Here is a 55221-nt window from a genome sequence, read left to right as displayed (position 1 = left end):
CACCGGCGAGCCAGATCGCGAGTAGGTAAAGGTTGACGATCGCCCCGACCGACGCGAGCGTCAGTCCGGCGGTTCCGAAAAGATGGCCCGGCCGTGAGTTGTACTTGGTGATGGTCACGACCGTGAGTAGATCGAGGAAGCCCTTGATCAGGCGGCCAACACCGTACTTCGATCGCCCGAATCGGCGGGGGTGGTGAAGAACCTCCATCTCGGTGACCGTGTAGCCCATGGAGGCGGCAAGCGCCGGAATGAAGCGGTGGAGCTCCCCATAAAGGTCCACGGACTCGAAGACCTCGCGGCGATACGCCTTGAAGCCGCAATTGAAGTCGTGGATGCGCACGCCGGAAATTCGGGCGGTGACGTAATTGAACAGTCTGGAGGGTAGCGTCTTCCCCATCGGGTCGTGCCGGACCCGCTTCCAGCCAGACACTACGTCGAATCCAGAGCGGATGAGCTCGAGCAACTTCGGAATCTCGTCGGGATCGTCCTGCAGGTCGCCGTCCATGGTGATCACGATGTCGCCGGTCGCACGCGAGACGCCGGCCTGCAACGCGGCGGCTTTGCCGAAGTTGCGGCGCAACCGCAGCCCCTGCACGGTGTCATTCGAGATCGCCTGAATCCGTAGCCAGGTCTCGTCCTGGCTGCCGTCGTCGACAAAGATGATCTCGTTGAGTGTGGCGGTGTCGGTGAGCTTTTCCGTGAACACGCAGGTGATCCGTTCCGCGAGCGTCTGGACGGTCTCCTGTTCGTCCATGACCGGGACGACGATCGATACGGTTTGCATACTGTCAGCTCCTCTGCTCGAGTAAGGAGGTCTGGCTCGGCAGCGGGAGTGCCGGCGCCAAGCCGCGCAGGCGGCGTTCGACGAACGGACTCGAGTCGATTGCGGCCCGGTACTCCTTGCGTTCGCTGTTGTCGAACAGGATCAGTCCGCGCGGAGACAGGCGTTGTGCCGCCCGGGCGAGACAGGCCGTTCGGGCGCGTCCGTCGATGACGATCAGGTCGAACATGCCCTCCTGAGAGGAGATGGCGTCGACGTAGGCATCGAAGGCCCGGTCCTCGTACCCGCGTCGGCGCGAGCGCGCTTCGGTCGTGGCACCGGTCGCCGGCACGTCCGGTACGGTCAGGACGTTGACGTTCGGACACGAAGAGAATAGAGGTGCCATGGAGTCGGCGAACCCGATGTCGTGCTCCACCGAGATCACCTCGGCGCAGCGCTTAGACAGCCACAGCGTGCTGGCGCCAGCGCCGTACTCGAAGACGCGGGCCTGGTTGTCGAACGAGGCCAGGAGCTGTTCAACCTCGCGGATCGCATCGAAGGTCCACCACGGCAAGTCAAGCAACGCCAAGTCACGACTGTCATAGATGCTGAAGAGGCTGCGGGTCCAGCGGGCGCCGCGGCTGTCGCTGCGTTCGAGCGCCTGCAGGATGCCCAGCCTCCCCGCAATGCGCTTGGCGCCGCGCATCGAGTGGATGTAAAGCGACTTGATCATTCAGATCCTTTTTTACGGTGGCGTGATCTGCGATTCGTCAGGGGTGGGCCCCGGCATCCGGATGCCGTGTGGCGAACGTATCCAGCGACCGCCGCCTAGTGGAATCGCGGCGTAAGCCGTTCTCTCGCCGTTTGCGACGTCGGGAACGCGCGCGTAGCCGATCCAGCCATACTCGTTGCGCTCGCGTTTGTAGGCCTTGGCCACATCGGGCCGTGGGACTCCACCAAGACCCATGCCGAGTACGCGGCCGTCCTCGTCGATCAGCAGCAGGCACCGGGCTTCGCTTTCGGGGTTGCGTTGTAGGGGGGGGGCATCGTCCTCGGGGGCCAAGGCCCAGCCACTGAGGCGGTACCAACCATCGTCGAGTTCGCTGGCGGTGTCGACGTGCCCCACCATTCGGCTGACATCGGCCGACTCGACCATGACCGTCTGTCCGACATCTGGGCAGGGCGTTGGCTGGTTGAAGGGCACGTGACCGATCGTGCGCAAGTGCTCAAGTGAGCTGTAGAGCTGGTCCGGCGCGGAGGTGATCCTCGGGATGACGACCGAGTCGTCGCGGACCCCGAGACGAATCGCCAGCGTCGCCAGCTGCTTTCCGTCGGCCCGATTCTCGAGGCGCTCAACTCGCGGTTGCCCTGTAATGAGGACCGAAGCGGCCAGGACGACGCCGAGCAACGTGCCGCCGCTGACCCGCCAGCGTTGGCTGCTTTCCCGCAGTGCCGCGAGGTTACGTTGCGACAGCCAGAGTCCAAGCACCGCCACCCAGAACAGCGAGGGCAAGGATGCATAGCGACTGGCCATGGCCGCCTCGGAGCCACCCATGCCGGAGCGCCCAATGGCGGCCAGAGCCGCGTTCATCAGTACGTAGATGCCGATGGCGATCCAGAATGCGTCGACGCCACGCTCGCCTTCGCTGCGCTGTAGGTCGCTAGCGACGAGCCAGCCGAACGTGGCCAGCCCGACTCCGCCCCAGAGCAGGGCAAGGTTGCTGTCGGTGGTGAGGCCTGCGCCCAGGAAGGTGAGCGCGAAACCAATCAGAGCGAGGAAGTCGAAGGTGCGTTCGCCGTGGCTCTCGGGCACGCGCTGGAACATCACGACGATAGCCAGGTAAACGATCCCTAGGGCCACGTACAGCATCCCTAAGCGTCGGGTGCTGCGAAGAAGCAGCGCCTGCACACCGATTACCGTCATCGCCACGATGCCGGTGCTGTACATGTGACCGGCGCACAATGCGGCCACGCCCGCCAGCATGATCAGCAAAGTCGACCGGCGCTGCGCACCCAGCATCATCAGTGCCGCGCTGGCTACAGCGAAGCAGTTGGCGCCCAGCCATGCGACACCGCTCATGCCGATGAAGTAGTTGTGCGCAGCCATCGGCGTGAATACCGCGACGGCTGCGACCGTCGCGAGCAACACGGTCTCCAGCGGGCCGGCGGCACTGCGCGACAGGACCTTGGCGAAGCAGGCGGCGACCAGCAGCGAAAAGGTGCAAGCGATCACCGACAGGCCAAAGTTATCCCCCTGCGTGACCAGGTGGTTGGCCAAGTAGAACAGCTTGGTCAGCGCGACGATGTGCTCGTTGGAGGTCTTGTAGAGGGTCTCCAGCGTTAGCACGAAGCCGGTGTCGCCGATGATCGACGGGAAGATGTCCCAGTAGTCGAGGTCCGGCATGCCCCTGGCCTGGGAGACGATACTGAGCGCCAAGGCCCAGAAGCCCGCCACTGGCAGGCTCCAGAGCAGTAACCTCAGTGCGTTCGAACCACGGTGATCAGCGGAGGTACGCTCCGCGCCCCTGTTCCTCGGCGTTGGCGCGCCCCTCGGCGCAGTCGCGCTAACCAATGGCGGCATCCAACTCCGGCAGGATCTTGAACAGATCGCCGACGAGCCCGATGTCGGCAATCTCGAAGATCGGCGCATCGGCATCCTTGTTGATGGCGACGATGGTGCCCGCGTCCTTGATGCCCGTCAGGTGCTGGATCGCGCCGGAGATGCCGATGGCGACGTAGAGCTCGGGTGCGATGATCTTCCCCGTCTGCCCCACCTGCAGCTCGTTGGGAACGTAGCCCGCATCCACCGCTGCGCGCGAGGCGCCCACGGCGGCGCCGAGCTTGTCGGCGAAATCGAAGATGATGCGGAAGTTCTCCTCCGAGCCGACGCCGCGGCCACCCGCAACCACTCGGCGCGCGCTCTGCAGGTCGGGCCGGTCGCTGCTGCCGGCAGCCAGCCCGACGAAGCGAGTGTGCGTGGGCAGCGTAGCCTCCACCGTCATGGTCTCGATCTCGGCCTTGCCGCCTCGGGCTGCTTCCGGCCATGACGCGGAGCGCACGGTGGCCACGACGGGCCTGTCGGCGGGCGCGTCGACCGTCACGATCGCGTTGCCGGCATAGATCGGGCGCGTGAATGTGTGCGTGCCTTCGACCGTCATGAGGTCGGAGACCTGCGCCGTTCCGAGCAATGCGGCAACGACCGGCATCACATCCTTGCCGAAGGTGGTCGAAGGACCGAACACGTGGCTGTAGCCTTCGGCGAGCTTTGCGACCTGGGGCCCCAACACCTGCGCGATAGGATGCGCGTTGGCTTCGGCGCTGACTGCCAGCACCCTGCGTACGCCTTCGATCTGGGCAGCCTCTGCGGCCACGGCGCCGGCGTCGGCGGCCAGGACCGCGATGTCGATGTACTCGGGCTGCAGCGCGCGGGCGGCGGCGACGCACTTGGCGGTCGCGCCGTTGAGCCGGCCTTCGTGGTGCTCGGCGACGATCAGAACCTTGGACATGGTCTCTCTCCTGGAGAATGGGCGGGTCGCGGCGGCACAAGCCTCGCGCCCCCAGCCCTGCGCTTCCTCTGGGAAGCGGCGCGGTGGATTACAGCAGGCCCTTTTCCTTGAGCTTGGCCACGAGTTCCGCAGCGTCCTTGACCATCACTCCGCGGCTACGGCCGGTCGGAGCGGCGTAGCGCACGGTCTTGAGGAAGTCGCCGGACTCGATACCGAGGTCCGCGAACGGAACGGTCTCCAACGGCTTGCTCTTGGCCTTCATGATGTCGGGCAGCTTGATGAAACGCGGCTCGTTGAGGCGCAGATCGGTCGTGATGACCGCCGGCAGGTCCACCTCCAGCGTCTCCAGGCCCGCGTCCACCTCACGCGTGACGATGGCCTTGTCGCCTTCCACGGAGAGCTTGCTGGCGAAGGTCGCCTGCGGGCGGCCCCACAGCGTGGCCAGCATCTGGCCGGTCTGATTGGCGTCGTCGTCGATGGCCTGCTTGCCCAGCAGGACCAAGCCGGGCTGCTCCCTCTCGACCAGCGCGATGAAGGCGCGCGCTGCGGTCAGGGGCTGTACCGCGTGATCGCAGACCACGTGGATGGCACGGTTGGCGCCCATCGCCAAGCCGTTGCGCAGGTGTGGCTGAGCATCGGCCGGAGCGATCGTCGCGACCACGACCTCACTCGCTACCCCGCGCTCGCGCAGGCGCAGCGCCTCTTCCAGCGCGATGTCGTCGAACGGGTTGGGCGAGAGCTTGACGCCGTCGGTGACGACGCCGGAGCCGTCCGGCTTGACCTGGATGCGGACGTTGTAGTCCACCACGCGCTTGTAGGCGACGAGGATCTTCATCAGAGCGGGATTCCCTTGGGTGCTGACGGGCCTCTGCCGACCATGCCGGCCGGCGCGGGGCGAACTCCCGGATTCTAGCGGCAAGGGGCCGGTCACGCGACCTTGCTGTGGGTTCAGGTTCCGCGCGAGCGATCGGCGCCGGGATGCGTATATCCTGTTCTGCCGGCCTTTTCCCGTCCCCGGCGCGACTTGCGCAATCACTTCTAAGGAGATCTCCCAGTGCCAACCTGGTTCGTGACCGGCGGTGCCGGTTTCATCGGCGGCAACTTCGTGCTCGAGGCGGTGCGACAGGGGGTGCGTGTGGTGAACCTGGACGCGTTGACGTATGCGGGAAACCTCCACACGTTGGCCTCGCTCGAGGGCAATCCCGACCACGTTTTCGTGCACGGCGACATCGGAGACCGCCCGCTGGTGTCGCGCCTGCTCGCGGAGCATCGGCCCGACGCAGTGCTGAACTTCGCAGCAGAAAGCCATGTCGACCGTTCCATCGACGGCCCCGCGGCTTTCGTGCAGACCAACGTGGTCGGCACCTTGGGCCTGCTTGAAGCAGTGCGCGACCACTGGAAGACGCTCGAAGGGGACGCGAAGGACGCGTTCCGTTTCCTCCACGTCTCCACCGACGAGGTCTACGGCACGCTCGGCGAGACCGGCAAGTTCACCGAGACGACCCCATACGCGCCGAATTCGCCGTACTCGGCGTCCAAGGCCGCCTCGGACCACCTGGTGCGCGCCTTTCACCACACCTACGGCCTGCCCACGCTCACCACCAACTGCTCGAACAACTACGGGCCCTACCACTTCCCCGAGAAGCTCATCCCGCTGGTGATCGCCAAGGCGCTGGCTGGCGAGCCGCTCCCGGTCTATGGCGACGGGCGGCAAGTGCGCGACTGGCTGTTCGTGACCGACCACTGCGAAGCGATCCGCACCGTGCTGGCGAAGGGGCGGATAGGCGAGACCTACAATGTCGGCGGCGACGCCGAGCGCGAGAATATCGAGGTCGTCCGCACCATCTGCCGCCTTCTCGACGAGCGGCGCCCTCGCGAGGACGGACAGCCGCGCAGCTGCCAGATCGCCTTCGTCGCGGACCGCCCGGGGCATGATCGCCGGTACGCGATCGATGCCTCCAAGCTGCGGAACGAGCTCGGTTGGCGTCCGCGGCACACGTTCGAGGAGGGGATCGCCGAGACCGTCGACTGGTATCTCGAGAACCAGGAGTGGGTGCAGCGCATCCTCGACGGAAGCTATCGACTCGAGAGGATGGGGGCGGCGGCATGACTGCGCGCAAGGGCATCATCCTGGCCGGTGGCTCCGGTACCCGGCTGTATCCGATCACCAAGGGGGTCAGCAAGCAGCTGCTGCCCGTCTACGACAAGCCGATGATCTACTACCCGCTCAGCGTGCTGATGCTGGCGGGGATCCGCGAGGTGCTGGTCATCAACACGCCGCACGAGCAGGCGCTGTTCCAGGCGCTGCTCGGCGACGGATCCCAGTGGGGCATGGACATCCGCTATGCGGTGCAGCCGAGTCCCGACGGGCTCGCGCAGGCCTATCTGATCGGGCGCGACTTCGTGGATGGCAGGCCGAGCTGCCTGGTGCTCGGCGACAACATCTTCTATGGGCATGGCTTGACGGACACCCTCAAGCGCGCCGATGCGCGGAGCGAGGGCGCAACGGTGTTCGGCTACTGGGTCTCGGACCCTGAGCGCTACGGAGTCGCCGAGTTCGACGCGGACGGCAAGGTCGTGGACATCGCGGAGAAGCCGGAGCAGCCGCGTTCCAATTACGCGGTCACTGGCCTCTACTTCTACGACGGCCGCGCGAGCGACTATGCGGCCGAGTTGAGGCCGTCGCCGCGTGGCGAGCTGGAGATCACCGACCTCAACCGACGCTACCTCGACGATGGCGCGCTCTACCTCGAGCAGCTGGGCCGCGGCTACGCCTGGCTCGATACCGGGACCCACCAGTCGTTGCACGAGGCCTCGAACTTCATCCAGACCATCCAGGACCGCCAGGGCTTGCGGATCTGCTGTCCTGAGGAGATCGCGTACGGCAACGGCTGGATCGGGGCGGCCGAACTTGAACGGCTTGCGACGCCGTTGTCCAAGAACGGGTACGGCAAGTACCTCATGACTCTCGTCGAACGTGGAGTGGTGCGTTGAAGCTCATCGAGACTGCCCTGCCGGGCTGCACTGTCATCGAGCCGGCCGTCTTCGGCGATGCGCGCGGCTTCTTCTTCGAGACCTGGAACGCGGAGCGGTTCGGCGAGCACGCATTGCCGACCCGTTTCGTGCAGAGCAATGTCTCCTCGTCCGCCCGCGGCGTGCTGCGCGGCCTGCACTACCAGTGGCCGCGGCCGCAGGGCAAGCTGGTCAGCGTCCTCGAGGGCGAGGTCTTCGACGTCGCCGTGGACATCCGTCGCGGATCTCCGCACTTCGGACGTTGGGCAGGGGTCGTGCTGAGCGCCGAGAACCGACGCCAGTTCTGGATTCCGGAAGGCTTCGCCCATGGCTTCGCGGTTCTGTCCGAGCGAGCGCTTTTCAGCTACCTGTGCACGGATGTGTACGTACGGGAAGCCGACGCGGGCCTGCGCTGGAACGACCCGTCCATCGGCATCGACTGGCCCGTGACCGATCCGCTTCTCTCCGACAAGGACGCTGCGGCGCCCCTGCTGGCTGAAGTGCCCGAGGCCCGACTCCCGGTGTACGCGGCATGAGTGTGCTCGTCTTCGGGGCCAACGGCCAGGTCGGGCACGAGCTGCTGCGGGCCTTCGCCGGTGCCGGCCACCTGGTCGCCGCGACGCGCAGCGGTGCTCTGGCAGACGGAAGCCCCTGTCTGCGCGCCGACTTCGCCGATCCCGAGGGAGTGTTGGCGTTGCTGGAGCGGGAAAATCCGTCGGTCGTGATCAATGCCGCTGCGTATACCGCCGTCGACCGCGCCGAGAGCGAGCCCGAGGCCGCCCATGTCGCCAATGCGCACACTCCCGGCGTCATCGCGCGCTGGTGCGCGGAGCAGGGTGTCGCGATGGTCCACTACTCGACGGACTACGTGTTCGATGGTCGCGGCGAGCGGCCGTATGGCGTCGATGCCCCCCCGGCCCCGCTCGGGGTCTACGGGGCGAGCAAGCTGGCCGGCGAGAGGGCGATACGTGCCGCCGGCGGGCGTCACCTGATTTTCCGCACAGCATGGGTCTATGCGGCCCATGGGCACAATTTCCTCCGGACCATGCTCCGCCTCGGCCGCGAGCGCGACGAGCTGCGTGTGGTGGCCGATCAGGTGGGTACGCCCACGCCGGCTGCGTTGATCGCCGACGTCACGCGGCTCGCTCTGGAGGCCCCCGGCGGCCGCTCCGGAACCTGGCACCTGACGGCCAGCGGCCAGACGAGCTGGCACGGCTTCGCCGAGGCCATCTTCGAACGCGCGGTGGCGCGCGGCCTGCTCGCGCGCGCGCCGCGCGTGCACGCGATCACGACCGTGGACTATCCGACACCCGCGGCGCGCCCGGCGTACTCGTGCCTCGACACTGCCTCGTTGCGAAGCGATTTCGACGTCGTCCTGCCCGATTGGCGCGACGGCCTGGACGGCGTTCTGGAAGCGCTGGCGGAGACGTCGCACTGACCGAAGGTCCAAGGGCGCCCGCTCGGGCTGGGGCTAGAATGGCGGACTCTTCCTCTCCAGCGTGGAACCGCCCGATGAGCGAATCGACCTCTCCCGAGCGCGCCGCCGCCCACGGCAAGCTGTTTCCCGATGCGCAGGCCGCGCTGGCCGGCATCGTCGCCGACGACCAGACCCTTGCCGTCGGGGGCTTCGGCCTCTGCGGCATCCCCGAGGCCCTGATCGCCGCGCTCCGCGACAGCGGGGTCAAGGGCCTGACCGTCATCTCCAACAACGCGGGGGTCGATGGGTTCGGGCTCGGCCTCCTGCTGGCCACGCGGCAGATCCGCAAGATGATTTCCTCCTACGTGGGGGAGAACAAGGAATTCGAGCGCCAGTTCCTCGCGGGCGAGCTCGAACTCGAGTTCAACCCGCAGGGCACGCTCGCCGAGCGCCTGCGCGCCGGGGGCGCGGGCATCCCGGCCTTCTTCACCGCCACCGGCTACGGCACCGTGGTCGCGGAGGGCAAGGAGACGCGCGAGTTCGACGGCAAGCACTACGTGATGGAGACCGCGCTGAAGGCCGACGTCGCCCTGGTCAAGGCGTGGAAGGCCGACCGCGCCGGCAACCTGGTCTTCCGCAGGACCGCGCGCAACTTCAACCCGGCCTGCGCGATGGCGGGCAGGATCTGCGTCGCCGAGGTCGAGGAGGTCGTCGAGACCGGCGCGCTCGATCCCGACGCGGTGCACCTGCCAGGCATCTACGTCGACCGCATCGTGCTCAACCCCACGCCCGAGAAGCGCATCGAGCAGCGCACCGTACGCACCGAAGGAGCGAAGTGATGGCCTGGACCCGCGACCAGATGGCTGCGCGCGCCGCGCAGGAACTCACCGACGGTGCCTACGTCAACCTCGGCATCGGCCTGCCGACGCTGGTGGCCAACCACATCCCCGACGGCGTCGACGTGTGGCTGCAGTCGGAGAACGGCCTGCTCGGGATCGGGCCGTTCCCGACCGAGGACGAGGTCGATGCCGACCTCATCAACGCCGGCAAGCAGACCGTCACCGCGCGCAAGGGCGCGGCCTACTTCGGCAGCGACGACTCCTTCGCCATGATCCGCGGCGGCCATATCGACCTCGCCATTCTCGGAGCGATGCAGGTCACGGAGAAGGGCGACCTCGCCAACTGGATGGTCCCGGGCAAGATGGTCAAGGGCATGGGCGGCGCCATGGACCTCGTCGCGGGCGTCAAACGCGTCGTGGTGCTCATGGAGCACGTGGCGAAGAACGGCGAGCACAAGATCCTGCCCGAATGCACCCTGCCGCTGACCGGCGTTGGCGTTGTGGACCGCATCATCACCGACCTGGGCGTGCTGGACGTGACGCCGGACGGACTGCGCCTGGTCGAGCTCGCGCCGGGCGTCAGCGAGGAGGAGATGCGGACCAAGACCGGGGTGCCGTTCCTCTGACGACACGCTAGACTCGGCCGCCCTCAGTAGATCCGGGTAACCGATGAAGGTAGCGATTTTCGGGACTGGCTACGTTGGTCTCGTGACTGGAACGTGCTTGGCGGAGATCGGCCACGAGGTGACGTGCGTCGATGTCGACGAGGCGAAGGTCGAGGCACTCCGTGCAGGGCGGGTTCCGATCTACGAGCCGGGTCTCGAACCGCTGGTGGCTTCGAACATGGAGGGCGGTCGACTTCGATTCACGAACGACGCCCGCCCTGCCATCGAGGCGAACGAGATCGTGTTCATCGCCGTCGGCACGCCGCCGGACGAGGACGGAAGCGCGGACCTGAAGTACGTACTGGAAGTTGCGCGAACCATCGGCCGGTACATGGCGGGTCGGACGGTCGTCGTGAACAAGTCGACCGTTCCGGTGGGTACCGCTCGTCTGGTGCATGATGCGATAGGCGCGGAGCTTTCCGCCCGGGGCGTCGCGCATGACTTCGAGGTGGTTTCCAACCCGGAGTTCCTGAAGGAGGGGTCTGCAGTCAAGGACTGCATGCACCCCGACCGCATCGTGATCGGCGCGGAAAAGGCGTCGTCGTTCGAGAAGCTGCGGCGCCTCTACGCTCCATTCGTGCGCAATCGCGAGCGTTTCGTCGAGATGGACGTGACGTCGGCGGAGTTGACGAAGTACGCGGCGAATGCACTTCTCGCGACCAAGATCAGCTTCATGAACGAGGTCGCGAACATCGCCGAGCGGGTCGGGGCGGACATCGAGATGGTCCGAAAGGGTATCGGCTCTGATCCTCGCATCGGATGGCACTTCATCTATCCGGGGGCAGGATACGGCGGTTCGTGCTTCCCGAAGGACGTCCAGGCCCTTGCGAGGACGGCCCAGAAGCTCGGCATGCACCCCGAACTGCTGGAGGCGGTTGCGTCGGTCAACGTGCGCCAGAAGCGTCACCTGTACGAGCTGGTGGAACGCCATTACGGTGCTTCCCCGACCGGGAAGACCTTCGCCGTCTGGGGGTTGGCCTTCAAGCCGGATACGGACGACATGCGCGAGGCCGCAAGCCGCCAGCTTCTGGAGCAGCTCTGGGGGGCTGGAGCTCGCGTGCGCGCCTACGATCCCGAGGCGATGGCCGAGACTCGGCGCATCTACGGTGTACGCGACGACCTGGTTCTGTGCGAGTCAGCTGCCGCGGCGCTCGAGGGGTGCGATGCGCTGGTCATCGTCACGGAGTGGCGCGAGTTCCGTAGTCCGGATCTCGAACTCATGCGCGCGCGGATCCGCGACAGGGTGATCTTCGACGGCCGCAACATCTACGATCCTGCCGAGATCGAAGATGGCGGGATCGCGTACTACGGGATCGGTCGCGGTCGCTCGATCGGCTCGCGCACCGCCTGACCTCGGTCCGGCCATTCTTCGGTATCACGGGCGGCAGCACCGCCCGTGGGCCGCAGTGGCGCGACCACACAGTTGAGCCGCTTCGGCTCGATCGCCGCCCGGGGCGGGGGCGTCCGGTGTATGGCGGCTTTTCCTGTGGAGGCGGCGAGCGCGTCTTGTGGCTGATCAGGATGGCCGGAAGCTGCTGCGCGTGTCCGATTGCGCCGCGACCCGGCCACGCCCGGTGAATGCGTCTTCCACTTCCAGGCCATGCAGCCACGGTGCGTCCCAGAGGCCGCTGCCGACGCAGTCCAGCGGGATCTGCACGGCCTCGGCGTCGAACTCGAGCTCCGCGACAAGCGGGGCCGCGCAGGTGCATGCGTCGCGAACGAAGCGCAGGGCACCCTCGTGGGTCTGCGCGATGATCGGCCACTGCTCGGGCGCGACGTCCGGGGCGGCATGCTGCGGAAGATACCCTGCGCCGTCGGCCACGAAACCCGCGAACTGAGGGTGTGGTGCCGTGAGCACGCTCTCGAGAAGCAGGTCGTTGCGCAGTATCGTGCTCGGCCCGGCATCCGGATGGCGCCCGTCGTGATAGCGACCTGCGGCCCAGCCGTAGCCGTGAAGCGATGCTGCGCGTGCGTTAAGGGCGAAATAGGCGCCGTCCAGAGGCCTTCCCAGCATCTTCGCGAGGTGGCGCTGGATGGTGCCGGAGTAGCCGATGTCCGCCAGCAGTACCGGCTCCGCGCCTGCTTCACGCTGCCAGTAGTCCCGGTACGCGGCCCGCGCTTCGGCAGAGAGGCGCAGGAGGGTCGCGTGAGCGGGCGAGAGCATCTCCACGACCTCGGCATGCATCTCGGGCAGGAATATCTCCTGCTCGAGCACACGCGGGGCGAGCAGGGAGGCGGTCTCCTCAGCGGCCTTCGCCCCCAGGCGCGCCCGCAGCAGCCCCATCAGGGGGCCGTTGTAGGTGCCGTCGAAGAGATCGGGCAGGTCCTCCACCGTGGCCGGTGCGGCCAGCCCCGCCGCCTGTCGTGAAGCCAGCAGGTAATGGCCTTGCAGCGCGTCCGAGAGGCCCGGGGTCGTTGCATGGAGGATACCGAAGGCCCGGTGGAGCAGGTGGCCTTCTCGGCTGAGGAAGAGCACCCGGCGCGCCCCGCGCGCGGTCGCGACACGCACGAGCCAGGCCAGATAGTCCAGCACCAAGGGACCCAGCACGCAGTAGCCGAAGGAGTCGGGAGAAACCACGACGCGCGGTGCCAGCGCGTGTGGGGTGCGGTCGGCAAGGTTCGCGAAATGGTTGGCGACGAGTCCCAGGCGAAGTTGTTCGCACCAGTCCCCCGCGCCCACTCCCTGCGGTCGCAGCGGCCGCAATCCAGGCACGACGTCCAGCAGCGCTCCGGGTCGCAGGATGTGCACGGGCGTCAGGAGGCCGTGCCACTGCGGTACCTGCACGTCCGACTGCTCGTTGTCGCCGACATGGAGCCAGCGCGCGTTCGACAGCCCTTCCACCTTCGGCAACTGCGTCCAGGCGCTGCCTGTGTCCTTGCGCCAGCCGGTCTCGCAGGACACATACCACGTCGAAGGCAGGGAGGCTGCTGTCGAAGGAAGCACGGCGCGCAGAGTGCTCGCGTCGAGGTACATGTCGGACAGTGCCGCCACCCTGCGGCCGCGGGCCGCCGCCGAGAGCGCGTCCAGCACACCCTCACGGGCCTGCAGCAGGCGTGCCTCGGTCGTTTCCTCGAGTATGCGCAGTGGCTCCGTCGGAAGCTCCGGGTCCATCGCTGCGAGCGCAGCGTAGATCTCCCGCAGTGTCGGGTCGCGACCGCCGAGGGTGCTGCGCGCGCGGCTCTCGGCGCGCTCCCGCAGCGAGACGAAATCCTCGACGGCGAGCTCGGCTTCCGCCAGTCGCGCCAGATAGGCGCGGGCTCCGTCGGCCGAAAGGAACGGCCGAACCGCCAGCGTATCGAACACGTCGACCGTGATCAGCTTCGCGTCGATGGCGGCCATGCGCAGACGGTCGCCCAGCGGCGTCTCGAAGTACGTTCGCCAGTTGCGGTCTCCCTCGGTCGCGAGGGTGAGCGTCCCTCCTTGGGGGAGCACGCCTGCAAGGTAGCCGCGGCTGCGGACCACCGGGACCAGCAGGCGCTCGATCGCGTGCTGGAGCGTGCCGTCGACCTGCCCCTGCTCATCCGGAAATTCGTTCGTCTCCAGGCCCAGGTCGAACAGTGGGCGAAGCGCGTCGACCCGTGCCCAGAACATGGAGCCGGCAGGAAAGTCCAGGTAGGACCCGGCAGCCACGCCCACGCCGAGGCGATGGCCCAGGGTGCGCGCCTTTTCGAGGTTGCTCAGCCAGGTGTGCGCCCAGAGAGGGACGCTTTCGTAGCTGTCGGGATAGATGAGGCCGAGTCGGGGCTCGGCAGCGAACATGCCGAGCTGCCAGCCGATGCGCCGTGCGTCCCCGAACAGGGCGTGGACGAGGTAGCGCCGCCATCCGTCCTGCACGGAACCGGTATAGAGCGACTTCTTGGTGTGGAGGTGGGCGACGACGTCCAGGGCGAGGATGTCGTCGCGGAAGGTGGTCAGGAACGGGGCGATGTCGCGCCCGCGGTTGGGCACGACCTCCACGCGAAGCCGGGTGAGGTTGGGCAGTCCGGAGAAGCGGCGCTCGACGACGGCCGCCGTATCCCGTTCGGTCACCGACACCAGCAGCGTGTAGGGTCGCGGCATCGCCGCCAGCGCCTGAGCGAATTCGTCCAGAAGATCCGCATAGAACACGTGCAGCATCACGCCGACTTCGAGCTGGATCGCTTCGAGAGCGGCGGGAGGGCCGAAGGCGTAGGTGTTCGGCGGGGGCGGTGCGGCGGGAACGGGCGTGGTGGCCTGTCGCAGACGTGCGACGACGCCCCGCGGGCCTAGGGCCTTCGCCATGAGCAGGGCGCGCCGCGCCACCGCGTAGGCGCCCTGCAGGCCGCCGCCGTGACGTTCGACGGAGCGCCCGATGGCGCCCGCCAGGCGGCGGAAGCGGACGATCACGGATTCACAGATTCTGGTAGTTCGGCCCCGACCCGCCCTCCGGCGTCACCCAGTCGATGATCGCGTAGGGGTCCTTGATGTCGCAGGTCTTGCAGTGCACGCAGTTGGCGGCGTTGATCTGCAGGCGCCGGCCGGCCTCGTCCTCGACCATCTCGTAGACGCCGGCCGGGCAGAAGCGCTCGCAGGGGTTGCCGTACTCCTCGGTGCAGCGGTCGACGCAGATGCTGGTGTCGCGCACCCTGAGGTGCACCGGCTGGTCCTCGTCGTGCTCGGTCGCCGCGAAGTAGACGCCGGCGAGGCGGTCGCGCGGGGGCAGGGTGCGCTGCACGTAGTCCCGCTCCGGCGCCTCGTGGCCGTCGAGCTTCTCGAGGCTGGTCCAGTCGGCCTTCACCTTCAGGGTCCACGGCGAGCGGCCGCCGGTGAGGGTCTCCCAGCCGGCGTTGGCCAGGCCCATCCACAGCCCGCGCTTGAAGCCGGGCTTGATGTTGCGGACCCGGCGCAGTTCCTCCATCACCGGCGAGGCGCGCAGCTTGGCGTCCCAGCCGGCGGGCGAGAGCGTTTCGGCCAGGTGCGCGGCGGCGAGCATGCCGGAGCGCATCGCCTGGTGGGTGCCCTTGATCTTGGGAACGTTGAGCAGGCCGGCCGTATCGCCGATCAGGATGGCGCCGGGCATCTCGCACTTCGGGAGCGACTGCCAGCCGCCGGTGACGACGGCACGCGCGCCCGCCGACAGGATGGTGCCGCCCTCGAGCAGGGGCTTGACCGTCGGATGGTGCTTCCACTGCTGGAAGGCCTCGTAGGGCTGGAACATCGGGTCGCGGTAGTCGAGGCCCATGACCATGCCGAGCGCGACCTGGTCGTTCTCCAGGTGGTAGAGGAAGCTGCCGCCGTAGGTCGACGGATCCATCGGCCAGCCCAGCGAGTGCACGATGCGGCCCGGCTTCGCCCGTCCCGCGGGGAGCTGCCAGAGCTCCTTGATGCCGATGGAGTAGGCCTGCGGGTCCGACAGCGCGTCGAGGTCGTAGCGCTTGACCAGCTGCTTGGTGAGGTGACCGCGCGCGCCCTCGGCGAGCACCGTCACCTTGGCGCGGATGTCGATGCCCTGGGTATAGGTGGGCTTGTGCGTGCCGTCGCGCGCCACGCCCATGTCGCCGATGCGCACGCCGCCGACCGAGCCGTCCTCGTTGAAGTACGGCTCGGCCGCGGCGAAGCCCGGGTAGATCTCCACGCCGAGCGCCTCGGCCTGCGGCGCCATCCACGCGCACATCGCCCCCAGCGAGACGATGAAGTTGCCGTGGTTGCGCATCTGCGGCGGGACCATCGGCGCCTTGCGGCCGCCGTTCCTGGTCAGGAACCAGAACTCGTCCTCGGTCGCCGGCACGCACACCGGCGGCGGAGCGTCGCGCCAGCCCGGCAGCAGCTCGTCGAGCGGCTGCGGCTCGATCACCGCGCCGGACAGCACCTGCGCGCCGATGGTCGAGGCCTTCTCGATCACGCACACCGACAGCTCGGGGCGGATCTGCTTCAGGCGCACGGCGAAGGCGAGGCCGGCGGGGCCTGCGCCCACGGTGACCACGTCGTACTCCATGAATTCGCGTTCGCTCATCTCACCCTCGCTGGCGCGCGGCCTGCAGGGCCGCTGGCTGTAAACCGCGGATTATTGAGGTTTTGCCCGACACCGGGCAAATGGCATCATGCCCGGCACCGGCGCGTGCGGTGTCTGCAGCAGCGGCCCTCGCGCCGCCTCCCGACCGCTTTCCTGCCGCAGCCGATGATGTCCGACGCCGACCGTTTTCGCCTTGCCGACCTTCCCCGCGTCCTCCGTGCGCTCGCGCTCGGGGAGGTCGCGAGCGAGGCGCTGACGGAGAGCTGCCTCGCCGCCATCGCGCGGGACGGTGCGCTCAACGCATGGACGCACGTCGACGTCGAGGGCGCACGTACGGCCGCGCGCGCGTCCGACGCCCGTCGTGCCGCCAACGGTGCCATCGGCCGCCTCGACGGCGTGCCGATCGCGATCAAGGACAACTTCGACATCGAGCGCATGCCGACCAGCCTCGGCCTGCCCGGGCGCGGCGAGCGCATCGCCATCGAGGATGCGGCGGTGGTCTCGCGCCTGCGCGGCGCCGGTGCCGTGCTGCTGGGCAAGACCAATCTCGACGAGGGCGCGCTCGGCACGACGGGCCGCAATCCGCACTTCGGCGACGTGGCCAACCCGCATCTCCCGGGACGCGTCGCCGGCGGCTGCTCTGCGGGCGCCGCGGCCGCGGTCGCGGCCGGGCATGCGCTCGCTGCCATCGGCTCGGACACCTTCGGGTCGGTGCGCATCCCGGCGGCCTTCTGCGGCCTGGTCGGCCTCAAGCCGACCTTCGGCGAGGTCTCCTGCCGCGGCATGGCGCCGTCGCTGCGGCGGCTCGACTGCCCGGGCATCCTCACCCGCAACGTCGCCGACGCCACCCTGCTGCTGCAGGTGCTCGCCGGCTACGACCCGGGCGATCCGCGTACGCGCGCGCGCCGCGTGCCCTTCGCGCCGCCGGACTGGGAGCCCGGCCGCCTGCGCGTCGCGGTCGTGTCCGACCTGCGCTCGCTCGGCGCGACGCCGGAGGTGGTGGAGCGCTTCCAGCAGGCGATCGCCCAGGCCGGCAGCGTGCTGGGGCAGGCCATTCCCATGGCGATGGACGTCTCCCCGAGCGAGGTCGCCGCCGGCCGCCATGCGGCCCTCCTGCTGATGGAGGCGGAGCTGCTCGCCTCGCACGAAGGCCGTCTCGAAGGCATCTCGCCGCGGCTGGCGCAGATGCTCGACCACGCCCGCAGGCGCACCTCGGCGGACTACGTCCGCGCCGACCGCCTGCTCGACGACGCGGTCGTCCAGGTGCGCGCGCGCTTCGCCGAGGTCGACGTGCTGCTGCTGCCGACGGTGCCGTCGGTGCCGCCCGCCGCCGCGGCGGAGGAGCCGGTCAACCTGGGCGACTTCACGGCCATCGCCAGCCTTGCCGGCTGCCCCGCGCTGAGCCTGCCGCTCGGCGAAGGCATCGGCCTGCAGCTCGTCGGTCCGCGCGGCAGCGACCTGCGCCTGCTCGAGCTCGGCGAGATCCTCTCGGCCGTGCTGGGCGCCGCGGCCGGCTGAGGCGGCGCATGCGCCTGGAGCTTCCCGGCGCCGACGTCGTGTTCGATCCCGTGTGGCTGCCGGGCCCGGCGGCCGATGCGGCCCTGGCCGCGATGCAGCGCGAGGTCGCCTGGTCGCAGCCGCGCCTGCGGCTCTACGGCCGCGAGGTCGCCTCGCCACGGCTCGCCTGCTGGATCGGCGATCCCGGCACCGACTACACCTACTCGCGTACGCGCTTCGCCCCGGCGCCGTGGCCGCCTGCGCTGGCGGCGCTGCGCCCGGCGGTCGAGGAGGCCGCAGGCGCCTGCTTCAACGCGGTGCTCGCGAACCTCTACCGCGACGGCGACGACGCCATGGGCTGGCACGCCGACGACGAGCCGGAGCTCGGGCCGGAGCCGGTCATCGCCTCCCTGAGCCTCGGCGCCACGCGGCGGTTCCTGTTCAAGCCCCGCGCGGGCGGCGCCTCGGTGGGCATCGATCTGCCGCACGGCAGCCTGCTGGTGATGCGCGGCGCGACCCAGACGCACTACCGGCATGCCCTGCCGCGGACGCGGCGGCCGGTGGGGCCCCGGGTCAACCTCACCTTCCGCCGGATCCGCAACCCGCACACCGATGCGTACGCCGGAGCGCACCGGACCTAGGACGGCTCCCGGCGGGATCCGCGCGGCCTGTCGATGCGGAGTCCGGCCGCAGGAGGCGCTTCAGCCGCGCCCCCGGCTCGTCTTCAGTCGCGTCGCGGCAGCGGCAGCGGCTCGCTGCGGGTGGCCGGGGTCTCCGCCGCTTCGAGCGCCGCGGCCACCCGTTCGCCCTCGGTGAGGGTCCAGCCGACCACGTCGGACACCACGGTCGACAGCCCCCGGCCGAAGGCCTCGCTCACCAGCGGAACCGCGGTGCCGGTGGCGGGCTCGGCGTGATGGAAGGTGCGCGCGGCGACCACGCGGTTGCCGCGGAAGTGGGTGAGCTTGGCGCTGAGTTCGATGGTGGCCTGCGGGTGGCCGTCGACGTAGATCGATTCGAACCGCCGCAGGTCCAGCAGCAGGGCGAAGTCGCCACGCAGACCGCCGCCGAAGCGGCTGACCGCCATGATCCTCTGCGAGTCCTCGAAGGCCCGCACCAGGGCGTTCTGCACCAGCTCGGGGGCCGCATCCATCCACAGCGCGCCGGCGTAGACCTCGAGCTCGCCCGGCTGCGGCCGCACCGCGATGCGCGAGGTGGTGAGGGACTCGCTGGCGCTGGGCGTCGCCACCGAGAGCTGCCAGTCCACGGTCGGCCACGAGGGGTCCACCCGCACCTGCACGTCGGGTGCGAAGACCCGCGGCGCCTCGCGCTGGCCGCCGGGGATCAGGCTGCCGCAGCCGGCGAGAGCGAGGAGGAGGGCGGTGGCCGCCAGGCGGGCGGCGGGGCGCATGCGGCGCTGGGTCATGGCTCGAATTCCTTGGCGCGGTCGCGGCCGAGCAGGTAGCCGGCGGGGTTGTCGCGCAGGCGCGCGGTGACACGGTCGATCTCGCGCAGCGTGGCGCGCATCTGGGCGAGGGTCGGGCCGACCTGGCCCAGGCCCTCGTTGCTGAAGCGGCTGATCGCGTCGCGGTTGTCCGCCACCAGCGCATCGGCGTTGCGGGTGAAGGAGTCGAGCTGGTCGAGCGAGCGTTCCAGGCTCGCCACCAGACGCGGCACGTCGTTCTGCACCGTGGCGTCGACGCGGCCGAGCGTGCGCTCCAGCGCCTCGGTCGCCTGGCGGGCGTTGGTGATGAGCTGGGCGATGTCCTCGCGCTGCGCGGCGATGGAGCCGGTCACCAGCTGGATGTCGTCGAGCGCCTTGCCGATGCGCGCAATGTTCTCGTCCGAGAGCAGCTTGTCGAGGCGCTCGGCGATGACCCCGGCGGTCTCGGTGATGTTCTGCAGCGCCGACGGCGCGGTCGGGATCACCGGCACGGGGTGGCCGTCGGTATGGGTCAGCCGCGGGCTCTCGGGCGCACCGCCGGACAGCTGGATGATGGCGGTGCCGGTGACGCCGGTCAGCGCGAGCCGCGCGCGCGTGTCCTGCTTGACCGGCGCCTCGGCCTGGACCCGGATGCGCGCGACGACTTGGCGCGCGTCCTGCGGGTGCAGGTGAAGCGACTTCACCGAACCGACCGCGATGCCGTTGTACTGGACCATGGCGCCGACGGTGAGGCCGGTGACGGCCTCGGTGAACACCACGTCGTACTCGTTCCAGCTGCGGTCCGACGAGTATTTCGCCGCCCACAGCGCGAAGACGACCAGGAAGGCGAGCGTCGCGAGGGTGAACGCGCCCACCAGTACGTTGTTGGCCTTGGTTTCCATCGTCCTATCCTTCCGGCGCGGCGGTGAACGCCGGGTTGGGTCCACGGTCGGCGCGCGTGCGGGCTTCCTGCGCGGCGCGGGCGCGCGGACCGTGGAAATACTCCTGCACCCAGGGGTGGTCGAAGCGCTCTATCTCCTCGATCGGCGCCACGGCGACGACGCGCCTGTCGGCCAGCACCGCGATGCGGTCGCAGATGGCGTACAGGGTGTCGAGGTCGTGGGTGATCAGGAACACCGTCAGTCCCAGCGCCTCCTGCAGGGTCCGGATCAGGCGGTCGAACGCGGCCGCGCCGATCGGGTCGAGCCCCGCCGTCGGCTCGTCGAGGAACAGCAGCGGCGGGTCGAGGGCCAGCGCGCGCGCCAGGCCGGCACGCTTGCGCATGCCGCCGGAGAGTTCGCTCGGCAGCTTGTCCGCCGCCTCGGCGGGCAGGCCGGAGAGCTTGATCTTGAGCAGGGCCAGCTCGGACAGCAGCTTCGGCGGCAGGTCGCCGTGCTGCTCCTTGAGCGGCACCTGCACGTTCTCGGCGACGGTGAGCGAGGAGAACAGGGCGCCGTCCTGGAACAGCACGCCGGTGTTGCGCTCGATCGCCCGGCGCGAGGCCGGGTCGGCGGCCAGCGCATCGTGGCCGAGCACCTCGATGGCCCCGCCCTGCGGCCGGCGCAGGCCGAGGATGGCGCGCATCAGCACGCTCTTTCCGGTGCCGGAGCCGCCGACCACGCCGAGGATCTCGCCGCGGCGCACCTCGAGGTCGAGCCCGTCGTGCACCACCTGGCGCCCGAACTGGTTGCGCAGCCCGCGGATGCGGATCGCAGGCTCCGTCGTGGTCGCTGGCGCGTTCAGAACCCGATCTCCCGGAAGAACATGGCGGCGGCGGCGTCGATCAGGATCACCAGCGAGAGCGTCTGCACCACGCTGGAGGTGGTGCGCTCGCCCACCGACTGCGCGGTGCCGGTGACCTTCATCCCCTCGAGGCAGCCGATCAGCGCGATCAGCATCGCGAACACCGGCGCCTTCACCATGCCCGCGATGAAGTCGTTGAGGTAGATGACCTCGTAGGTGCGCTGGTAGTAGAGGCTGAAGGGGATGTCGAGCGCCGCCGAGCCCACCAGCGCACCGCCGAGCAGGCCGGCGATCATGCCGACGAAGGTCAGCAGCGGCAGCATGATCAGCAGCGCCAGCATGCGCGGGACGACCAGCAGCTCCATCGGATCCAGGCCCATGGTGCGGATGGCGTCGATCTCCTCGCGGCTCTTCATCGCGCCGATCTGCGCGGTGAAGGCGCTCGCGGTGCGGCCGGCGAGGATGATCGCGGTCAGCAGCACCGCGAACTCGCGCAGGAAGGAATAGGTCACCAGGTCGACGGTGTACATCTCCGCGCCGAAGTCGCGCAGCACGCCGGCGCCGAGGAAGGCCACCACGGCGCCGACCATGAAGGTGAGGAGGGCCACCAGGGGCATCGCATCCAGGCCGACCTGTTCCATGTGGTGCACGGTCGAGGTCAGCCGCAGCCGCCGCGGATCGCGCGCCAGGCGCGCCAGGGCCAGCAGAGACTCGCCGAAGAAGCCGAGCAGGTCGCGCATCTCCGCGTAGACCTTGCGTACTGCCAGGCCGATGCGGCCGACCATGGCGACGATGCCGAAGTCCCGTTGCCGGGGCGGGCGGTCGTCGCCCACCTGGTCGACCGCGCGCACCAGCGCACGCTGCTCCTCGCGCACCTGCACGTCCTCGAGGTCGAGGCCGAGGCGCTGGGCGAAGCGCGAGAGCAGCAGCACGCCGGCGGAGTCGAGGCGGTCGATGTCGCGGGCGTCGATGGCCCGGGCCTCGCGTTCCGGTGCGCGTGTCAGCTCGAGCAGGCGGCCGGCGTTGGCGAGCGTCCAGTCGCCCGACGCGCGGACCGTCCCGTGCGCGTCGTCGATGTCGATGCGGGGTTCCGGCATGCCGCGCAGCTTAGCCTATCGGCATGAAGACGACGCCAGTGCGGCAGAGGGCGCGGCGGTGGGCAGCCGCCCCCACGCGCCCGGGGCGGGCCGGTTCCCTGGGCGGGTGCGAGCGGCGTCGGTCGGCGCGGCCCGCCCGGTGGCGCAGGCATCGCATTCGAAGCCGCGACACGCTCTAAGATGCGACGCCCTCACCCGTCCAGGCGCCCCGTGGCCGAGAATCCCGCCAGCTTCAATGCCCGCAGCGAGTTCGTCATCGAGCTGGCGCGGCGCCTGCACGCCTACGGCACCACCGCCCAGCGCCTGGAGGGCGGTCTGGTCAAGGTGGCGCAGTCGCTCGGCCTGCGCTGCGAGGTCTGGTCCAATCCCACCGGCATGGTGCTGAGCTTCGGCGGCGGCCTCGGCCCCGAGGGCGGGCCGGAGAACACGCGCGTGCTGCGCATGGAGCCGGGCGACGTCGACCTGCGCAAGCTCTGCGCCGTGGACGCCATCGCCGAGGACGTGCTCGCGCAGCGCATCGACCTGGCCGCCGGTGCCGCGGCGCTGCGTGCGCTGGACGCGCCGGAGCCCCGCTGGCACCAGGCGCTGACGGCGGTCTGCTTCGGCCTGGCCGCGGCCTCGGTGGCCGGCATCCTCCGCGCGGGCATGAACGAGCTGGTCGTGGCCGGTCTGATCGGCCTGGTGATCGGCACGCTCTACGTGCTCGGCGCCAGCCGCCCGCGCCTGCTCGAGAGCCTCGACGCGCTGGCCGCGCTGGTCGCCACCTCGCTCGCGATGCTGGCGGCGAGCCTCCTCCCGGTGTCGCTCACGACGGTGGTGGTGGCGTCCCTGATCGTGCTGATGCCCGGCATGATGATGACCAACGCGATGTCCGAGCTCACCAGCAACAACCTGATCTCGGCGACCTCGCGCTTCGCCAGCGCCGTGGCGACCCTGCTCAAGCTCGGCTTCGGCACGGTGGTCGCGGTGCAGACCGCGCGCCTGTTCGGGTGGACGCCGGCCAGCGGCGAGATCGTGCCCCTGCCGGCCTGGAGCGAATGGGTCGCCCTCGGCGTCGCCGGCTTCGCGTTCGCCGTGTTCTTCAAGGCCCAGCTGCGCGACTGGCCGCTGGTGATGGGCGCGGTCGCGCTCGGCTACGGCGTCACCCGCGGGGTGGGCATCCTGCTCGACGTCGCGCCCACCGGTTTCGCGTACGGCGTGTTCGTCGCGGCGATGACGGTGGCGGTGGCCAGCAATGCCTACGCGCGCTGGTTCAACCGTCCCGGGGCACTGATCCGGGTCCCCGGCATCATCCTGCTGGTGCCCGGCAGCACGAGTTTCCGGTCGCTGAACTTCTTGCTCGACAACGAGATCACGCTGGGCACCGATACCGCGCTGGCGCTGCTCAACGCGCTGCTGGCGCTGATGGGCGGCCTGATGTTCGGGAATCTCCTCGTGCCGGCGCGGCGCCATCTCTGACCGCGAAAAGGAAAAACGCCGGCGGATGCCGGCGTTTCTCCAGGGCGTTCCCTCGCGTGCGGCGCGGCGCGGCGCGGCCGCGACCGTCAGTCCTGGATCAGGAAATCCTCGACCTTCTTGCCGTTGGCGACTTCGGCGGCGAGCCAGCGCGGCTGCTTGCCGCGGCCGGTCCAGGTCTCGGACGGGTTGGCGGGGTTGCGGTACTTCGGCGGAACCTTGCCGGCGCTCTTGCGGGTGGCGGCCGACTTCTTGGTGGCCGCGCGCTTGCGGGTCGCGCTGCCGCTGCCGATCTCGGCACCGTAGAGCTCGGCGATCGTATAGCCGCCGGCGCGCGCGACCTTCTCCACCTGGCGGCGCACGGTCGCTGCCGGCTTGCGCTTGCTCAGGGTCTTCTTGCGCTTGTTGGCGAGCGCGATCAGCTCGGAGAGCTCCTTGGCGCTGAGATTCTGCAGGTCGATGGCCATCGGGGGTTTCCTCTTAATTGAAAGTCATGGCGAGGGACGCCACCGCTTATTTAGCCATGCGCAGGCATGAAAATGAAAGGGCCGCGCCCGGCGCGGCCCTTTCCGATGCCCGTGGCCCCCCGCCGTCAGGCGGTTTTCGGGGCGAGGCGCGCGAACAGGGCCGCCCGTTCCAGCGCCTCGCTTTCGTCGGCGCTGCGTGAACGGTATTCGTAGGTGCCGTTCTCCAGGCCGCGCGCCGAGACCACCACGCGGTGCGGAATGCCGACGAGTTCCATATCCGCGAACATCTGCCCGGGGCGCAGCCCGCGGTCGTCCAGCACGGTATCGATACCGGCGGCGGCCAGCTCCGAATACAGCGATTCGGCCGCGGCGGCGACGGCGGGATCGTTCTTGGGATTGATCACGCACACCGCGACGCGCCACGGCGCCATCGCCTCCGGCCAGCGGATGCCGGCCTCGTCGTGGTTCTGTTCGATGGCCGCGGCGACGATGCGGGAAACGCCGATGCCGTAGCAGCCCATGTGCAGCACCCGGGCCTTGCCCTGCTCGTCGAGCACGGTGGCGCCCATCGCCTCGGCGTATTTCTGGCCGAGCTGGAACACGTGGCCGACCTCGATGCCGCGCGCGATGGCCAGGGTGCCCTTGCCGTCCGGCGAGGGATCGCCGGCCTCGGCGTTGCGCAGGTCGGCGACGACCGCGGGCTCGGGCAGGTCGCGGCCCCAGTTGACGCCGGCAAGGTGGTAGCCGTCGCGGTTGGCGCCGACGACGAAATCCGCCATGGCGGCGACCGCGCGGTCGGCGACCACCTGGAGCGGGCGCGCGGGGTTCACGGGGCCGAGGAAGCCGGGCGCCGCGCCCAGGTGCTCCAGAATCTCGGCCTCGGTGGCCATGCGGTATTCGCCCAGGCCCTCGACCTTGCGCAGCTTGATCTCGTTGAGGGCGTGGTCGCCGCGCAGCAGGGCCAGCACGAAACCCTGCTCGCCGACCAGGGCCAACGACTTCACCGTGCGCGCCAGCGGGATCCCGAGCAGGGCGGCCACGTCCTCGCAGGTCCTCTGGGCGGGGGTTTCCACCTCGCGCAGGGATTCCGTCGCGGCGGGCCGCGGCGCGGCAGGCGCCAGCGCCTCGGCGAGTTCGACGTTGGCGGCGTAGTCCGAGCCGTCGGACCAGGCGATGGCGTCCTCGCCGGAATCGGCCAGAACGTGGAATTCGTGGCTGGCCGAGCCGCCGATGGCGCCGGTGTCGGCCAGCACGGCGCGGAAACGCAGGCCGAGGCGCTCGAAAATGCGGCCGTAGGCGGCGTACATGTTCCAGTATTCGCGGTCCAGATCCTCCGCCGTGAGGTGGAAGGAATAGGCGTCCTTCATCAGGAATTCGCGGGCGCGCATCACGCCGAAGCGCGGACGGATCTCGTCGCGGAACTTGGTCTGGATCTGGAAGACCGCCAGCGGCAACTGCCTGTAGCTGGACAGTTCGTTGCGCGCGAAATCGGTGACCACCTCCTCGTGGGTGGGGCCGTAGGCGAACTCGGCCTCCTTGCGGTCACGCAGTTTCAGAAGCTGGCCGCCGAACTTCTCCCAGCGCCCGGTCTCCTCCCACAGCTCGCGCGGCTGGATGGACGGCATCAGCATCTCGACCGCGCCGGCACGCTGCATTTCCTCGCGCACCACCGCCTCGACCCGGCGCAGCACGCGCAGGCCGAGCGGGCTCCAGGTGTAGATGCCGGCCGCGAGCTTGCGGATCATGCCGGCGCGCAGCATCAGCCGGTGGCTGGGCAGCTCGGCGTCGGCGGGGGTTTCCTTGGAGGTGTTGAGATGGAACTGCGACAGGCGCATGGGCGGCGTTCGGCGTGGAAAGCGGGCGATTATCGCCGTGCCCCGCCGCCGGCGCCACGGCGCGTGCCCGTGGCGCCCCCGGGCGTGCCGGGCGTGCCGGGCGTGCCGGGCGCCGCTGCCGTCAGGGCGCGCCGTCGGCGGCGCAGTAGGCGCGCACCTGGGCGTTGGCGAGTTCGAGCTGGTTGGCGCGGTCGGTGTCGCTGAGGGGCGAGTCCGGGGTGCCGTCGCCGTTGGTGTCCACCATCACCGAGACGTCGCGGCCGAGCAGCTCCAGGTTCTCGCGCGCGCGGTTGCAGTTCTCGGCCATGGGGTCCGCCGCGGCGGACGCGTCGTCGTCGCGCTGCACGCTGCCGGATGCGCCGCTGCGGGTGAAGGTGCGTTCCTCGTAGCGTCCGGCGGGCGGCGGCGACCCGGAGTAGTGGGTGACGCCGTCGGCGTCGGTCCAGGTGTAGATGCGGTCCTGCTGCGCGGATGCGGCGAGCGGCAGCAGGCCCGCCAGCGCGATGGAGACGAGGCGGACGGCAGGCACGGCGGAGACTCCCCAGAAAAGTCCGCACTTGTTAGCACCCGTCCGGGAGGCTGGCAAGATGGCCGGGCGCGAAGCGCGTCATGTACTTTGGGGCGGCGCGGCGGCGTCCGCCGGACGGCGGCGGCGCGCGCGAGGCCGGTCTTCCGCACCGCCGGCGGCCCGGGCATCCATCCCAAAGGGCACGACACGCTCTACACTTCCAGCGATCCATTCAGGCGCGCCAATGAGCTCAACCGATCCCGCCGCGCCACGTGGCCGCGGCGTCTACCTGCTCCCGAACCTGTTCACCACCGCCGGGCTGTTCGCGGGGTTCTACGCGATCATCGCCGCGGCCAACGGCGACGTCGTGCAGGCCTGCATCGCGGTCTTCATCGCCGCGGTGATGGACGGCATCGACGGCCGCGTGGCGCGCCTGACCGGCACCAGCAGCGCCTTCGGCGTGCAGTACGACTCCCTGGCCGACCTGGTCAGCTTCGGCATGGCGCCCGCGCTGGTCATGTACCACTGGGCGCTGGCCTCGCTGCAGCTCGACGGCGCGCTCGCCGGGCGCATCGGCTGGGCCGCGGCCTTCCTCTACGCCGCCTGCGCGGCGCTGCGGCTGGCGCGCTTCAACTCCCAGGTGGACGCGGTGGACAAGCGCTGGTTCGTTGGCCTGGCGAGCCCTGCCGCGGCCGGCCTGATGATGGCCTTCGTGTGGTCGTTCGCCGACGGCAGACTCGGCGTCACCGGCGACGAGATGCGCTGGGTCGCACTGGCGGTCACGGTCGTCTGCGGCCTGCTGATGGTGAGCCGGCTGCGCTACTTCAGCTTCAAGGCGGCGCCGCGCGACCGCGTGCCCTTCGTGGTGCTGCTCGGGGTGCTGCTGGTCATCGTGATCCTCGTGATCGACCTGCCGCGCGTGCTGCTGGCCATCGGCATCGCCTACGCGCTGTCCGGCCCGCTGCATGCGCTGTGGCTGCGCCGTCGCCGGCGCAGCGGGCTGCCCGCCGGCGGCGACGGAGGCGCATGAGCGCCTGGACGCCCGGCCAGCGGCGCGCGCTCGAGGCGATGGGCTTCGTCCTGCACGTGCGCCGCGCCGACGAGGCCCCCGGCCAGCCTGCGCCGGAGGCGCCGCCGCGCCAGGCGGCCGGGCCGGCCCCGGAGCCCGTGGGCGCGCTGCCCATGCCGGCGGGGGGCGAGCCGTACGCGCCGCGCCTCGTCGCCGCGCTGTACGGCGCCATCGGCGCGGCGCCCGCGGTCATCGAGGCCTTCCCCATCCTGCTGCCGCCGCCCGCGGTGCTGCGTACGGCGGCGGGCAAGCGTGCGCTGTGGCCGGCCCTGCGGCGCCTGCGCCGGGAGCGCGCGCGGCGATGAACGCGGCGGCGCAGGAGCCGGCGATCAGCCTGCGGCCGATGCGCGAGGCCGACCTGCCCGCGGTGGCCGCCGTCGAGCAGCGTGCCTATCCCTTTCCGTGGAGCCCGGGCATCTTCCGCGACTGCCTGCGTGCCGGCTATGCCTGCTGGGTTGCCGAGGACGCCCGCGGCCTCGCCGGCTATGCGGTGCTGAGCGTGGCGGCGGGCGAGGCGCACCTGCTCAACCTGTGCGTGGCTCCGGAGCACCAGTCCCGAGGCCTGGGCGCGCGGCTGCTGGCGCGGATCATCGCGGCGGCGCGCGGCGCCGACGCGCAGCGCGTCTTCCTCGAAGTGCGGCCGTCGAACGCGCCCGCGATCGCCCTCTACGACCGCGCCGGCTTCAACGAGATCGGCCGCCGTCGCGGCTACTACCCCGCCGTGGGCGGGCGCGAGGACGCGCTGGTGCTCGCGCTGGAGCTCCTGCCGGAGGACTGAGCCGTGGCGCGCCATGGCCGGACGCGCGCGCCTTGCTGCCTCGCCCACGCCCTTGCCCTCACAATGCGCGGCGAATCCGTAGCGAGGAGGGTGGTGTGGCGAAGACCGATGGAGCGCGGTTGCGGATCGCGCTGGCGCAGTTCGACTTCCCGGTGGGCGCGGTGCGCGGCAACGTCGAGCGCATCCGCGCGCTGATCGCCGAGGCGCGCGACGTCCACGGCGCGGACGTGGTGGTGTTCCCGGAGCTGGCGCTCTGCGGCTACCCGCCGGAGGACCTGCTGACCCGGCCGCGCTTCCTGGCCGACTGCGCGGAGGCCATCGAGGCCGTCGCTGCGGAGGCGCGCGGCATCGTCGCCGTGGTCGGCTGGCCGGAGGCGGTGGGCAGCGCGCTCTACAACGCGGCCAGCGTGCTGCGCGACGGGCGGATCGAGCGCACCTACCGCAAGCGCGAGCTGCCCAACTACGCGGTCTTCGACGAGAAGCGGCATTTCGCCTGCGGCGGCGAGACCTGCGTGTTCGACGTGAACGGCGTGGCCGTCGGCCTGCTGGTCTGCGAGGACCTCTGGTACGGCGAGCACGTCGCCGAGACCGTGGCAGCGGGCGCCGAGCTGCTGCTGGTGCCCAACGCCTCGCCCTACGAACGCGACAAGCACCGCCGGCGGGCCGAGGTGGTGTGCAGCCGCTCGCGCGAGGCGGGGGTGCCGATGGCCTACCTCAACCTGGTCGGCGGGCAGGACGAACTGATGTTCGACGGCGCGTCCCTGCTGATCGACCACGATGGCCACCTGCACCCGGCGGCGCGCGCCTTCGAGGACCACTGGCTGGTCGCCGACCTCGACGCCGACGGCAAGCGCTTCGTCCGGGTCGCCTGGCCGGAGGAGGACGACGAGAGCTTCGAGAGCCTGGCCTATCGCGGCATCGTCCGCGGCACCCGCGACTACCTGCACAAGAACGGCTTCCGGCAGGCGCTGCTGGGCCTCTCGGGCGGCATCGACTCCTCCCTGGTGCTGGCGATCGCCGCCGACGCGATCGGCGGCGAGAACGTCACCGCGGTGCGCCTGCCCTCGCGCTACACCGCCGAGCTCAGCAACGCCCTGGCGGACGAACAGGCGCGCGCCCTGGGCGTGAAGCTGCTCACCGTGCCCATCGAGAAGCCGCACCAGGGCTTCCTCGACGCCCTGGCCCCGCTGCTCGCCGGCACCGAGCCCGACGTGACCGAGGAGAACCTGCAGTCGCGGACCCGCGGCGCCATCCTGATGGCGCTGTCGAACAAGTTCGGCGGCATGCTGCTCACCACCGGCAACAAGAGCGAGTACGCCGTGGGCTACGCGACCATCTACGGCGACATGGCCGGCGGCTACGCGCCGATCAAGGACCTCTACAAGACCGAGGTCTACGCGCTGAGCCGCTGGCGCAACGCCAAGGGCGAGGTCGACGCGATCCCGGTCGGGGTGATCGAGCGGGCGCCCTCCGCCGAGCTGCGCGAGAACCAGACCGACCAGGACTCGCTGCCGCCCTACGACGACCTCGACGCCATCCTGCTCGCCCACGTGGACGAGGCGCTCTCGCGCGAGGAGATCGTCGCGCGCGGCCACGATGCGGGGACCGTGGACAGGGTCATCCGGCTGGTGCGCATCAGCGAGTGGAAGCGGCGCCAGTCGGCGCCGGGCCCGAAGATCTCCCGCCGCGCCTTCGGCCGCGAGCGCCGCTATCCGATCACCAACGGCTGGCGGGAAGGGTAGGGGGCGGGAAACGAGGATGAGGAGTGAGCAACGAGGGGGCTGCTCGACCCTCGTTTCTCGCTCCTCAGGCGTTCAGCGTTCGCCGGAGAACGGCACCAGCGAGCGCCAGAGGCCGCCGCGCTCCGGCCAGCGGCCGGCCAACCACGGATGGTCCGGGTGGTTGGCCTCCAGCACGCGCCGGGAGTCGGCGGCCAGCGCCTGTTCGCCGAGGCGGGTGTAGGCCTCGCCCATCAGCGCGATGGCGTCGCCGTCGTGCATGCTGCGCGGGTAGTTCTCGAGCAGCTGCTTGCCGCGGTTGGCGGCCGCGACATAGGCGCCGCGGTCGAGGTAGTACAGGCCGACGTTGAGGTCGTGCCGCGCCAGCTCGTTGCGCAGGTGGATCATGCGCTGGCGCGCGTCCGGCGCGTAGCGGCTGTCCGGGTAGCGCTGCACCAGCAGCAGGAAGTCGTTGAAGCTCTGCCGCGGCGAAGCCTGGTCGCGCTGGCTCATGTCCAGGCGGGCGATGCGCTCGAGGAAGGCGTTGTCGCGGTCGAAGTTGACCAGCCCGCGCAGGTAGTAGGCGTAGTCGATGTGCCGGTGCGCGGGGTAGGTGCGGATGAAGCGGTCGATCGTCGACGTCGCGTCGTCGAAGTTGTTGGCCTTGTACTGCGCGTAGGCCAGGTCGAGCTGGGCCTGCTCGGTGTACTCGCCGTACGGGAAGCGCGCGATCAGGCGCCGATAGTAGAGCGCCGCGCGGTTCCAGTTGCCGTCGCGCAGCGACTGGTTGGCGGCCTCGTACAGCGGAGCCACGTCGAGCGTCTCGGTCTCGGGCTCCTTCTTGCCGAAGCGGCTGCAGCCGGCACCGAGCGCGAGGGTCAGCGCCACGAGCACCAGCAGGGCGAAACGGGAGAATCCGAAGAGTCGGGTCATCGAGGTAGGGGAGCATGCCGGAACCGGCCAGAGCGGGGATAATAGCCGCCGGCGCCCACCCGCTCCACTCGCGGTCCCCTCCGGCGCGCTGCCGCACGTCCCGGGCGGGGCACGCCCACCGTCCCGCCGCGCAGCAGGCCGGGGCGGTCCTGCCCTCCTTTCCGATCAGTCGTTTAGGGCGGTCCTGCCCGCATCCGGCGCCCCGTCTCCCCCTCTCCAAGGTCGAACACCGCATGAACACCCGTGAGCCCGGCAGCACCGAACTCCTCGAGGCCGAGGTCCCGCTCGGCGCCGCGGGACGCCGCTTCGACCAGGTCCTGGCGGAACTCTTCTCCGATTTCTCGCGCTCGCGGCTGACCGAGTGGATCAAGTCCGGCGACGCCACCCTCGACGGGCGCGTGGTGAAGCCGCGCGAGGCGGTGCGTGGCGGCGAGATCGTGCGGGTGCGGGCCGAGCTGGGGGTCGAGACGCGGGCGGAGCCCGAGGCGATCGCGCTGGAGGTGCTGCACGAGGACGACGAGGTCTTCGTCCTGAACAAGCCGCCTGGGTTGGTGGTGCATCCGGGCGCCGGCAACCCGGCGGGCACCCTGGTCAACGCCCTGCTGCACCGCGACCCGGCGCTGGCGGCCATTCCGCGCGCCGGCATCGTGCACCGCCTCGACAAGGACACGTCCGGCCTCATGGTCGTGGCGCGGACGCTGCGCGCGCATGCCGCCCTGGTCGAGCAGCTCTCGGAGCGGCGGGTGCACCGCCAGTACGTGGCCGTCGTGGTCGGCCCGATGATCGCCGGCGGCAGGATCGACGCGCCCATCGGCCGCCATCCCACCGACCGCATCCGCCGGGCGGTGGTGCCCGAGGGCATGCACGACGCCCGCGAGGCGGTGACCCACTACCGCGTGCGCGAGCGGTTCCGCGCCCACACCGTGGTGGAGTGCCGCCTGGAGACCGGGCGCACCCACCAGATCCGCGTGCACATGGCCCATGCCAAGCACCCCATCGTCGGCGACCCGCTGTACGGCGGCGCGCTGCGCCTGCCGAAGGGCGCGACCGAGGCGCTGGTGGAGACCCTGCGCGGCTTCAAGCGGCAGGCCCTGCACGCCGAGACCCTGGAGTTCGCGCATCCGGCCAGCGGGGAGCCGCTGCGCGTGCAGGCGCCGCCCCCGGCCGACTTCGAGCGCCTCTGCGCCGCGCTGCGCGAGGACTCCCGGCTGCAGAAGTGAGTGAAGAGGGAGCGAGCGGGAGAGGAGCGGTCATCGTGCGCCCTTGATCCCCGTTGTGCGCTCCTCATCTCTCTCATTCCTCCGTTCCTCATCCGCACTTCTCGATGAAGTCCGCCCTTCTCCCCGCCGACTGGCCCGCGCCGCCGGGCGTGCATGCCTTCACGACGCTGCGCTACGGGGCGGGGTGCAGCGCGGCGCCGTTCGACACCTTCAACCTCGGCGGCCGCTACGCGCCGGACGGCGACTTCTCCGAGAGCATCGAGGCCAACCGCGCGCAGCTCGCGGGGCTGCTGGGGCTGCCGTCGGAGCCGAGCTGGCTGCGCCAGGTGCACGGCGTCGACGCTCTGCGGGTGGAGGCGCCGCTGCTGGACGCGCCGGAGGTGGACGCCACCGTCACCTCCGTGCCCGGCGTCGTGCTGGCGATCCTCACCGCGGATTGCCTGCCGGTGCTGTTCTGCGCCGAGGACGGCAGCGAGGTCGGCGCGGCGCATGCCGGCTGGCGCGGCCTCGCGCACGGCATCCTCGAAAGCACGCTGGCGCGCATGGACACGCCGCCGCAGCGCCTGATGGCCTGGCTCGGCCCCAGCGCCGGCGCCGCCCACTACGAGGTCGGCGCGGACGTGCGGGCGGCCTTCGTGGAGGTGGATCCCGGTGCCGCGGACGCCTTCGTGCCGACCCGCCCCGGACACTGGCTGTGCGATCTCGACCGGCTCGCGCGGCGCCGGCTCGCCGCGGCCGGGCTGCACCGCGTCCACGGGGGCGGGCTGTCCACCATCGGCGACCCGGGCCGCTTCTTCTCGCACCGGCGCGACGGGCGCAGCGGGCGCATGGCGACCCTGATCTGGCGCGAGGCCTGAGGTCACCCACGTCGAGATGGGACGCGTGGGCAGTCAGCGGTGCGGCCAGGCTCTGTGGGAGCGGCTTCAGCCGCGACCGATGAAGCGGGTCCTGCCGTCGCGGACCGGTCGCGGCTGAAGCCGCTCCCACATCTTGTCTCGGCCGCACTCCAGGCGCCTGGCACTCACCTCGACGTGCCGGCAGGCTATGCGCTTGGAATCCGCGGGCGGCGCCCCACCTCTGGCGGAGTTTTCCCGCAACCAGGAGCCGTCATGCCGCACATCGCCACGCCCCCGGGCGTCCACCCGACCCGCGAGCCCGCGACCCAGGGCTTCGTCTTCAACCACGTGATGCTGCGCGTCGCCGACATCCGCGCCTCGCTGGACTTCTACACCCGCGTGCTCGGCTTCAGCCTGGTGGACGAGCGCCATTTCGAGGAGGCGAAGTTCAGCCTCTACTTCCTCGCCATTCTCGACGAGGGCGAGACCATCCCCGAGGACCCGGCCGAACGCCGCGACTGGCTGGCGCGCCAGAAGAGCGTGCTCGAACTCACCCACAACCACGGCAGCGAGACCGACGGCACCGTCTACCACGACGGCAACAGCGAGCCCCGCGGCTTCGGCCACCTGGCCATCGCGGTGCCCGACATCCACGCCGCCTGCGCCCGCTTCGAGGAACTCGGCGTTCCCTTCCAGAAGCGCCTCACCGACGGCCGCATGAAGTCCATCGCCTTCATCAAGGACCCGGACGGGTACTGGGTGGAGATCATCCAGTTGACGAAGGTGGCGTGAGGAGGAGCGGGAACAGGGAATCGGGAAGAGGGAACTGGAGGTAGTCGTCGCCGTGGGGCCGCGCGCGCTACATGCGGCGCCTCCGGACCTACCCTTTCCCGATTCCCGATTCCCGATTCCCGATTCCCGATTCCCGATTCCCGATTCCCGCTACCCCTCCCGCATCAACGCCTTCAGATAGCTCTTCCGCCAGTAGGTGATGTCGAAGCGGCGGAGGGTGCGCATCATGGCGTCCCAGCGTTCGCGGCGTTCGCCGAGGGGCATGGCCGCGGCGGCGGCGATGGCGTCGGCGACGCCGTCCACGTCGTAGGGGTTCACCAGCAGCGCTTCGCCGCCCAGTTCCATCGCCGCGCCGGCGAAGCGCGAGAGCACCAGCACGCCCGGGTCCTGCGGATCCTGCGCGGCGAGGAACTCCTTGGCCACCAGGTTCATGCCGTCGCGCAGTGGGGTCACCAGGGCGACGTGGGCGATGCGGTAGAAGCCCATCAGCACCGGGTGCGGGAAGTTGCGGTTGACGTAGCGCACCGGTGTCCAGTCGGGCTCGGCATGGGCGCCGTTGATGTGGCCGGTGAGGCCTTCCAGGCGCGAGCGCAGGGCCTGGTACTCGGTCACGTCCGAGCGCGAGGCCGGCGCGATCTGCAGGAAGGTCAGGCTGCCGCGCTGCTCGGGATGGCGTTCCAGATAGCGCTCGAAGGCGTGGAAGCGGTCGGGCAGGCCCTTCGAGTAGTCCAGCCGGTCCACGCCGATGGCGAGCTGCCGCTGGTTCAGGCTGCGCCGCAGGCGCGCGACCGCGGGCTTGTTGACCGCCTCCGCCGCCTGCCGCTCGATGCCGGCGGTGTCGATGCTGATGGGAAAGGCCCCTGCGCGGAAGCGCTGGCCCTGGGCGGTCTCCAGCACGCCGTTGGAGATCACCTTGCCGCCGCCGTACAGGCGCACGTAGTCCTGGAAACGCTCCAGGTCGCGGTAGGTCTGGAAGCCCACCAGGTCGTAGCAGGACAGCCCGGCGAACAGCTCGGCGTGCTCGGGCAGTGCGGCGAGCAGGTCCGACGAGGGCATCGGCACGTGCAGGAAGAAGCCGATCCGGCACTTCGCGCCGCGCTCGCGCAGGAACTTCGCCAGCGGGATCAGGTGGTAGTCGTGGATCCACACCGTGTCGTCCGGTGCGATCTCGTCCATCAGCAGCTTGGCGAACAGCTCGTTGACGCGCTGGTAGCCCGCCCAGGTCTCGCGCGAGTAGTCGACCAGGTCGAGGCGGAAGTGCAGCAGCGGCCACAGCGTGGCGTTCGAGAAGCCGGAGTAGTAGGCGTCGTGGTCCGCGCGCGACAGGTCGACGGTGACGTAGCGGATGTTGCCGTCGCTGACCTCGTGGACGGTGCCGGACTCACCGCTGACGCGCTTGCCGCTCCAGCCGAACCAGACGCCGCCGGTCTCCTTGAGGGCGCCGAGCACCGCGAGGGCGAGGCCGCCCGCCCGGGACTCGGAGGGAAGGGCGACGCGGTTGGAGACGACGACGAGGCGACCCATGGATGTGCAGGCGGTGCGAAGTGGATGTGACGGGCCACTATTCACATCCGCGCGCGACGGCCGCGTGGACGCCGCCGCCTCTTCCGGCGCTCAGCCCCCGCTGGCGAGCCACCGGCGCACCGCGGCGGGATCGGCCAGCGCATGGCGCGCGGCGGTGTCGGGGCGGTCGCCGACGAGGATGCTGATGCCCCCGTGCGCGTTGACCACCTCGAAGCCGTATTCGTCGGTGCGGTCGTCCCCGGCGAACACGGGCACGCGCCCGGCGAAGGGCGGCTCGGCTAGGAAGGCGGCGATGGCCGTGCCCTTGTGCGCGCCTTCCGGCCGCAGCTCGACGACGTGGTCGCCCGGCTGCAGCCGGTAGCCGGGCAGGCGCAGCAGGGCCGCTTCGGCGAAGGCCGCTACCGCGCCCGCGGCTTCCGGCGCCAGGCGCCAGTGCAGGCCGAGGTTGACGCCCTTGTCCTCGACCACGACGCCCGGATGCCGGCGCGCCAGCGCATGGGCGTCGTCCAGCACGTCGTCGAAGGCCGCGGGACGGCGCGGGGCATGCACCTCGCCCGCCCAGGCGCGCCGCTCCAGGCCGTGCAGCCCGGCGGCGGTCAGCCGCAACGGCTCGAAGATGCGGTCGAGGGCGGCCAGCGAGCGCCCGCTGACCAGGGCCAGCGCGCCGTCGAGCCGGCGCTGCAGCGCGGTCAGCGTTCCCGGCAGGCCGGGCGGCACGATCACCGCGTCCGGCGTCGGGGCGAATTCGAGCAGGCAGCCGTCGACGTCGAGAAACAGCGCCCAGTCGGCGGCGGGCGCGGGAGGCGGGGGCAGCAGGACGGTGGACATGCGCGCCAGTGTCGCAGGCGCGGGGTGTGCGCGGGGTGGCGGCGCTCCTGGATGGCGCGCGTAGCCGGGCGCGACGGCACCGCTGCGCCCGCGGGCGCTTGAATCCCCGCCGTCGGCCCCGCATCTGACGGGCATCGCGGCGCCGCAGTGTTGTGTCGGATGCCGCCTCCCACACGAGGATCTTCCGATGCGGATGGACAAGCTCACCTCGCGCTTCCAGCAGGCGATCGCCGATGCGCAGTCGCTGGCGGTCGGGCGCGACCACAACATGATCGAGCCCGCGCACCTGCTGGTGGCGCTGATCGACCAGCAGGGCGGCTCCACGCGCCCGCTGCTGACCCAGGCCGGGATCAACGTGCCGGCGCTGCGCGAGCGCCTCGGCGAGGTGCTCGACGGCCTCCCGAAGGTCGCCGGCAACGAGGGCAACCTCAGCGTCTCCAACGACCTGACCCGCCTGCTCAACCTCACCGACAAGCTGGCCCAGCAGCGCGGCGACGCCTACATCGCCAGCGAGCTGTTCGTGCTCGCCGCTCTCGACGACACCGGTGCCGCCGGGCGCGCGCTCAAGGCCGCGGGCGCCGAGCGCGCGCGGATCGAGGCCGCCATCGACAAGCTGCGCGGCGGCGAGAAGGTGCAGTCGGAGAACGCCGAGGACCAGCGCCAGGCGCTGGAGAAGTTCACCGTCGACCTCACCGCGCGCGCCGAGGCCGGCAAGCTCGACCCGGTCATCGGCCGCGACGAGGAGATCCGCCGCACCGTCCAGGTGCTGCAGCGGCGGACCAAGAACAACCCCGTGCTGATCGGCGAGCCCGGTGTCGGCAAGACCGCCATCGTCGAGGGCCTGGCCCAGCGCATCGTCAACGGCGAGGTGCCGGAGGGTCTGCGCGGCAAGCGCGTGCTCTCGCTCGACATGGGCGCGCTGATCGCGGGCGCCAAGTTCCGCGGCGAGTTCGAGGAGCGGCTCAAGGGCGTGCTCAACGACCTCGCCAAGCAGGAGGGCCAGGTCATCCTGTTCATCGACGAGCTGCACACCATGGTCGGCGCGGGCAAGGCGGAAGGCTCGATGGACGCCGGCAACATGCTCAAGCCTGCCCTGGCCCGCGGCGAACTGCACTGCATCGGCGCGACCACGCTCGACGAGTACCGCAAGTACGTCGAGAAGGACGCCGCGCTGGAGCGGCGCTTCCAGAAGGTCTTCGTCGGCGAGCCCAGCGTCGAGGACACCATCGCCATCCTGCGCGGGCTGAAGGAGCGCTACGCGGTGCACCACGGCGTGGAGATCACCGACCCGGCCATCGTCGCCGCGGCCACGCTGTCGAACCGCTACATCGCCGACCGCCAGTTGCCCGACAAGGCCATCGACCTGATGGACGAGGCGGCCAGCCGCATCCGCATGGAGATCGACTCCAAGCCGGAGGAGATGGACCGCAAGGAGCGCCGCCTGATCCAGCTCAAGATCCAGCGCGAGGCGCTCAAGAAGGAGAAGGACGCGGAGTCGAAGCAGCGCCTGGCCGATCTCGAGAGCGAGATCGAGACGCTGGAGCGCGAGTACAACGACCTCGAGGAGATCTGGAAGGCGGAGAAGGCCACCCTCCAGGGCGCCACGAAGATCAAGGAGCGCATCGAGCAGGTGCGCCTGGAGCTGGAGGCCGCGCAGCGCCGCCAGGACTACGCGCGCATGAGCGAGCTGCAGTACGGCCAGCTGCCGGAACTCGAGAAGCAGCTCAAGGCCGCGCAGGAGGCGGAGACCGCGGGCTTCAGGCTGCTGCAGGACCGGGTCACCGCCGAGGAGATCGCCGAGGTGGTCTCGCGCTGGACCGGCATCCCGGTGTCCAAGATGCTGGAAGGCGAGCGCGAAAAGCTGCTCAAGATGGAGGACGCCCTGCACGCGCGCGTCGTGGGCCAGGACGAGGCGGTCAAGGCGGTGTCCGACGCCATCCGGCGTTCTCGCGCGGGGCTCTCCGACCCGAACCGGCCGAACGGCTCCTTCCTGTTCCTGGGCCCGACCGGCGTGGGCAAGACCGAGCTGTGCAAGGCGCTGGCCGGCTTCCTCTTCGACACCGAGGAGGCGATGGTGCGCATCGACATGTCCGAGTTCATGGAGAAGCACTCCGTGGCGCGGCTGATCGGCGCGCCCCCGGGCTACGTCGGCTACGAGGAGGGCGGCTATCTCACCGAGGCGGTCCGCCGCCGGCCGTACAGCGTGATCCTGCTCGACGAGGTCGAGAAGGCGCACCCGGACGTGTTCAACATCCTGCTGCAGGTGCTGGACGACGGCCGCCTGACCGACGGGCAGGGGCGCACGGTCGACTTCCGCAACGCGGTGATCGTGATGACCTCCAACCTCGGCAGCCAGCTGATCCAGGAGCAGGCGGGGGACGACTCGCCGGCGGCCTACATGCAGATGAAGGCCTCGGTGATGGGGGTGGTGCAGGCGCACTTCCGGCCCGAGTTCATCAACCGGTTGGACGAGATCGTCGTCTTCCACCCCCTCGCCAAGAGCCAGATCCGCGAGATCGCGCGCTTCCAGACCCAGTACTTGGCCAAGCGCCTGGCCGAGCGCCAGATCCGCTTCGAGATCGACGACGCCGCGCTGGAGCTGCTGGGCAACGTCGGCTTCGACCCGGTCTACGGGGCGCGGCCGCTCAAGCGTGCGATCCAGTCGCAGCTGGAGAACCCGCTGGCGCAGAAGATCCTCGCCGGCGAATTCGGCAGCGGCGACGGCGTGCGGGTGACTGCGAGCGGCGGCGCGCTGGCCTTCGCCAGAATGTGAGGCGCGGCTACATCGGAGGGCGCCCCTGTAGGAGGGGCTCCCGCCGCGCTGTAGGAGGGGCTTCAGCCCCGACCGCGGGTTCGGTACGGGGAACACCGCCTCGTCGCGGCTGAAGCCGCTCCCACTGCGCTGTAGGAGGGGCTCCCGCCGCGCTGTAGGAGGGGCTCCAGCCCCGACCGCCGGGCTGGTACGAGAGCACCGCCTCGTCGCGGCTGAAGCCGCTCCCACCGCGCTGTAGGAGGGGCTTCAGCCCCGATCACGGGTTCGGTACGGGGAACACCGCCCTGTCGCGGCTGAAGCCGCTCCCACCGCGCTGTAGGAGGGGCTTCAGCCTCGACCGCGGGTTGGTACGGGAGCATCGCCTCGTCGCGGCTGAAGCCGCTCCCACCGCGCTGTAGGAGGGGCTTCAGCCCCGACCGCGGGTTCGATACGGGGAACACCGCCTCGTCGCGGCTGAAGCCGCTCCCACCGCGCTGTAGGAGGGGCTTCAGCCCCGAGCGCGGGTTCGGTACGGGTAACACCGCCCCGTCGCGGCTGAAGCCGCTCCCGCCGCGCTGTAGGAGGGGCTTCAGCCCCGACCGCGGGTTCGGTACGGGGAACACCGCCTCGTCGCGGCTGAAGCCGCTCCCACCGCGCTGTAGGAGGGGCTTCAGCCCCGACCGCGGGTTCGGTACGGGGAACGCCGCCTCGTCGCGGCTGAAGCCGCTCCCACCGCGCTGTAGGAGGGGCTTTCAGCCCCGACCCGCCAGGGCGGCCCGCCAGCGGGCGGCTCAGCCGCCCAGGCGGGCCAGCTGCTCGCGCAGGCCCGTGGCCTGCGTGGTCCAGTCGGCCAGGCGCGCGCGCTCCTGCTCGACCACTGCCGCGGGCGCCTTGCCGACGAAGGTCTCGCTGCCGAGCTTGGCGTTGCACTTGGCGATCTCGGCCTCGACCCGCGCGAGTTCCTTGCCCAGCCGCGCGCGCTCGGCGTCGAGGTCGATCAGGCCTTCCAGCGGGATCAGGAGCTTCAGCTCGCCGACCAGGGCGGCCGCCGACGCCGGCACCGGGGCATCCGCCTCCAGCCAGGACTGCGACGCCGTGCGCGCCAGGAAGCCGAGCTGGGCGGCGAACCGCGCGGCGCGCGCGCGGTCGGTGGCATCGCCGCCGGAGAACAGCAGCGGCAGCGGCCGGGACGGCGACACGCCGAGATCGTTGCGGACCTTGCGCAGGCCGGTGACCGCCGCCTTGAGCCACTCGATGTCGGCCTCGACCGCCGCGTCCTGCGCGAAGTCCGCCGCCTGCGGGTAGGGCCGCAGGCTGACGCTGTCGCCCTCGATGCCCAGCTTCGGCGCCACCTGCAGCCAGATCTCCTCGGTGACGAAGGGGATGAGCGGGTGCAGCAGGCGCAGCGTCGCCTCCAGCACGTACAGCAGGGTGTGGCGGGTGCTGTCGGCGGTGGCGGCGTCCGCGCCCTGCAGGGCGGGCTTGGCCAGCTCGACGAACCAGTCGCAGAGCTCGTTCCAGGTGAAGTCGTAGACGGTCTGGGTGAACAGGTCGAAGCGGTAGCCGGCCACGTGCTCGGCGGCGGTTGCCGAGGCCTTGGCCAGGCGCGCCAGGATCCAGCGCTCCGCGTCGGTCGCCGGCGTCGGCGCGCCGGAGAAGCGCTTGCCCTCGCTGTGCATCAGCGCGAAGCGGGCCGCGTTCCACAGCTTGTTGCAGAAGTTCTTGAAGCCCTCGGCGCGGCCGAGGTCGAACTTGATGTCGCGGCCGTGGCTGGCCAGCGAGGCGAAGGTCATGCGCAGCGCGTCGGCGCCGAAGGCCGGGATGCCCTCCGGGAACTCCCTGCGCGTGGCCTTCTCGATCTTCGCGGCCATCTGCGGCTGCATCAGGCCCTCGGTGCGCTTGGCGACCAGGGCGTCCGCGCTGATGCCGTCGATGAGGTCGATCGGGTCGAGCACGTTGCCCTTGGACTTGGACATCTTCTGTCCGTCGCGGTCGCGCACCAGCCCGGTGATGTAGACGGTCTCGAACGGGACCTTCCCGGTGAAGTGGTCGGTCATCATGATCATCCGGGCGACCCAGAAGAAGATGATGTCGAAGCCGGTGACCAGCACCGTCGAGGGCAGATAGCGATCGAAGCCGCGCTCGGCCATGGCGGCCTCGTCCGGCCAGCCCAGCGTCGAGAAGGGCCACAGCGCGGAGGAGAACCAGGTCTCGAGCACGTCGGACTCCTGGCGCAGCGCGACGTCGGCGGCGAGCCCGTGCTTCGCGCGCACCTCGGCCTCGTCGCGGCCGACGTAGACCCGGCCGGCCTCGTCGTACCAGGCCGGGATGCGGTGGCCCCACCAGAGCTGGCGGCTGATGCACCAGTCCTGGATGTTGCCCATCCAGTGGCGGTAGGTGTTGATCCAGTTCTCCGGGACGAACTTCACCTTCCCCGACTCGACCAGCTCCAGCCCGCGCGCGCCGAGCGTGTCCATGCGCACGAACCACTGGTCGGTGAGGTAGGGCTCGATCACCTGGCCGGTGCGGTCGCCGCGCGGCACCTGCAGCACGTGCGGTTTGGTCTCGACCAGGCGGCCCTCCGCCTCCAGGTCGGCCAGCACCTGCTTGCGCGCGGCGTAGCGGTCGAGGCCGCGGTAGGCCTCGGGCGCGTTGTCGTTGATCGTGGCCGTCGGCGTGAACACGTTGATCGACGGCAGGCCGTGGCGCTGGCCGATGGCGTGGTCGTTGAAGTCGTGCGCCGGGGTGATCTTGACGCAGCCGGTGCCGAACTCGCGCTCGACGTAGGCGTCGGCGATCACCGGGATGGTGCGGTCGGACAGCGGCAGGCGCAGGTGCCTGCCGACGAGCGCGGCGTAGCGCTCGTCCTCGGGATGCACGGCCACGGCGACGTCGCCGAGCATGGTCTCGGGCCGGGTGGTCGCGACCACGAGGTGGTCGGGCGCGCCCGTCGGCGGGTCGACCACGTCGTAGCGGATCGACCACAGGAAGCCCTTCTCCTCCTCGCTCACCACCTCAAGGTCGGAGATGGCCGTCTTCAGCACCGGGTCCCAGTTGACCAGGCGCTGGCCGCGGTAGATCAGGCCCTCCTCGTACAGGCGCACGAAGACCTCGACGACCGCCTTCGACGGCATCGGGTCCATGGTGAAGACCTTGCGCGACCAGTCGCCCGACACGCCCAGGCGCCGCATCTGGCGCTCGATGGTGTCGCCGGACTGCTGCTTCCACTCCCAGACCTTCTCGACGAACTTCTCGCGGCCGAGGTCGTCGCGGGTCAGGTTCTCGCGGCCGAGGTTGCGGCCGACCACCATCTCGGTGGCGATGCCGGCGTGGTCGGTCCCGACCTGCCACAGCGTGTCCCGGCCGCGCATGCGGTGGTAGCGCACCAGCGCGTCCATCACCGTGTGCTGGAAGGCGTGCCCCATGTGCAGCGTGCCGGTGACGTTGGGCGGCGGCAGCAGCACCGTGTACGCCGGCCCGTCCCCCCGCGGCGCGAACGCACCGGAGGTCTCCCACTGCGCGTACAGGCGCGTCTCGAAGGACTGCGGATCGAAGCTCTTGTCGAGTTGGGACATGGTTGGTTGGATGAAGCGGGAATGGGGAAGGGAAAGGCGGGAATGGGGACCTGCGGATTGTCGAGGCGGGAGAGGGCGCGCACGGTGGTGCGCTGGATCGGAGGGCGGGACCCGCGGGGCGTCGCGCCCTCCAGGTCCCGATTCCCGCTTCACATTCCCTCTTCCCGCTTACCTCATCACATATCGTGCTTGTTGGTCTCGAACCCCCGCGCCTTGTACTGCCGCCAGCGTTCGCGCAGCGGTTCGCGGGCGGCGGGGTCGGCGGGGACCACTTCCAGGACGCGCTCGCACTGGCCGGCGAAGGCCGCGTCGCGCAGGTTGATGACCATCGGGCGGTCGGGGCAGTCGACCTCGGGGGGCGCGATCACGACGGGGGTGATCTCGTCCTCCTCCGGGTCCTCCTCCCCCGCGATCTGGTGCGGGATGTAGGCCTCGGTGTCGAAGGCCCACAGCGCATCGTCCAGCGCCTCGGCCTGCGCACGGTCCCGCGCCAGGATCAGGGTCGGCGCCCCGCTGTCGTAGGCGCGCCGCGCCAGCTCGCAGACCAGCCGCAGCGGATCGTCGCGGAAGCGCGGCTTGGCGATGAGGTAGAAGTCGGCTCGGGGCATGGGGGGAGAAGCCGGGAAGAGGGAATCGGGAAGAGGGAATGAAAGGTCGGCAGGTTCTGGCTGGCGCGATGTTCCGCGGGGCGCTCCAGTCGAGGCCGGAGGGGCGGACGTCTTCGTGGCCTCACCCTTCCCGATTCCCCATTCCCTCTTCCCGCTTGATCACGCAGCAGCCCGATCCATCAACCACTGCACCAGCAGCCCCACCGGGCGGCCGGTGGCCATGCCCTTGCGGCCGTCGTCGGAGCCGGAGCCGGCGATGTCGAGGTGGGCCCAGCGCTGGCCTTCGGTGAAGCGGCCGAGGAAGCAGCCGGCGGTGATGGCGCCGGCGTAGCGCCCGCCGATGTTGTAGACGTCCGCGAACGCGGAGTCGAGCAGGCTCTCGTACTCGGCGTGCAGCGGCAGGCGCCAGGCGCGGTCGTGGCTGGTCTCGCCGGCGGACAGCAGCTCCTCGGCCAGGTCGTCGTGCTTGCTCATCAGGCCGGAGACGACGCTGCCCAGCGCGACCATGCAGGCGCCGGTGAGGGTGGCGACGTCCACCAGGGCCTGCGGCTCGAAGCGCTGCGCGTAGGTCAGCGCGTCGCACAGGATCAGGCGGCCCTCGGCGTCGGTGTTGCCGACCTCGATGGTCTTGCCCGACATGCTGGTGAGCACGTCGCTGGGGCGGTAGGCGTCGGCGTCGGGCATGTTCTCGACCGCGGGCACCACGACCACCAGGTTGACCGGCAGCTTCATCGTGGCGACCGCGACCAGGGTGCCGAGCACGGTGGCGCCGCCGCACATGTCGTACTTCATGCCCTCGATGCCGCCCTGCACCTTGAGGTTGAGGCCGCCGCTGTCGAAGGTGATGCCCTTGCCGACCAGCACGTAGGGCTTCGCGTCGCCGGCGCCGGTGTACTTCAGCACCACCAGGCGCGGCGGGTTGGCCGAACCGCGGGCCACCGCCAGCAGCGAGCCCATGCCGAGCTTCTCCATGTCGGCGCGTTCGAGGATCTCGGCCTCGACGTTCTCGACCTCGGCCGCGAACTGACGGGCGCGCTCGGCGAGGTAGCCGGGGTTGCAGATGTTGGGCGGCAGGTTGCCGAGCTCGCGGGCGAACTCCACGCCGCGGGCGGTCGCCACGCCCTGGGCCAGCGCGGCTTCGTCCTCGCCCTGCAGGGCCAGCGTGCGCAGGCGCTCGCCCTCGTCCTTGCGGGAGACGGTGGCGGTGTAGCGGTAGGCGGCGTGGTCGGCGGCGGTGATCGCCTGGCGCAGGGTCCAGGCCGCGTCGCGGCCGGCGACCTCGACGGCGCTCAGGGTCAGCAGCGCGTGACGGACCGGCGAGCCGGCGAGCGCGCGGACGGCGCCGGCGACCGCCTTCTGGAAGCCCGCCGGACCGAACTTGCCGGCCTCGCCCAGGCCCACCGCCAGCACGCGCGGCGCGGCGATGCCGTCCAGGTCGGTCAGCAGGACGCTGCGGCCGGCCTTGCCGGAGACGTCGCCCCGCTCGATCAGGGCGGCGATGCGGCCGCCGCTCGCGGCGTCCAGCGCCTGGGTCGCCGCCGGCTGCGTGCCGTCGGCGAACACGCCGACGATGATGCAGTCCGTGCGAGTCTCGGCGGGGGCGCTGCGGTTCAGTTCGAATTCCAAGGCCATGCGTCGTGATTCCGTATGATTGCGCGCCGGCCGCTGCCGGGCGCGTGGGACTCCGGTCCGCCCGCGACGAGGGTCGAGCGCGGCGGAAACCGGCAGAAAAAGAAAGCGTGCAAGTCTAGCAAAAGCCCCGCCACCGCCGTTTCCGCCGAATGCCCAGACTCGAGCGTTACCTCCTGCGCGAATTCACCGAGACCGTCTTCGCCACCCTCGTCGTCCTGGTGCTGGTCAGCATGAGCGGCGTGTTCGCCGACCTGGTCCGCGAGATCGCGCGCGGTTCGCTGCCGCCGGGGCTGCTCCTGTCCCAGCTCGGCCTGCGCCTGCTGCAGTTCCTGCCGATGGTGCTGCCGCTCTCCCTGTTCCTCGGCCTCCTGATGGCGGTGGGCCGGCTCTACCGCGATTCCGAGATGGCGGTGCTGGCCTCCATCGGCTACGGGCCGCAGCGCCTGGTCCGGCCGCTGGCGATGCTGGCGGTGCCGATCGTGGCGGTGGTCGCGGTGCTGGCGCTGTGGGGCGGCCCCGCCGCCGAGCGCGCGGGGCAGCGCATGATCGACAGCGCCAACCGCTCGCTGCTGGTCGCCGGCCTGGACTCGAGGCGCTTCGTCGAGCTGCCCGGCGGCGGCGTGATCTACGTCGACAGCCTCTCGCCCGACGGCTCGCGCTTCGAGCGCATGTTCCTGCAGCTGGAGGACGACGAGGGCCGCGTCGACGTCACCACCGCCCAGCGCGGCGAGCTGTTCTTCGACGGCAGCGCCGAGCGCTACCTGCTGATGCACGACGGCTTCCGCGTCGAGGGGCCGCTGGAGGGCGCGGACTTCCGGCTGATGCGCTTCGTGCGCAACGAGGCGCAGCTGCCCGACCGCGCCGAGACCGTGGGCACCGAGGAGCCGCGCCTGCAGAGCACGCCGGTGCTGCTGGAACGCGACGACCCGCCGGCGCGGGCGGAACTGCACTGGCGCATCGGCCTGCCGCTGCTGGCCGCGACCCTGGCGCTGGCCGCCATCCCGCTGGCGCGCTCCTCGCCGCGCCAGCCGCGCTACGGGGCGCTGCTCCTGGCCTTCCTCGGCTACCTGGTCTACATCTTCTCGATGTTCATCGGTCGCGCCTGGCTCGGCGCCGACGTCATCCCCGGCTGGCTCGGGCTGTGGTGGCTGCACCTGCCCATGGCGGGCATCGCGCTGTGGCTCTACCTGCGTGACGGCGCCCTGCGCCGGCCGCGCGCCGGGGCGGCGCGATGAAGCTCGCCGCGCTGCGCCCGCGCCTGCACGACCGCTACGTCGCCCGGGCCGTGCTCACCTCCCTGCTGTCGGCCTGGGCCGTGCTGCTCGCGTTCGACCTGGTCGGCGCCGTGGTCGGCGAGCTGGGCGACGTCGGCGACGGCGGCTACACCTTCGGGCACATGCTGGTGGGCGTGCTCTTCAGCGTGCCGCGCCGGCTCTACGACCTCTATCCCTCCGCCGCGGTGCTGGGCTCCATCCTCGGCCTGGGCGCACTCGCGGCCAGTTCCGAACTCACCGCCCTGCGCGCGGCCGGCATCTCGCGGCTGCGCATCAGCCTCGGCGCGCTGCTGACCGTCTTCGGCCTCACGGCGGCGATGGTGGTCACCGGCGAGACCCTGGGCCCGATGGGCGAGGCGCGCGCGGCCTCGATCGTGTCGGCCGCGCGCAGCGGCGACAGCATCCTCTCCCGCTTCTCGGGGCTGTGGGCGCGCGACGGGGACACCTTCGTCAACGTGCGCGCGGGCTCCTCGCGCGGCCGCGGCCGCGAGGGCTACGTCGAACTCGCCGACGTGCGCCTGTACGAGTTCGACGACGACGGCCGCCTGCTGACGCTGTCGCGCGCGCGCAGCGCCGAGCTGCGCCCGACCGGCTCGGTCCTGCGCGAGGTCCACCGCACCCGCTTCGGCGAGCGCGAGGCCATCGTCGAGCGCGTCGCCGAGGAGCCCTGGGAGACCTCGCTCGACGGCGACACCCTCACCACCAGCCTCGTGCGGCCGCGCTACCTCTCCACGGCGCAGCTCTACGAGACCATCCAGTACATGCGCGCCAACAGCCTCGACAGCCGCCACTTCGAGAGCTTCTTCTGGGCGCACTGGTTCTATCCGATCAACGTGCTGGCGCTGTGCCTCGCCGCCATGCCCTTCGCCTTCGGCCAGCTGCGCAGCGGCGGCTTCGGCAAGCGGCTGTTCCTGGGCATCGTGTTCGGCCTCGGCTTCGTGCTGGCGCAGATGATGCTGAACGGCCTGGCGCAGGTGTACGGCATCCCCATGTGGCTCACCAACCTGCTGCCCCCGGCGATCCTGCTGGGCATCGCGGTGTGGCAGTACAGGCGGACGCATTAGCGGCGGCGTTCGGGGCTCAGGGCTTGGGGCTTGGGGCTTGGGGCTTAGTTTTTTGGGCTTAGGGCTTAGGGCTTAGGGCTTAGGGCGCATGCTCTTGCGGTGCCCCGTGCCCCGTGCCCCAAGCCCCAAGCCCCAAGCCCAGACCAACACACCGCCATGAACCCCCGGCCGGCAGGCTCGGACCGCAGCGGCAGCGGACGCTGCCGTTCGCCCCGACCCACGGAGAGCGCACGATGCAGACCGAGGTTCCCATCGAGATCCGTTGCGACGCCGGCGCGCAGCGCCTGGAGGCGCACGTCGGCGACGCGCGCGCCTACGTCGCCTTCGAGGAGGAGGACGGCGTCGTCACCTTCACCCATACCGTCGTCCCCGAGACCCTGCGCGGCCGCGGGATCGGTACCCGCCTGGTGCGCGAGGCCCTCGACTGCGCCCGCAGGGAGGGGCTGGCGGTGGTGCCGCGCTGCGCGATGTTCGCCGCGTACATGCGTCGGCACGAGGAGACCCAGGACCTCCTGAGCGCCTCGGGCCGCACCCTGCTGGGTCTGGGGCCGGCGGCCTGATCCGGCCTGCGGCGGGTCAGCGGGCCGGGTCGCCGAAGCGTTCGCAGAGCATGGCGAACGCGCTGCGCAGCGCCTGCGCTTCGCCGCCGGCGGGGTGGCCGGGGCGGTCGGCGTCGTTCCAGGCGTACACGTCGAGGTGGGCCCACGGGATGGTGTCGGGCACGAAGCGCTGCAGGTAGACCGCGGCGACGATCGAGCCCGCCATGCGCGAGGGTCCGGCGTTGGCGAAGTCGGCGACGTTGCTGCGCAGGTAGCCGAAGTAGGGCTTCCACAGCGGCATCCGCCACAGCGGGTCGTTCTCGCGCTCGCCGGCCGCGAGCCAGGCCTGGGCGAGGGCGTCGTCGTTGGCGTAGAGCGCCGGCAGCTCCGGGCCGAGCGCGATGCGCGCGGCGCCGGTGAGCGTGGCGAAGTCGAGGAGCAGGGTCGGGGTCTTCTCGACCGCGTAGGTCAGCGCGTCGCCGAGGATCAGGCGGCCTTCCGCGTCGGTGTTGTCGATCTCGACGGTGTGCCCGGACCGCGTGCGCAGCACCTCGCCGGGACGGAAGGCATCGGGCCCGACCGCGTTCTCGACCGCCGCGACCAGCAGGGTCAGGCGCACCGGCAGGCGCCGTGCCATGACCAGCTGCGCCAGGGCGATGGCGTGCGCCGCACCGCCCATGTCCTTCTTCATGTTGCGCATGCCGTCGGCGGGCTTGAGGTCGAGGCCGCCGGTGTCGAAGCACACGCCCTTGCCGACCAGGGTCAGGGCCGGGTGCGCCTCGTCGCCCCAGGTCAGCTCCAGCAGGCGCGGCGCGCGATGGCTGGCGCGCCCGACCGCGTGGATCACCGGGAAGTTGGCATCGAGCAGGGCCTCGCCGGCGATGGCGCGCAGGTTGGCGCCGAAGCGGCCGGCGATGCTGCGCACGGCGGCCTCCAGCTCGTCCGGTCCCATGTCCTCGGTCGGCGTGTTGACGAGGTCGCGCACCAGGGTGCACGCGGCGAGGACGTCCGCATGCACGGAGCCGCCGAGCGCTTCGTCCGTCACCAGGCGCGCGGGCGCGCGCTGCGGCCTGCGGTAGCGCTCGAAGCGGTAGGCGCCCAGGCCCCAGCCGAGCGCGGCGCGGCCGGGATCCAGGGCGATGCCGGCCTCCGGCGCCAGCCGGTAGTCGCCCGGCGGCAACTGCAGCGGGGCGTGGGCGATGGCGTGGCAGTCGTCGGCAGCGCCCGCGACGCCGATGGCGGCAAAGGCCGGCGCGCCGTCGGTGCCGGGGACGAGCAGGCTGGTCCCGGGCTCGGCGGAGAAGGCCTGCGCCGCGCACCAGGCGCGGGCGGCGGCGGGCGCGCCGTCGAGCCAGGCGGCGAAGCCGTCGCGGTCGAAGGCGTACAGCGGCAGGGCCGCATCGGCGGCGGAGGCGGGAGCGAAGCAGGCGGCAGGAATCATGCGTCGGGTCCTTGCGGGCGCGGAGCCATCAGGTGGTCGGCGAGCGCCGACAGGTCCGGGAATTCGAGGTCGGGCGGCGGTGCGTCGAGCGTCCACGCCGCGCCGTGGCGGTTGATCCAGCAGGTGGACAGGCCCGCCTCGCGGGCGGCCAGCACGTCCAGGCGCACGTCGTCGCCCACGTGCAGCACCTCGTCCGGGCGGCAGCCGAGGCGCTCGCAGGCGGCGAGGAAGATGCCGGGGTCGGGCTTGGCCGCGCCGTGCTCGCGGGCGCTGAGGCAGAAGCGGAAGTGCGGGTCCACGCCGCACAGCGCGATGTCGGCGTTGCCGTTGGTCAGCGCCGCCAGCGGCCAGCGCTGCGCGAGGCGGTCGAGCGCGCCGGCCACGTCCGGGTACAGGGTCACCCGGTTGCGGGCGCGGAAGAAGGCATCGAACGCCGCCTGCGCATGCGTCTCCGGTTCGCCCGCCGCGCGCAGCGCGTGCTCCAGGGTCAGCAGGCGCTGCGCGGTGAGGTCGTGGGCGAGTTCCGGGCGCGTCCGCGCGACGTGCTCGCGCAGCGCGCGCATGGCCTCGACGGGAAAGCGCGCCGCCGTGCGCGGTGCGTTCTCGCGCATCCAGGCGTGCAGCGCGTCCTCCGCCGCCGCGAGCGCCGGGGCGATCGCCCAGAGCGTGTCGTCGAGGTCGAAGGTGATGGCGCGGGGCGCGACGGGCATCCGCCCATGGTAGCGCGACGCGTCGCCGCGCCGCCTCATTCCAGCAGGCGTGCCCAGCCTTCCCAGCCCTCGACCTTCGAGAACACGATCTTGAAGCAGACCAGCATGGGCACCGCGAGCAGCAGGCCCGGGATGCCCCACAGGAAGCCCCACAGCATCAGCCACAGCAGCAGGACCAGGGGCGAGATGGCGAGCCGGCGCCCGAGGATGATCGGCGTGATCAGCTGGCCCTCCAGGGTGTGCAGCAGCAGGTAGCCGGCCGGCAGCATCAGCGCGCGCGTCGGCTCGTCGAAGCTGATGATGCCGACCACCGCGTAGGCCAGCACGCCGATCAGCGGGCCGACGTAGGGCGCGAAGTTGAGCAGGCCGGCGGCCACGCCCCACAGCAGCGCGTTGGTGAGGCCCAGGCCCATCAGCCAGAGCATGCCGGTCATGACCGCGGCCACGCCGACGTTGATCAGGGTGATGGTGACGACGTAGCGCGCCACGTCGTGCGCGATGCTCTGCAGGATGCCGACGGTCACGCGCTGGTAGCTGCGCTCGGGCAGCAGGGCGATGGCCTTGCGCTGGAAGGTCTGCCCGAACACCAGGAAGAAGTAGGTCAGCAGCACCACCGCCAGCAGGGCGGTCAGCACGCTCGGCGCGCGCGCCAGCATGTCCCAGAGGTCGCTGCGCCGCTCGATCACGGTCAGCCGCTGCGGGACGTTGCCGGAGGAGGTCGCGCTCGCCAGTGCCTCGGCGGCGCGGTTGGCCTGTTCCACCGGCTGGGTCAGGGCGCGCAGCTTGGGCATCTGCTTGCGCAGCTCGCCGGGCGCGTTGCGGACCCATTCGGCGGCAGGCACCGCGAGCTGGCTGGCCAGCACGCCGGTCAGCCCGAGGCCGCCGACGACCAGGAACAGCGCGCCCAGCCAGCGCGGCACCCACAGGCGCTGCATGCGCGAGACCAGCGGGCTGCCCAGCACCGCCAGGAACATCGCCAGGGTGATGGGGACGAGGAGGTCGCGCGCGGCCCAGCAGCTGAAGGCGATGGCGAGGAGCGCGAGGATCCAGAGCGGCCGTGTGCGCCGCGCCCTGGGTGGTTCGGGCTCCGCGGGCGGGCCCGGCGGCGCCGCCGCGGCGGCGCTCATGCCATGGGCGCCCGTGCGCGCGTCGCGCGGTCCGCGGCGCCCGCGGCCGCCCCGGCGGGGGCGCCGTCCAGGGTCTCCTCGGCATGCTCTTCCGCCTCGTCGGCGGCGTCGGTGGCCTCGTCCGCGGCGTGGTCCGCGGCGCCTGCGGCCTGGCTGGCGCGCATGGCGGCGACGGCGGAGATCAGCGTCGTGGTGAGCTTGATCAGCGACGGGATGGCGACCTGTGCCAGCTTCGCGCCCCTGGCGAGGCGGCCGACCTGCGCACCGGGGCGCAGCAGCCCGGCTCCGAGCCCGAGCAGCAGGCCGCCGACCACGATGCGGTCCGGAGTGACCGCAGTGCGCGCGGCGGCCTTCGTCCGGCGCAGGTCGGCCTCGAGCGCGCGCTGCGCCACCTGGAACTCGGCCTCGCGTTCGGCCACCGCCTGGCGCAGGAGACGCCGGCTCACGGCGCGGCCTCCGGCGCGGCGCCGTCCGCGGGCGCCCCGGTCGGCGGCGCGTTCGGCGACGTGCTGCGCAGCCGCGCCCACTGGCGACGGGTCGCGTCGAAGCGGGCATCGGCCAGCGCGCGCCACGCCAGCCAGGCCACCAGCGCGGAGGCCAGCAGCAGGATGCCGGCGCCGACGGCGAAGGCGGCCACCCAGTTCAGCCCGAGCGCCGCGAGTCCGGTGACCAGCACGCCCAGCAGCAGCAGCCACGTCGAGTGCAGCAGGAGCAGGGCGACGATGCCCAGCAGGGCCGCCGTCGCCACCGCGCTGCGGGCGAGGGCCGCGTCGGCGGACACCAGTTTCGCGAAGCCGCCGGCGACGTCGCCGCCGTCGCGCAGCGTGGCGGCGATCGCCTCGCGCAGGGTGCGGAGGTCGTCGAGGATGTTCCGCTTCTCGCCCGGCGTCTCCGGCCCGTCGGCGGGCTCACCCTTCCTCATCAGCGGCGACCGAGCTTCGCCACCACCCAGCCCGCGGCGAGCGCGATGCCGAACGCCGCCAGCGGCTTCTCGCGGATGAGGTCGCGCGCGCTCTCGAGGAACTCCTGGCCGCGCGCCAGCGCCATGTCGATCTGCTCCTCGCCGACCGCGCGGGCCTCGCGCGCCGCCTCGCGGCCGCACTCGGTGGTTTCCTCGAACTCGCTGCGGATGCGCTCACGGCCCTGCGTGATCTGCTCCTGGGCCGCGCTCGCGGCACCGCGCAGGGTCTCGCCGGCGATGCCGGCCGCCTGCTTCAGATGGTCGCCGACCTCGCCCAGATGGCCCTTGAGCGCCTCGCGATGGGCCGGGGTGGCCTCGCCGCCGGCCACGTCGGAGTCGGATGCAGTCGCGGAATTCTGGTTCATGGATGGCTCCGTAGGAAGGGAAACGACATGGGGACAGCACTGTGTCGGTGCAGGCGTGCAGGGGATGACAACGGGTGGAGTGGGGCGGGAAAGGAAGCGGGAACGGGAATCGGGAATCGGGAATGGTCGCGCGGTGCGTGCGGGGGCGCCATCGCTGTGCGTCCGGCACGTTTTGCGCCGAACTTCCCGTTCCCCGTTCCCCGTTCCCGGCTCCCCCCCCTTCTACCGCATCGCCAGCTCGCCGCGGATGGCGCCGCGGCCGCGGACGAGGCCCAGGATCATCTGCGGCGGCGCGTCGTCGAGCGCGCGCCGCAGGCCTTCCAGGTCCGCCACGTTGCGGCGGTTGAGCTGCACGACCAGGTCGTCCTCGCGCAGGCCGTTGCGCGCCGCGCGGCTGTTCGGCTCGATCGCGCTCACGCGCACCCCGGACAGGCCCTGCTGGCGATAGCGTTCGTCCAGCTCCACGAAGGTCGCGCCGGCGAGGCGCGGGTCGAGGCGCGCGCCTTCCAGCAGGGTGAGCCGCGGCTGCAGGATGGGCGAGAGCGAGAGCGTGCGGCCGTCGCGCAGCACTTCCAGCACGACCTCGCGCCCGACCGGCAGCAGGCCCTCGATGTTGTGCAGCGCCGCCGGTTCGTCCACGCGCTGGCCGTTGGCCGAGACGATGACGTCGCCAGCCCGCAGGCCGGACTCCGCCGCGGGCGTGCCGTCGCGCACCTCGGTCACCAGTGCGCCGCGGCGGCTGCCCAGGTTGAGCGCCTGCGCGATCTCCGGTGTGATCCGCCGCGTCTGGATGCCGAGCGTGCCGCGCTGCACCGTGCCGGTCGAGATCAACTGGTTCATGACCTCGCTGGCCAGCGAGGACGGGATGGCGAAGCCGATGCCGATGTTGCCCTCGCGGCTGCCCCCGGGATTGAAGATGGCCGTGTTGACGCCGACCAGCTCCCCGCGCAGGTTGACGAGCGCGCCGCCGGAATTGCCGGGATTGATGCTGGCGTCGGTCTGGATGAAGTTCTGGTAGCCCAGCCCGCGCAGGCCGCTGCGTCCGAGGGCCGAGACGATGCCCGAGGTCACGGTCTGCCCCAGCCCGAACGGGTTGCCCACGGCGACCACGAAGTCGCCCACGCGCAGCGCGTTGGAGTCCACCAGCGGGATCGCCGAGAGGTCCTCCGCCGGGATGCGGATCACCGCGACGTCGGTGTCCGGGTCCGAGCCGATGAACTCGGCCTCCAGCGTGCGGCCGTCGGCGAGCGTCACCGAGACCGACTCCGCGCCCTCGATGACGTGGTGGTTGGTGAGCACGTAGCCGCGCTCGGCATCGACGATGACGCCGGAACCCAGCGACTGCGCCACCCGTTCCTGCGGGATGTTGGGCATGCCGAAGAAGCGGCGGAAGAACGGATCGTCGGCCAGCGGGTGCGTGGCGCGCACGCGGATGCGCTGGGTGGTGTAGATGTTGACCACCGCGGGCGTCACCTGCTCCAGCATCGGGGCCAGCGACGGCAGGGGCTGGCCGTCGACGGCGGCGGGCAGGCCGCCGCCGATGGGCAGGGCGGCGCGGGCGGGTGCCGCGATGGGGTCGGCGAGGGGCACCTCGTCGCGCATGCAGGCCACGACCAGGCCACCCACCATGGCCGCGAGCAGCATGCTCGCGAACTGCGGAATCGGGCGCATCGTTGCTCCTTGTTGGGGGCTGCCGCGCCGGGCCCCGGGCGGCCGTCCCAGTCTGCCCCCTGCTGGCTTTCTGGCAAGTGAAACGGGCGACGCCGGCGCCTGCACCGAAGGTGCGCGAAACGGGCTAGATTTCGCGCCACCGGGCGAGGGCGTCCGGGTCACCACTTCCGAGGGGAATTCCGATGAGCAATGGCAACGGCGCGACCTCCACCCTGACCAGCACGGTGGAGACGGTCGCTGAGACGACGCAGCGGGTGGGCAGCGCGGTGCTGGAGGTGGCCGAGCCGGTCGTGGCCGCGGTCCAGGAGACCGTCCAGCGCGTGGGCGAGGCGGTCGCTGGCGGCCTCGGCGCCGTGACCGGCGCGGAGGCGACGACGGCCGCGGATCCGGCGCCTGCCCGCACCGCCGCGCCGAAGCGCTCGACGCGCAGGGCCGCGAAGGCGCCGGCGAAGAAGGCGGTCGCGAAGAAGACGGCGGGCAAGAAGGCTCCGGCCCGGAAGGCGGCGGCCGGCACGTCGGCCACCGGCAAGGGCGCCGCGAAGAAGGCCCCCGCGAAGAAGGCGGCCGGCAAGGCCGCGGCGAAGAAGAGCGTGGGGAAGAAGGCCGCGCCGAAGAAGGTGGCAGCGAAGAAGGTGGCAGCGAAGAAGGCGCCCGCGAGGAAGGGCGCCGTCGGCAGGACCGCGGCGAAGAAGACCGCGACGAAGAAGGCTGTCGCGAAGAAGGTCGTCGCGAAGAAGACCGCGCCGAAGAAGGTCGCACCGAAGAAGGGCTCCGCAAGGAAGGCCGCCTCGAAGACGGTGGCGCCGAAGAAGGCCGCGGCGCGCAAGGTCGCCCCGAAGACGGCGGCCGCGAGGAAGGCCTCCCCGAAGAAGGCGGCAGGCCGCGCCATCGGCAAGCAGGCCGCGGTCCGGAAGACCGCCGTCGTCCGCAAGGCCGTCCCGCGCAAGGCGCTGCCGAAGAAGGGCGCCGCCAGGAAGGGCAAGCGCTGAGGTCGCGGCGGGGCGGGCGGCCCGGGCCGCCCGTCCTCGTCCGGGCGGGCCGGACGAACGCTCACCTCCCCTGTACGCGGGCGGCGGAAGGGTCGCGGGACACGGGCCGTGCCGGCCCGGCATCCGTACAGGAGGAGCAGCCATGACACCCGCATCGATCCGCGCGGCCGTCGCCGCCGCCGTGCTCGCCGCAGGGCCCGTCCTCGCCACCGACCACATGTCCTGGGACCAGCTCGACGCCGACGGCGACGGCAGGGTGAGCCGGGAGGAGGCCGGCGGCCACGAGCGGCTGGCCGCCGAATGGGACGCCATCGACACCGACGGCGACGGCACGATCTCGCAGGCCGAGTACGAGGTCTGGCGCAGCGCCGACCACGCCCAGGACGCCGAGCGCGAGGCCGACGACGGCGACGACCACGAGCACCACGAAGACACGACCCGCGAAGAGTGAGGCGCGTCTCCTCTTCCACGCGCACCGTCCTTGACCTTCCCCATGCGGGCGCCCGCCGATACTGTGCCGCGCTGCCGTTTTCCCGGAGGACGACCATGGATCCCGCAGGGCACCACGAACCGAACGCCACGCTCGCCAACCTCGAGGCCATCGAACACGGCGAACAGCTTC

The 55221-nt window shown here is 71.0% G+C and carries 51 protein-coding genes (2 of these 51 only partly in view); 24 read left to right on the top strand and 27 right to left on the bottom strand.

The genetic code is table 11. The features are described 5' to 3' along the window. From ACFO3Q_RS01455 to ACFO3Q_RS01435, 5 genes are all read right to left on the bottom strand, one after another. Positions 1–784 carry the 5' portion of a glycosyltransferase family 2 protein gene (locus ACFO3Q_RS01455; RefSeq protein WP_377002799.1) on the bottom strand. 188 nt of this gene lie to the left of the window's left edge, so only the first 784 of its 972 coding nucleotides appear in the window; its start codon is at positions 782–784; its stop codon lies off the left edge, out of view. A gap of 4 nt (positions 785–788) precedes the next feature. Continuing rightward, positions 789–1493, bottom strand: coding sequence for an O-methyltransferase (locus ACFO3Q_RS01450; protein WP_377002797.1), 705 nt, complete (start codon positions 1491–1493; stop codon positions 789–791). Positions 1494–1505: 12 nt separating this feature from the next. Further along, a complete protein-coding gene (locus tag ACFO3Q_RS01445; protein ID WP_377002795.1) occupies positions 1506–3164 on the bottom strand; it encodes a hypothetical protein in 1659 nt (552 codons plus the stop codon). Between the two features lie 160 nt (positions 3165–3324). Beyond that, the gene (locus tag ACFO3Q_RS01440) at positions 3325–4266 is read right to left on the bottom strand and encodes an electron transfer flavoprotein subunit alpha/FixB family protein (RefSeq protein ID WP_377002794.1); all 942 of its coding nucleotides are present in this window, start codon (positions 4264–4266) and stop codon (positions 3325–3327) included. 88 nt (positions 4267–4354) lie between these two features. After that, a complete protein-coding gene (locus ACFO3Q_RS01435; protein WP_377002793.1) occupies positions 4355–5101 on the bottom strand; it encodes an electron transfer flavoprotein subunit beta/FixA family protein in 747 nt (248 codons plus the stop codon). A 219-nt stretch (positions 5102–5320) separates the two neighbouring features. On the opposite strand from ACFO3Q_RS01435, the gene rfbB reads away from it, so the two are divergent. The 7 genes from rfbB to ACFO3Q_RS01400 all read left to right on the top strand — a co-directional run bounded on the left by rfbB (position 5321) and on the right by ACFO3Q_RS01400 (position 11550). Then, entirely contained in the window at positions 5321–6376 is a 1056-nt protein-coding gene (gene rfbB, locus ACFO3Q_RS01430; RefSeq protein ID WP_377002792.1) for a dTDP-glucose 4,6-dehydratase, read from the top strand. Beyond that, complete coding sequence (gene rfbA, locus ACFO3Q_RS01425; protein ID WP_377002791.1) at positions 6373–7260, top strand: glucose-1-phosphate thymidylyltransferase RfbA; 888 nt, start codon at positions 6373–6375, stop codon at positions 7258–7260. The genes rfbB and rfbA overlap by 4 nt, the downstream gene beginning before the upstream one ends. Further along, the gene (gene rfbC / locus ACFO3Q_RS01420; RefSeq protein WP_377002790.1) at positions 7257–7814 is read left to right on the top strand and encodes a dTDP-4-dehydrorhamnose 3,5-epimerase; all 558 of its coding nucleotides are present in this window, start codon (positions 7257–7259) and stop codon (positions 7812–7814) included. Before rfbA ends, rfbC begins: the two co-directional genes overlap by 4 nt. Then, positions 7811–8716, top strand: a complete 906-nt coding sequence (gene rfbD, locus ACFO3Q_RS01415; RefSeq protein WP_377002789.1) for a dTDP-4-dehydrorhamnose reductase — start codon at positions 7811–7813, stop codon at positions 8714–8716. Before rfbC ends, rfbD begins: the two co-directional genes overlap by 4 nt. A 74-nt stretch (positions 8717–8790) precedes the next feature. Then, positions 8791–9534, top strand: coding sequence for a CoA transferase subunit A (locus tag ACFO3Q_RS01410; protein ID WP_377002788.1), 744 nt, complete (start codon positions 8791–8793; stop codon positions 9532–9534). Next, a complete protein-coding gene (locus ACFO3Q_RS01405) occupies positions 9534–10160 on the top strand; it encodes a CoA transferase subunit B (RefSeq protein WP_377002787.1) in 627 nt (208 codons plus the stop codon). The genes ACFO3Q_RS01410 and ACFO3Q_RS01405 overlap by 1 nt, the downstream gene beginning before the upstream one ends. 43 nt (positions 10161–10203) lie before the next feature. Then, positions 10204–11550 carry a UDP-glucose dehydrogenase family protein gene (locus ACFO3Q_RS01400; protein ID WP_377002786.1) on the top strand — a complete coding sequence of 449 codons (1347 nt, stop codon included), beginning with the start codon at positions 10204–10206 and terminating at the stop codon, positions 11548–11550. Positions 11551–11715: 165 nt separating this feature from the next. On the opposite strand, the gene ACFO3Q_RS01395 is transcribed toward ACFO3Q_RS01400, so the two are convergent. After that, on the bottom strand, positions 11716–14565 hold the full coding sequence (locus ACFO3Q_RS01395) for a rhamnan synthesis F family protein (RefSeq protein ID WP_465251324.1): 2850 nt from the start codon (positions 14563–14565) through the stop codon (positions 11716–11718). 4 nt (positions 14566–14569) lie between these two features. Beyond that, positions 14570–16171 carry an electron transfer flavoprotein-ubiquinone oxidoreductase gene (locus ACFO3Q_RS01390; protein ID WP_377002785.1) on the bottom strand — a complete coding sequence of 534 codons (1602 nt, stop codon included), beginning with the start codon at positions 16169–16171 and terminating at the stop codon, positions 14570–14572. A gap of 165 nt (positions 16172–16336) precedes the next feature. Between ACFO3Q_RS01390 and ACFO3Q_RS01385 the strand changes: the two genes are divergently transcribed. Beyond that, complete coding sequence (locus tag ACFO3Q_RS01385) at positions 16337–17689, top strand: amidase (RefSeq protein ID WP_377002784.1); 1353 nt, start codon at positions 16337–16339, stop codon at positions 17687–17689. Positions 17690–17697: 8 nt separating this feature from the next. Then, positions 17698–18309, top strand: a complete 612-nt coding sequence (locus ACFO3Q_RS01380) for an alpha-ketoglutarate-dependent dioxygenase AlkB family protein (protein ID WP_377002783.1) — start codon at positions 17698–17700, stop codon at positions 18307–18309. Positions 18310–18392: 83 nt separating this feature from the next. Here ACFO3Q_RS01380 and ACFO3Q_RS01375 read toward each other — a convergent pair whose 3' ends face one another. Genes ACFO3Q_RS01375 through ACFO3Q_RS01360 form a run of 4 tightly spaced genes read right to left on the bottom strand, consistent with a single transcriptional unit; the run spans position 18393 to position 21928 of the window. Beyond that, positions 18393–19091, bottom strand: a complete 699-nt coding sequence (locus ACFO3Q_RS01375) for an ABC-type transport auxiliary lipoprotein family protein (protein ID WP_377002782.1) — start codon at positions 19089–19091, stop codon at positions 18393–18395. Continuing rightward, positions 19088–19990: an MlaD family protein gene (locus tag ACFO3Q_RS01370; protein ID WP_377002781.1), complete on the bottom strand. Its 903-nt coding sequence runs from the start codon at positions 19988–19990 to the stop codon at positions 19088–19090. The genes ACFO3Q_RS01375 and ACFO3Q_RS01370 overlap by 4 nt, the downstream gene beginning before the upstream one ends. A gap of 4 nt (positions 19991–19994) precedes the next feature. Further along, positions 19995–20831, bottom strand: coding sequence for an ABC transporter ATP-binding protein (locus tag ACFO3Q_RS01365; RefSeq protein WP_377002991.1), 837 nt, complete (start codon positions 20829–20831; stop codon positions 19995–19997). Beyond that, complete coding sequence (locus ACFO3Q_RS01360; RefSeq protein ID WP_377002780.1) at positions 20828–21928, bottom strand: ABC transporter permease; 1101 nt, start codon at positions 21926–21928, stop codon at positions 20828–20830. The genes ACFO3Q_RS01365 and ACFO3Q_RS01360 overlap by 4 nt, the downstream gene beginning before the upstream one ends. 210 nt (positions 21929–22138) lie before the next feature. Between ACFO3Q_RS01360 and ACFO3Q_RS01355 the strand changes: the two genes are divergently transcribed. Beyond that, the gene (locus tag ACFO3Q_RS01355) at positions 22139–23386 is read left to right on the top strand and encodes a threonine/serine exporter family protein (RefSeq protein ID WP_377002779.1); all 1248 of its coding nucleotides are present in this window, start codon (positions 22139–22141) and stop codon (positions 23384–23386) included. An 86-nt stretch (positions 23387–23472) separates the two neighbouring features. Here ACFO3Q_RS01355 and ACFO3Q_RS01350 read toward each other — a convergent pair whose 3' ends face one another. From ACFO3Q_RS01350 to ACFO3Q_RS01340, 3 genes are all read right to left on the bottom strand, one after another. Then, positions 23473–23850 carry an H-NS histone family protein gene (locus tag ACFO3Q_RS01350; protein ID WP_377002778.1) on the bottom strand — a complete coding sequence of 126 codons (378 nt, stop codon included), beginning with the start codon at positions 23848–23850 and terminating at the stop codon, positions 23473–23475. A gap of 125 nt (positions 23851–23975) precedes the next feature. Then, positions 23976–25685: a proline--tRNA ligase gene (locus tag ACFO3Q_RS01345; RefSeq protein WP_377002777.1), complete on the bottom strand. Its 1710-nt coding sequence runs from the start codon at positions 25683–25685 to the stop codon at positions 23976–23978. Between the two features lie 121 nt (positions 25686–25806). Then, complete coding sequence (locus ACFO3Q_RS01340; protein ID WP_377002776.1) at positions 25807–26214, bottom strand: DUF4124 domain-containing protein; 408 nt, start codon at positions 26212–26214, stop codon at positions 25807–25809. Between the two features lie 223 nt (positions 26215–26437). Here ACFO3Q_RS01340 and pssA point away from each other — a divergent pair, with 223 nt between their 5' ends. From pssA to ACFO3Q_RS01320, 4 genes are all read left to right on the top strand, one after another. Beyond that, positions 26438–27223: a CDP-diacylglycerol--serine O-phosphatidyltransferase gene (pssA, locus tag ACFO3Q_RS01335; protein WP_377002775.1), complete on the top strand. Its 786-nt coding sequence runs from the start codon at positions 26438–26440 to the stop codon at positions 27221–27223. Beyond that, a complete protein-coding gene (locus tag ACFO3Q_RS01330; RefSeq protein WP_377002774.1) occupies positions 27220–27567 on the top strand; it encodes a hypothetical protein in 348 nt (115 codons plus the stop codon). The genes pssA and ACFO3Q_RS01330 overlap by 4 nt, the downstream gene beginning before the upstream one ends. After that, positions 27564–28040, top strand: a complete 477-nt coding sequence (gene rimI, locus ACFO3Q_RS01325; protein ID WP_377002773.1) for a ribosomal protein S18-alanine N-acetyltransferase — start codon at positions 27564–27566, stop codon at positions 28038–28040. Before ACFO3Q_RS01330 ends, rimI begins: the two co-directional genes overlap by 4 nt. Positions 28041–28135: 95 nt before the next feature. Beyond that, positions 28136–29782 carry an NAD+ synthase gene (locus tag ACFO3Q_RS01320; RefSeq protein WP_377002772.1) on the top strand — a complete coding sequence of 549 codons (1647 nt, stop codon included), beginning with the start codon at positions 28136–28138 and terminating at the stop codon, positions 29780–29782. A gap of 72 nt (positions 29783–29854) precedes the next feature. Here the strand turns inward: ACFO3Q_RS01320 and ACFO3Q_RS01315 are convergent, their stop codons facing one another. Continuing rightward, complete coding sequence (locus tag ACFO3Q_RS01315; protein WP_377002771.1) at positions 29855–30691, bottom strand: outer membrane protein assembly factor BamD; 837 nt, start codon at positions 30689–30691, stop codon at positions 29855–29857. Positions 30692–30924: 233 nt separating this feature from the next. On the opposite strand from ACFO3Q_RS01315, the gene rluD reads away from it, so the two are divergent. The 3 genes from rluD to gloA all read left to right on the top strand — a co-directional run bounded on the left by rluD (position 30925) and on the right by gloA (position 33539). Continuing rightward, positions 30925–31911: a 23S rRNA pseudouridine(1911/1915/1917) synthase RluD gene (gene rluD, locus ACFO3Q_RS01310; protein ID WP_377002770.1), complete on the top strand. Its 987-nt coding sequence runs from the start codon at positions 30925–30927 to the stop codon at positions 31909–31911. A gap of 104 nt (positions 31912–32015) precedes the next feature. Beyond that, positions 32016–32768: a peptidoglycan editing factor PgeF gene (pgeF, locus tag ACFO3Q_RS01305; RefSeq protein ID WP_377002769.1), complete on the top strand. Its 753-nt coding sequence runs from the start codon at positions 32016–32018 to the stop codon at positions 32766–32768. Positions 32769–33020: 252 nt separating this feature from the next. Then, positions 33021–33539, top strand: coding sequence for a lactoylglutathione lyase (gene gloA / locus ACFO3Q_RS01300; RefSeq protein WP_377002767.1), 519 nt, complete (start codon positions 33021–33023; stop codon positions 33537–33539). 150 nt (positions 33540–33689) lie between these two features. Here the strand turns inward: gloA and otsA are convergent, their stop codons facing one another. Continuing rightward, positions 33690–35063: an alpha,alpha-trehalose-phosphate synthase (UDP-forming) gene (gene otsA / locus ACFO3Q_RS01295; protein ID WP_377002766.1), complete on the bottom strand. Its 1374-nt coding sequence runs from the start codon at positions 35061–35063 to the stop codon at positions 33690–33692. A 90-nt stretch (positions 35064–35153) separates the two neighbouring features. Continuing rightward, the gene (gene otsB, locus ACFO3Q_RS01290) at positions 35154–35891 is read right to left on the bottom strand and encodes a trehalose-phosphatase (protein ID WP_377002765.1); all 738 of its coding nucleotides are present in this window, start codon (positions 35889–35891) and stop codon (positions 35154–35156) included. 187 nt (positions 35892–36078) lie between these two features. Here otsB and clpB point away from each other — a divergent pair, with 187 nt between their 5' ends. Further along, complete coding sequence (clpB, locus tag ACFO3Q_RS01285) at positions 36079–38664, top strand: ATP-dependent chaperone ClpB (protein WP_377002764.1); 2586 nt, start codon at positions 36079–36081, stop codon at positions 38662–38664. Positions 38665–39434: 770 nt separating this feature from the next. On the opposite strand, the gene ACFO3Q_RS01280 is transcribed toward clpB, so the two are convergent. The 3 genes from ACFO3Q_RS01280 to ACFO3Q_RS01270 all read right to left on the bottom strand — a co-directional run bounded on the left by ACFO3Q_RS01280 (position 39435) and on the right by ACFO3Q_RS01270 (position 44458). After that, on the bottom strand, positions 39435–42218 hold the full coding sequence (locus ACFO3Q_RS01280; RefSeq protein WP_377002763.1) for a valine--tRNA ligase: 2784 nt from the start codon (positions 42216–42218) through the stop codon (positions 39435–39437). Positions 42219–42394: 176 nt separating this feature from the next. Then, complete coding sequence (locus ACFO3Q_RS01275; protein ID WP_377002761.1) at positions 42395–42826, bottom strand: DNA polymerase III subunit chi; 432 nt, start codon at positions 42824–42826, stop codon at positions 42395–42397. Positions 42827–42985: 159 nt separating this feature from the next. After that, complete coding sequence (locus tag ACFO3Q_RS01270; RefSeq protein WP_377002760.1) at positions 42986–44458, bottom strand: leucyl aminopeptidase; 1473 nt, start codon at positions 44456–44458, stop codon at positions 42986–42988. Between the two features lie 149 nt (positions 44459–44607). On the opposite strand from ACFO3Q_RS01270, the gene lptF reads away from it, so the two are divergent. From lptF to ACFO3Q_RS01255, 3 genes are all read left to right on the top strand, one after another. Next, positions 44608–45693, top strand: coding sequence for an LPS export ABC transporter permease LptF (gene lptF / locus ACFO3Q_RS01265; protein WP_377002759.1), 1086 nt, complete (start codon positions 44608–44610; stop codon positions 45691–45693). Next, complete coding sequence (gene lptG, locus ACFO3Q_RS01260) at positions 45690–46796, top strand: LPS export ABC transporter permease LptG (RefSeq protein WP_377002758.1); 1107 nt, start codon at positions 45690–45692, stop codon at positions 46794–46796. Before lptF ends, lptG begins: the two co-directional genes overlap by 4 nt. Before the next feature lie 233 nt (positions 46797–47029). Continuing rightward, complete coding sequence (locus ACFO3Q_RS01255) at positions 47030–47356, top strand: GNAT family N-acetyltransferase (protein WP_377002757.1); 327 nt, start codon at positions 47030–47032, stop codon at positions 47354–47356. 16 nt (positions 47357–47372) lie between these two features. On the opposite strand, the gene ACFO3Q_RS01250 is transcribed toward ACFO3Q_RS01255, so the two are convergent. The 7 genes from ACFO3Q_RS01250 to ACFO3Q_RS01220 all read right to left on the bottom strand — a co-directional run bounded on the left by ACFO3Q_RS01250 (position 47373) and on the right by ACFO3Q_RS01220 (position 53610). Next, positions 47373–48776, bottom strand: a complete 1404-nt coding sequence (locus ACFO3Q_RS01250) for a leucyl aminopeptidase family protein (RefSeq protein WP_377002756.1) — start codon at positions 48774–48776, stop codon at positions 47373–47375. Continuing rightward, positions 48773–49486 (bottom strand): HAD family hydrolase, encoded by a 714-nt coding sequence (locus ACFO3Q_RS01245; RefSeq protein WP_377002755.1) that lies wholly within the window; start codon positions 49484–49486, stop codon positions 48773–48775. Before ACFO3Q_RS01245 ends, ACFO3Q_RS01250 begins: the two co-directional genes overlap by 4 nt. A 35-nt stretch (positions 49487–49521) precedes the next feature. Further along, entirely contained in the window at positions 49522–50613 is a 1092-nt protein-coding gene (locus ACFO3Q_RS01240) for an AI-2E family transporter (RefSeq protein ID WP_377002754.1), read from the bottom strand. After that, positions 50610–51059: a hypothetical protein gene (locus ACFO3Q_RS01235; protein ID WP_377002753.1), complete on the bottom strand. Its 450-nt coding sequence runs from the start codon at positions 51057–51059 to the stop codon at positions 50610–50612. Before ACFO3Q_RS01235 ends, ACFO3Q_RS01240 begins: the two co-directional genes overlap by 4 nt. Continuing rightward, the gene (locus ACFO3Q_RS01230) at positions 51056–51535 is read right to left on the bottom strand and encodes a hypothetical protein (protein ID WP_377002752.1); all 480 of its coding nucleotides are present in this window, start codon (positions 51533–51535) and stop codon (positions 51056–51058) included. Before ACFO3Q_RS01230 ends, ACFO3Q_RS01235 begins: the two co-directional genes overlap by 4 nt. Further along, complete coding sequence (locus ACFO3Q_RS01225; RefSeq protein ID WP_377002999.1) at positions 51535–51939, bottom strand: hypothetical protein; 405 nt, start codon at positions 51937–51939, stop codon at positions 51535–51537. Before ACFO3Q_RS01225 ends, ACFO3Q_RS01230 begins: the two co-directional genes overlap by 1 nt. A 222-nt stretch (positions 51940–52161) precedes the next feature. After that, on the bottom strand, positions 52162–53610 hold the full coding sequence (locus ACFO3Q_RS01220) for a Do family serine endopeptidase (protein WP_377002751.1): 1449 nt from the start codon (positions 53608–53610) through the stop codon (positions 52162–52164). Positions 53611–53930: 320 nt separating this feature from the next. On the opposite strand from ACFO3Q_RS01220, the gene ACFO3Q_RS01215 reads away from it, so the two are divergent. From ACFO3Q_RS01215 to ACFO3Q_RS01205, 3 genes are all read left to right on the top strand, one after another. Next, positions 53931–54599, top strand: coding sequence for a histone H1-like repetitive region-containing protein (locus ACFO3Q_RS01215; protein ID WP_377002750.1), 669 nt, complete (start codon positions 53931–53933; stop codon positions 54597–54599). Positions 54600–54741: 142 nt separating this feature from the next. After that, entirely contained in the window at positions 54742–55050 is a 309-nt protein-coding gene (locus tag ACFO3Q_RS01210; protein ID WP_377002749.1) for a hypothetical protein, read from the top strand. 95 nt (positions 55051–55145) lie between these two features. Next, positions 55146–55221 carry the start of a hypothetical protein gene (locus tag ACFO3Q_RS01205; protein WP_377002748.1) on the top strand. 125 nt of this gene lie beyond the right edge of the window, so only the first 76 of its 201 coding nucleotides appear in the window; it begins with the start codon at positions 55146–55148; its stop codon lies off the right edge, out of view.

The sequence above is a fragment of the Coralloluteibacterium thermophilum genome (genome assembly GCF_042654365.1).
GTDB classification, from domain to species: domain Bacteria; phylum Pseudomonadota; class Gammaproteobacteria; order Xanthomonadales; family Xanthomonadaceae; genus Coralloluteibacterium; species Coralloluteibacterium thermophilum.
This window is presented reverse-complemented; position numbering and strand designations above follow the sequence as displayed.

Excerpts from the sequence above, each read along its gene's own strand:
- ACFO3Q_RS01390 (WP_377002785.1), bottom strand. The coding sequence starts at position 16,171 with ATGAGCGAACGCGAATTCATGGAGTACGACGTGGTCACCGTGGGCGCA.
- ACFO3Q_RS01385 (WP_377002784.1), top strand. The coding sequence starts at position 16,337 with ATGATGTCCGACGCCGACCGTTTTCGCCTTGCCGACCTTCCCCGCGTC.
- ACFO3Q_RS01315 (WP_377002771.1), bottom strand. The coding sequence starts at position 30,691 with ATGACCCGACTCTTCGGATTCTCCCGTTTCGCCCTGCTGGTGCTCGTG.
- ACFO3Q_RS01250 (WP_377002756.1), bottom strand. The coding sequence starts at position 48,776 with ATGATTCCTGCCGCCTGCTTCGCTCCCGCCTCCGCCGCCGATGCGGCC.
- rimI (WP_377002773.1), top strand. The coding sequence starts at position 27,564 with ATGAACGCGGCGGCGCAGGAGCCGGCGATCAGCCTGCGGCCGATGCGC.
- otsA (WP_377002766.1), bottom strand. The coding sequence starts at position 35,063 with ATGGGTCGCCTCGTCGTCGTCTCCAACCGCGTCGCCCTTCCCTCCGAG.
- rfbD (WP_377002789.1), top strand. The coding sequence starts at position 7,811 with ATGAGTGTGCTCGTCTTCGGGGCCAACGGCCAGGTCGGGCACGAGCTG.
- lptG (WP_377002758.1), top strand. The coding sequence starts at position 45,690 with ATGAAGCTCGCCGCGCTGCGCCCGCGCCTGCACGACCGCTACGTCGCC.
- pgeF (WP_377002769.1), top strand. The coding sequence starts at position 32,016 with ATGAAGTCCGCCCTTCTCCCCGCCGACTGGCCCGCGCCGCCGGGCGTG.
- ACFO3Q_RS01230 (WP_377002752.1), bottom strand. The coding sequence starts at position 51,535 with ATGAGGAAGGGTGAGCCCGCCGACGGGCCGGAGACGCCGGGCGAGAAG.
- ACFO3Q_RS01270 (WP_377002760.1), bottom strand. The coding sequence starts at position 44,458 with ATGGCCTTGGAATTCGAACTGAACCGCAGCGCCCCCGCCGAGACTCGC.
- ACFO3Q_RS01245 (WP_377002755.1), bottom strand. The coding sequence starts at position 49,486 with ATGCCCGTCGCGCCCCGCGCCATCACCTTCGACCTCGACGACACGCTC.
- rfbA (WP_377002791.1), top strand. The coding sequence starts at position 6,373 with ATGACTGCGCGCAAGGGCATCATCCTGGCCGGTGGCTCCGGTACCCGG.
- clpB (WP_377002764.1), top strand. The coding sequence starts at position 36,079 with ATGCGGATGGACAAGCTCACCTCGCGCTTCCAGCAGGCGATCGCCGAT.
- ACFO3Q_RS01375 (WP_377002782.1), bottom strand. The coding sequence starts at position 19,091 with ATGACCCAGCGCCGCATGCGCCCCGCCGCCCGCCTGGCGGCCACCGCC.
- ACFO3Q_RS01255 (WP_377002757.1), top strand. The coding sequence starts at position 47,030 with ATGCAGACCGAGGTTCCCATCGAGATCCGTTGCGACGCCGGCGCGCAG.
- ACFO3Q_RS01350 (WP_377002778.1), bottom strand. The coding sequence starts at position 23,850 with ATGGCCATCGACCTGCAGAATCTCAGCGCCAAGGAGCTCTCCGAGCTG.
- otsB (WP_377002765.1), bottom strand. The coding sequence starts at position 35,891 with ATGTCCACCGTCCTGCTGCCCCCGCCTCCCGCGCCCGCCGCCGACTGG.
- lptF (WP_377002759.1), top strand. The coding sequence starts at position 44,608 with ATGCCCAGACTCGAGCGTTACCTCCTGCGCGAATTCACCGAGACCGTC.
- ACFO3Q_RS01445 (WP_377002795.1), bottom strand. The coding sequence starts at position 3,164 with ATGCCGGACCTCGACTACTGGGACATCTTCCCGTCGATCATCGGCGAC.
- ACFO3Q_RS01360 (WP_377002780.1), bottom strand. The coding sequence starts at position 21,928 with ATGCCGGAACCCCGCATCGACATCGACGACGCGCACGGGACGGTCCGC.
- ACFO3Q_RS01280 (WP_377002763.1), bottom strand. The coding sequence starts at position 42,218 with ATGTCCCAACTCGACAAGAGCTTCGATCCGCAGTCCTTCGAGACGCGC.
- rluD (WP_377002770.1), top strand. The coding sequence starts at position 30,925 with ATGAACACCCGTGAGCCCGGCAGCACCGAACTCCTCGAGGCCGAGGTC.
- ACFO3Q_RS01410 (WP_377002788.1), top strand. The coding sequence starts at position 8,791 with ATGAGCGAATCGACCTCTCCCGAGCGCGCCGCCGCCCACGGCAAGCTG.
- ACFO3Q_RS01435 (WP_377002793.1), bottom strand. The coding sequence starts at position 5,101 with ATGAAGATCCTCGTCGCCTACAAGCGCGTGGTGGACTACAACGTCCGC.
- ACFO3Q_RS01440 (WP_377002794.1), bottom strand. The coding sequence starts at position 4,266 with ATGTCCAAGGTTCTGATCGTCGCCGAGCACCACGAAGGCCGGCTCAAC.
- ACFO3Q_RS01405 (WP_377002787.1), top strand. The coding sequence starts at position 9,534 with ATGGCCTGGACCCGCGACCAGATGGCTGCGCGCGCCGCGCAGGAACTC.
- ACFO3Q_RS01240 (WP_377002754.1), bottom strand. The coding sequence starts at position 50,613 with ATGAGCGCCGCCGCGGCGGCGCCGCCGGGCCCGCCCGCGGAGCCCGAA.
- pssA (WP_377002775.1), top strand. The coding sequence starts at position 26,438 with ATGAGCTCAACCGATCCCGCCGCGCCACGTGGCCGCGGCGTCTACCTG.
- ACFO3Q_RS01275 (WP_377002761.1), bottom strand. The coding sequence starts at position 42,826 with ATGCCCCGAGCCGACTTCTACCTCATCGCCAAGCCGCGCTTCCGCGAC.
- gloA (WP_377002767.1), top strand. The coding sequence starts at position 33,021 with ATGCCGCACATCGCCACGCCCCCGGGCGTCCACCCGACCCGCGAGCCC.
- ACFO3Q_RS01370 (WP_377002781.1), bottom strand. The coding sequence starts at position 19,990 with ATGGAAACCAAGGCCAACAACGTACTGGTGGGCGCGTTCACCCTCGCG.
- ACFO3Q_RS01400 (WP_377002786.1), top strand. The coding sequence starts at position 10,204 with ATGAAGGTAGCGATTTTCGGGACTGGCTACGTTGGTCTCGTGACTGGA.
- ACFO3Q_RS01345 (WP_377002777.1), bottom strand. The coding sequence starts at position 25,685 with ATGCGCCTGTCGCAGTTCCATCTCAACACCTCCAAGGAAACCCCCGCC.
- ACFO3Q_RS01450 (WP_377002797.1), bottom strand. The coding sequence starts at position 1,493 with ATGATCAAGTCGCTTTACATCCACTCGATGCGCGGCGCCAAGCGCATT.
- ACFO3Q_RS01220 (WP_377002751.1), bottom strand. The coding sequence starts at position 53,610 with ATGCGCCCGATTCCGCAGTTCGCGAGCATGCTGCTCGCGGCCATGGTG.
- ACFO3Q_RS01210 (WP_377002749.1), top strand. The coding sequence starts at position 54,742 with ATGACACCCGCATCGATCCGCGCGGCCGTCGCCGCCGCCGTGCTCGCC.
- ACFO3Q_RS01380 (WP_377002783.1), top strand. The coding sequence starts at position 17,698 with ATGCGCCTGGAGCTTCCCGGCGCCGACGTCGTGTTCGATCCCGTGTGG.
- ACFO3Q_RS01225 (WP_377002999.1), bottom strand. The coding sequence starts at position 51,939 with ATGAACCAGAATTCCGCGACTGCATCCGACTCCGACGTGGCCGGCGGC.
- ACFO3Q_RS01330 (WP_377002774.1), top strand. The coding sequence starts at position 27,220 with ATGAGCGCCTGGACGCCCGGCCAGCGGCGCGCGCTCGAGGCGATGGGC.